We start from the raw sequence: 56,695 nt of genomic DNA, 5'->3' as shown, positions 1-56,695 counted from the left end.
GCGCCAAGGAACACAGTTTTGGTTAGTCACTCCGAAAGCCTCACTGGCCGGGATTTCTGGGCTGGATGCGTTGGTATCGGGTAACTACATCAATATGCTGCCGGGCGAAGGCGCGAGTGTCAGTCATTTCTCGGCTTTAAGTGCGCCACCGCGTTATCGTGAATCAACCGGTGATTTGCTGGTGCACTTGCGCAGTGATGATTTAGGGTCTCTCTCAACCGGCTCGCAAGTCTACTACCGCAAAATACCGGTGGGGACAGTGAATGATTATCGCATCGCGCCGGATAACGAAGGCGTGTTGATCGATATTTTGATTGAGCAGCGGTTCGCCAATTTGGTCAAAACCACCTCCCGCTTCTGGAACACCAGTGGCGTACAAGCCGATGTCAGTTTGTCCGGCGCCAGCATCAAGTTAGAAAGCCTCAATGCACTGATCAACGGAGCCATTGCGTTTGACTCGCCAGCCGATGCACCGCAGGCCTCCGATGATGCGTCCTATCCACTGTATCCCGATTTAGCGGCTAGCCAGCGCGGGATCAGTGTGCACCTATCCTTCCCAAATGCTGGAGGATTAAAAGCCGGTAGCACGCCATTGATGTATCAGGGCTTGAAAGTCGGCCTACTGACTAACCTGGACCTACAAGATGTCAACAGCGTGGCGGGAACCTTGGTGGTAGACCCCTCCATCAAAGATTTACTGCGCTCTGGCACGCATATCAAATTGCAGCGCCCAAGTTTTTCCCTCAGTAATCCCGCTGGCGTGAGCACCTTGCTCACCGGTCCAACCCTACAGCTGATGCCAGGGGAAGGTGCACCGCAACGGCGTTTCACGGTCGTGGATGATAGCCAGCTGCTGCAACAAACCGAAAATTCGCTGCAATTTACGCTGCTGGCTCCGCAGTCATTTGGCGTGGATGTTAATCAACCTGTGTGGCTGAACGGGATCAATATCGGTCAGATTATTACGCGTGAGCTAACGCCAGAAGGCGTGCTGTTTTCCGTGGCGATAGAGCCGCGTTATCGGCATTTGATCCACGCAGATAGCCGCTTTGCCGCAGCCAGCCGAGTTGATGTTCAAGTGGGTTTGGATGGTGTGGAAGTCAAAGGCGCCTCAGCGCAGGAGTTTTTACAAGGCGGCATCAATGTGATAGCCGGCGGTAAAGGCACGCCGAAGACCCGCTACACCCTGTATGGCGATCTGAAAAGTGCGCGCGCCGGTATTGATTACGCTGATCTAAAACCGACCCTGACATTGCAAGCCAGTGAGCTGCCCGATATCCAGCAAGGCTCGGTGGTTTTATATCGTAAATTCCCAATTGGTCAGTTGCTTTCTATCAAGCCAACCGCCAAAGGCGAATTTAATGTTGCGGTATTTATCGACCCACAGTACCGCTATCTGCTGACACCACAGAGCATTTTCTGGGCCGAGGGCGGCGCCAAGGTTGAGATTGGGGCCGGAGGCGTATCGGTACAAGCCACCCCGCTGTCGCGCGCACTTAAAGGTGCAATCAGCATGGATAACGTATCGGAAGCCAGTGCCGGTAAAGGTGAGCTACGCCGCTTGTATCCATCAGAACAGGCGGCCAAAGCCATTGGTCGCCAGATCACCCTTCTGACCGATGATGCTTCTAAGATCAGCAAAAATATGCCGATTCGCTATCTGGGGATCACCGTCGGACAAGTGATTAATACCGAGCTCACCCGTGATAACAACCACGTCGCCGTGCAGGCGATTTTGTATCCTAAATATGATGCGCAGTTTGCTCGGAATGCCAGCCGTTTTACGCTAGTTACACCGGAGATCAATACCACTGGGATTTACAATATCGAGAGCATTCTGACGCCGTACATCAGCGCAGAGCCGGGCAATGGTAATCCGAGCCGCGAGTTTGAGTTGTTACCGCCCAGCATTGTGTCATCGCGTTATCTGGATGGCTTGACGCTCACGCTGGATGCGCCGAATGTTGGTTCGTTGATTGTCGGCACACCTATCCTGTATCGCGGTATGGAGATTGGCATCGTGACCGGCTTTAATCTGGGCAAACTGGCTGATCGCGTACATGTGCAGGTACGTATTAACCGCCGCTATCAGAACCTGATTCGTCAAAATAGCGTATTCTGGCTCAGCTCCGGTTATAACGTTGATTTTGGTTTGTTCTCGGGTGTCGCCAGCTCCGGAACCCTGAATCAGCTGCTGCGTGGAGGTATTTCTGTGGCAACGCCACCGAGCGCGCCACTAAAACCGATGGCCAAAGCCCGTTCGCATTTCTTGCTTAACCAAAAGATGCCGGAGCAAGCCGATAGCTGGCAAACCGCCATCCCGGTTGAATAGCCACGAGGCTACTGCGCGGGTTATGAGCGATGAATACAGAGTGTTAGAGAAGCGCTCACACTGGGGGAACACAGAGGAATAGGATATGCCGCGCTAACGCTTAGCTATGCATCAGATATGGCATTTTGACAATTTTATGCGAAATCGGATGCATAGCTGGATTTATTACGTATCTCCACTACGCTTAGAAGCATGGATACCGCAACGGTTCTCCTGTTTTAATCAGTTAGCGCACGGCTCTGCAAAGAGCCATTCCCCTGGGCCAGATACAGGAATCGTGTCTGGCCTCTTTTTTATCTATATGATTTTAAAGTGAAATTTGACGAATTTTCTTATGCAGTAAGAATTTCGAGTGATTTTAAGTTTTTGATTAATAAAGATAAAAAATTAGTTTTGGAGAAAGAATTATTCACATCAATGAATTTAAATTCACTTTAAGGCGTGATTTTGCATAAAAACAGCCAAAATTTTTGTCCGTAACGACCTCAAAACCTGAAATCAGAAATATACTTAAAATCAATTAGTTATAATTTACTGATAACGCTCACTGCTATTGCTCTTATTTCGACTGTTCAATATCTATGATTCGAGTTTGCGTACAAATACTCGGCAAGGCGCAGACGTCATCGCAGACTGAACATTTAGGTTATTCCCTGCATCGTTCCCTCCCCCGCAAACATAGCCACTCCCCGTTACAATCACTATCCCCTCTCCCTGTGAATACAGAGCTTTAGTGCCGTACCCTGATTGCGTATATATCCATCCTGTCTCACCCCACCTCCCATTTGCAAAAATCTCTGCTTTGCAATCTACGGGGACATTATTTCCGAACGGGTTTGGCAGTACATATCTCGATCCTTTGGTAACTGCCGCAGGAAGTTGAGAGACAACTGTTTCATGCGGCGCACCTGTGCCGACAGTATTCACTAGGCACGTAGATTTTCTTGTCTCTAATGTTGTTATTCGCGACGTTAGCGCCGCAACAACCGTAGCCAGCGCAGCCGCATCAGTAAACCCAACGTTCTGTACCGCTCCAAACAGTCGGACAGCCCAACAACCACCAAGGTTGACCATTCGGTTTTCTGGGCCTACGGGAACTACACGCGAAGCATCAAAACTAAAACCATCAGCTCTAGTACTAGTTCCAAAAGTATCTGCTGTTTTTGAGTAATAATTAACAGTGGAAATGGGAGCGAAGGCGCCGCTCATACTGCCAAATTTAGGCTCATTTCCTCCGGTGGCAGAGCATAGGGCTGTGATATTACGAATAGTGTCATTCTGAATCTCACCATTCGCCGGAGCATTCTTACCGTCACCACGGAATACCGGCGCACCGATTGAATCTTCGAATTTACCGTTATAGTCAGGAAGTCGGAACGTGGTGCGGCCATCTCCTAGCGTATAACAACCACGCTTCGTTGGATCTGATAGCCACTCAGCATCACTACAAACAGGAACCAATCCAGCTTTAATAGCTGTAAGCGCGCTAGGATAAAGCGTTCGTGGTAGTAACTGCCCATCAGCAGGAACACAGCCATCCCACATGGCCTCGCGCTTAGGGATCCATTCAACCGAAAGAACTGGCCTTGCAAGTTTATCAAGCTCATCTCTCAGACCTGCTACGCCACTGATTTGATGAGCCCCACTCTTTAACTCGTGCTCATTTACTTTTTCAGATGCAATTCCCTTCGGATCCACTTCCATTTTTTTAGCGTACTGTGAATGCGGATCTGGAGCCTCGCTATGCTGCAGCACAATAGCTGCTGCAGTGCCCGCGGAATCAGCACCAATCTTTTCTGGCGTTAAGGTCACTGCGCCCTTTTCACCCTGAACGCTAGTGACAGACTCGGTGTTATCAATTTTGTAGTAGCTACCACTCCCCGCTACCGTGTAGATAAGCGTGTCGCCTACACCATAATCTACGCCACCAACTGTGCCACCTTTCGTAACCTTCCAGAAGGTTGGTCGAGCCGTGCCACTTACTTGCACCGGTTGCGGATATACACCAGTAGATAAGTCAGCGGCACCGCCATCAATCAATGCACCTGCGGTTGCTTGCGCCGCTTCTTGCGCTTGGCGAGCATACTCTGCAGCGGCTGCATCATGTTCAGCGGCTGATGCGGCTTTCTGTGTCGCGGTATCTGCTGCGCCCTGCGCCATGCTGGTTTTAGCCGCAACCTCATCGCGCATCTGGGTAACAGCCAGTGTATTGGCCGCTACGGCCTGCGCGTTTTCTGATACTTGCTGCGTCTTGGTGGTTACCGTTTGTGTATTTTGAGCCACCTGTTCGGTGTTGAGTTGAACAGCAGCGGCATTGTTAGCCACTAAGGTCGTATTTTCTGCAACCTGTAGGGCTTTATCTCTGACATCGGCAGCATCTTCCACAATGCTATCTTGCGCTGCTTTAGCAGCATTAGCCGAAGCTGCAGCCTCCTGTGCTTTAGTCTGAGTGACCTGCCGATCCTTTCCTGTAGCTAGAGCATCTTTGGATGCCTGCTCTTTAGCGGCTACCGCAGTTGCCGCCGCATCTGTGGCTATCGTAGTTTTCTGCTCCACTACGACCGTATTGGATGCAACTTGTTCGGCATGTGTTGCTACATCACTGGCCAACTTACTCGTGACTTGCTCACTTTGCTTGGCAGACTCCGCAGCTTTCACCGCCTCACTACGCATACTGTCCACCAGCCGAATGATCTCTGGTGTCAGATCATCCTCAGCAGGCGCCATGAGAAATGTGTTTAAATCACCGGGTAACGAATCAGAATAAACGCAAATTTGCCCTACACGTTCAGGCTCGGCACCGTACACACTCACCGCTACAGCATAAATACCAGGGGCTGCATTAAAACTGTATTCGCCATTGCCACCAGTCACGCACCGATAGGTCGCATGCTTAAGTACTACACTGCTGTTTTTTACGCTGTATAGCGTCAACGTCACACCTGACCGAGGCTTATCATCGGCCGGTTCAACAAGACGCCCAGAGATAAGAATTTTCGAGTACATGAAATTCCCTCTTATCTGATAAGAAAACAAAAACGCCCCCCAGTTACGGATGGCGTTTCTGATCTTGAGATAAATATGAAATCAACAGCGTCGATAGCGATAATGCCGTTTAGTTACGGCACAGCCACATCACGCTTTTGTTACGATCGCTAAGGCAGAAACAGCACCTCTCTCGCCAATTGAGCCAGTAAGGCCGATGTTAACTGCTGTATTAGCTGGAATAGTTGCAGATGCTATCCCTGTGCTGGTTGTCGGTATAAAAATACCCACCGCAGCTGTCCCAGTCCAAATGTCATACACATATCGGCTAGCAGCCACTGTACCGACTCCTGCACCGTTCAATATCGCTGTACCCGATGAGCTATACGTGCCGGATGCAACAATAATCTGCCAAGTCACATTCCTATTAAATGGCATTGCGGGGACATGAATATTAGTTCCAATTCCCATCGCATAAGAGCGCACAATATCGCCCACAATGCTTTCAGCACTAAGCCGCTTGACGGTACATGACTCATCAATCACGACATTCTGGAACAGCCCCGAAGTGGCATTTACTGCACCGGTGATGTTCGCCTTACGAGCATTTAGTGTGCCATCAGGTAGCAGCTCAAATGCAGGCGGAAAGGCGTTACTGCGTATCGTTGCCGCTTCAACTAACCCTGATTTGATGACCGGTGAGTAAATTTCTGTTCCCGCCACCAGCCGATCGCCCTTAATTGTCCCCAGCGCGATTAGGTCACCGTCCATAAAGAGCTTCGGTACCACCCACTCTCTGCCGTCATACATCCGTGATTCTGTGCGCGTGATATGGCCGTTACCGTCCAGCGCGTACACCGTAAAGACGGTGTCCTTACCGGGCAACGTATTAAAGGCTGAGGTAAATAGTGCGTTGGCGGTTTGGGCATCAGAAGGAAACACGCCAGTTTCGGTGCGCAGACGAAATACACCTCCAGCTCCATTCCCCAGATCGTTTTTACTCGATATCGCGGTACCATCCAGCAGCCGCAACTCCCCTTTCACCACCAGCGTTCGCCGCCTGTTATCCCAATAGAGGTTACGCTGCAGCGTCTCTGGGTCAGTAAACGAAACAAAGTCAGCCAGAAAATCTACCGCACTCGCCTCACTTTCTGCCGTGACCGTAATACCCGATACACGCCCTTCCTTGTTGACGACTAAGGCTGCCCGATCGGAAAGCAGAACAATGTTTGAACTGTTCTTTTCCACCATCTGCGACAAGTCTTTCGCCCAGTCCAGCTTGGGGATTTCAGGGCCGATCAGGTTGAGAATATCCTCAGGCTGAAGCTTGGTTTTGATGCTCGCGATCACCAAGGTGGATTTTCCTACCCCGTTCACCGCACGGCAGCCATACCAATATTCAGTATCAGGAACACACTCCTGATCGTTGACTATCATGGCGCGGCCAAGCGGGTCGCTCATTGCCTCAACCTCCGCACGGCTCATGCCTTTAAACCACTCATACTGCGTACCGAGTGCAGTTGGCGGCTGAACTACAGGGCGAGCGGTGACACTGAAGTTGGTTGATCTGAGCAATAAGGATGTTGGGGCGGTTGGTGGTGCAATCGTAAAGGTGCTTTCCGTCTCTTGACCTAGCTGGCCTCCTGCATTTTTACCGCGGATAGAAACGGTATAGTCACCCAGCGGTAAGCCGTAACAGACATACTCCGGATCGGTTGTTGTGTCGCGAAGGTGCAGCTTATCCGCACGACTCAGCCGCACTTCAAAACTAATCCCTTCAATGACTCTAGGCGTTTCCCAACGCATCTTAATCTGATAGCTATCACCATAAGGGAAAGCATCAATTTTCAGATGCTCAACGGGTGGGATTTTGCCGCCGAAAATCGTGTCCGGTTTTGGGTCAAATACAGCGCCAGCATCAACCACCGCCTCTTTGTTCGGTTCGTGCTGTACTGCCTCGATTTTGAATTGTGTCGCGGTATCTGTTTTCTCTTCCGTGATTTTGATGCAGCGAAACAGCCGAGGGCGTATATCGTCACGCGAAAGCGTCCAGATATCACCGGCACACATACCAGTTGGCACATTCCCCAGCACAACGGTGTCCGCGGCTGGCTGACTGAATATTTGAGCCCTGATAGGCTTAGCGTCTGCACCAATCCATGTTAGATACGCTGTGGCACCGCCATCAATTCCCGGTAATTCCACCTCTCGGTCGAGCTGAACGTTTTGCCCTACCACCGCTTTAATCCGTCCGCCAATTCGGATCCCCGCATATCCGCTGTCGGCAATTTGGATAATGTCACCGGGTAAATGCTTCAGACCATCACGGCCAACCGAGAAGGATACGGATTGACGCTCGAGGCGTTCGGTTTCCAATATCCATTTTCCGGTACGGTGCGCTTGGCCGCGAGACGTGCAACCAAACGCTGATACTTCAAGGACGTTCAGCCCATAACGAGCAATAGCCTCGTCATCGGCAACGTACTCAATCTGCGTCTGCCAACCGTTGTCCGGAGAGACATACTGGACGTGAACTGCGGTGTGCCGCGCCTTGCGCGCACTACTTTGATAGGTAAAACGCCCATCAACGACGTTTGCTTCGGTGTACATCCATACCGGATCTGCTGGCCGGTCTTGAATGCAGGTCAGGGATAACCCATCCCAAATCGGCATCCCGCGAAAGACTGAGGCTAAATCACTGAGTACGTCATAGGCTTTGCGCGCATCGGCCAGATAGACATTACAGGTCATCCGAGGTTCTTTATTCCCGTAACCGTCATCCACCCGTTCATCGCAATAACGGCCAATCATGTAGAGCGCAAACTTATCGGCGCCAAATGCTCCTAGCCGCTTCCCAAGGCCCGCTCGTTCGCAGGTCACTAAGTCATAGAAAATCCACGCGGGGTTATTTGTCCAGGCAACTTTAAAATTCCCCGTCCACAGTCCGGTATAGGTGCGGTTGTACGGGTCATAGTTATCCGGAACCTTTACCAGTCGGCCGCGCATCAGATAAGTTCGACGCGGAACACCACCACTAAATTGCTCCGGATCTAATCGCATCCCGACAACTGCCGTGTTTGGGTACGTCAGTTTGGCGTCGATGATTTCGGTGTAGCTGGACCACAGCGTACGATTCTCCAGTTTTGATGAAGAACTGTCTGCCGTTAACCGCACCACTCGCATATTGAATGGTCGTGCCGGTAAGCTCTCTAGCATCACCGAGCGCAAATAGGTGCTACGGGTTTTACCACTGATCACCACTTTCTGCGCCTCAAACCAACTGCCACCAGCCGGTTGTAACTGAACAGATAGCTCGACAGTGGTGCCATACATGTCACCGTCATCTTCCATCTGCAAAAGCGCCTGTACACCAACGGTCACGCGTACGCGGTTGATATCCGGATCCGTAATACTCCGGACCACCGGTTTACCCGCCTTTATCTCAACATCAACGCGGATTTCATTTTCCACTGCGGGAAAACCGGATAGGTAACTTTGGGTCTGCGTACCGGAGCGCCACTCGGCATTCACGCCACTGAAGTTAGCCTCTCCGGATGCACTGATAACTGGGGTATCGTTAAGAAACACACCTTTTAATCCGCCGACCGGCCCCTCGATGGGACCTTCGGAAATCAGATCAATCAGCGATAACACCTGACGAGACTTGAGATTATCCGGTTCTTCATATGGAGTATGCTGACTCCCGCCACCTTTACCCATCGCTTTACTCCGTTGATAAGCCTTGTGACAGCACCTTGCTACCGGTCATCATTTCCCCGTACAGCAACGGGACAAATGAACCTTGTGCAATGGTGTTATCCAAATTGGAAAAGTAGGTGTTTTCTTTGCCGTTATCGGTACTGCGGCTCTGTAATGTCGGCGTTTTAGTCAGCAATGAGGCCACACCGCCCAGCGCCATCGAGGCACCGATCGTCCCCATCGCGGCATAGACACCGGCAGAGATAAACGAAAACGGCGTAAAGAAAGAAACCGCCAGCAGCGCGGTACCGAGAATGGTTTGAAACCAGCCGTTCTTAGCACCACTTACCACCGGCACAATGTGAATTACCGCATCTGCCGGCAACGGGCTGGTCATGCTCGTCACCAAGTCTTGCTCGCCAATGTCATTGCGATTGATGCGCAGCCGGTACCGACCGTTTTGGATATGCGTACGTAGATGGGAGATTTGCCAAGTCAGGCACTGCACAGCTTCAGCGGCTGTGGTTACGGATAAATCAAAGCGGCGACCAAATCGTTGTAAATCGCCGTATAACCGAACGATGGCCATTGTTTATGTCTCCAAACGCTATGAAGGTAACGCGCCCAGAATCCACCAAAGGGATCGCGGCGGCTAAAATGGTTAGGTGGGTGATGCAAGATCATCTGATTACCCAGATAGACAGCAGCATGATTGGCAGCCGTGCTACCGAGGTGGATAAGGAATATATCCCCAGGCTCGGCCTTTTCTACCGGTACCTGATAGAAACCGGCATCGACCATATTGTCCAAGTACAACTCGGCGCCGGTATGCCACCAATTATCCGCTCGCTCGAACTCGGGCAAACGGATCCCGCACAGGTGATAGGCATCGCGCATCAGCGTGTAGCAATCCATTGAACCATGGGAAAAAACACGGCCTGCCAATGCAGGAACCGGCAAGTATTCATGGCATTGCCCTTCACACACGATTATCCATGGGATCCCCATCTGTAATTGCATGTGCCGGTCAGCACTACTCAGACAGGGCAACCCCTCTGGATGACTGTGCACAAGGGCTACCACGCTTTGTCCATGCTGCTCGGCATCAATCCATGCTTGTGGGGCTATCTCAAAGGTACTGAGTGGATCTGCGGCCACGTTTTCACAGGGATAGTAACGGCCATCACTAAGCAAAAAGCCGCACGACTCCTGTGGCTCACATGCCAAGGCATGAGCCAATATCTGCTGTTGAGCCATGATGGATTTACCTGAATTTTGCTGCCGATGGAAAGCCGCCAAACGGCAGAGGGTTGTGAGCGCCAAACCGGAGCTTGCAGCTGCTTAACCGCTTACCGCAGCGGTCGCAGGCCGGATCTGAGGTGGGGTTATCTTTGATGTCAGCAACCGGTCCGCCGGTATACCCACAGTCAGACGAGCGGTACTCAATGGGGCAGATGTCGGCCAGAATGGGTCGGCATGGGATGATTGCTCCATCAGTCTCACAAGGTAATGCCAACTCATAAGAAACGGTCTCGCGGCTCTGCTCAATCATGCGCTCTATCTCGAAGCGCAGAACCACTTCTTGTGTCGGATCCGCGTTCGCATTTCCTTGCGGGAAATTCACGGCATCCAGAAAACGGGCATACACTTGGCGACGAGTCACTACCGCGCCGACCAAATCATCGAACTCAGCGTTCAGGCCGGTAAGAAGGCCACCCACATTCGCCAACGTGAGCTTCGGTCGATTACTGGTCCCTTTAGCATTGCCTTCAAACCCCGAGGCCGAAACCGGAAAGGCCACATAGGTTTGCCCACGCCACACGATAGGCTGGCGCAGTTCGGTCATACCGGCGTAAAAACGGTAAACATCACCACCAAAGGCTGTCATGTCTACGTCATACAGCACCAGCAACGCATCTTGTTCGATGCGCGCCGTTTCGAAAATCATGGCACTGCTGATTTCTCTCACACCACCACCTCATCAAATTCCGCACTAATTTCGGCATACGTGTTGTAGCTTTTGCGTGACCACTTGCGGCATACATATCGCCCTTGCAGCCATGCATCTGGCGGCGTCCACAAAAATGCCCGTACGGCGCCATGGTCAAACAGGAAATTATGTATGGCCGTGATGCGGTCCTTCGTGCCTCGAAACTCCACTCGATATTTGGCTAGCCGGTGATTAATCCCGTCCGGACTGCGCTGTTCATAGCCATCACCAAACTTCACGGCACTAACACGTGGTTCGTGGTTAGCTTCCATAGCCGAGCGCGGTGCCCAGCCAAAAGTATGTAACGCCACTTCTGCCTCCATAAAAAAAGCCCCGCTAGTTACTCGAGGCTCATTGAGTCAGTATTCCACCCGGCCTGCTCTCATCGACCATGGCCATCTGGGCAATCTCATACATCTGTTGCTTCATGGTCTCCGACCAAGATGACAACTGCGCCTGCAAGCCTCCTTCTCCGGACGTTTGAAACGTGTTGTGCAACGTGATCTGTACCGTACGCTGGCCACCGCCTAGCATCTGGGCCGTATCTCGCCGACTAACAATCTGAGCCGGCCCCATGACAAACTCTGGCCCCATCTCCCCAGCGATACCAAAACTACCGCTTGGAATGTACCCGCCAGAATCAAACATGCCGGCAAAAGACGGTATATCCGGTACCAAGTCTCCTAGCCCAGGAGTAGTTGCTGCTCCGATGCCACCACCAAAGCCGAAGAACGACATTGCACTACGAGCAACCCATGCCTTTACCGTCACCTCCACCAGCGTCTGAATCATGGTCTGCAAAATAGTGGCTGAGGCACTACGCATCACATCCGCCAAGCTTTGCGTTCCCATAATTAGTCCGGTTAGCGAGTTAGCCGTTCTATCAGCAACCGCATTGATGGCATTGAGTGATGCCGCATGCCATGCTGACTGCGACTTAAACATGGACTGCTGAATCTCCAGCTCCTGTGCAGCACCTTGTTCCGACATCTGCAGCATTTGATACTGGTATTGCTGCTTCGACATCACCCCATCACGGTAATAGGCGTCATACAGGGCTTTCTTTTTAGAAAGCTCATTTTGTAACGCCTTCAGCGGGTCAAACTCACCTTGCAGGGCATCCAAGGCGCTGACAGCAAAGGCTGATTGCTCCTGCGCTAAACGGCGCATCGCCTCCACTCGAGCTCTCGCGACAGCATCTTGAGACTCCTGTGCCGACATCGCGCCGGCTTTTTGCAGCTCCTTGATTTCCTTCAGAGCCTCCGCTTGGTCACGACGGATAGCGGCCACAGGGGAATATTTGCTCACCAGCGCCAACCGTTCACGAGCGGCGTTCTCTTGAATCAGTGTTCGTAAACTTTCGGTCTGTTTGGTGCTGATTAGCTTGGCCGCCTCGTAACTTTGAATCTTACGCAGCAGTGTTTGCTCATGGTCGGCAATTTGAGCCACTCGGCTCATGGATTCCTCGCGGATCCGCTTAATTTCCTCCTGCGCTTCTTTGGCCGAGCTTTTCGATAAACGGATACTTTCCTGTTTGGCCTTGTTGCTGGCTTTAATCGCCTCTTGCTGGTCAAAGACCGCTTCCGCACTTTGCTTTATCAGTTGGATTTCACGCGGCGTGGCGTCAGTGAGTTTGTCCGTCCATTGTGCAACGTAGCGCTGCTTGTCCGTCATTTTGAGCAGTTCAGCTTCCCGCTGCAGCTTGGCCAAGGTTTCTTCGGCGCCGGCCGATAGCGCCATAACCGGTGAATTAACCAGTGAGATACGCTGCTGCAGAAGGCCATTACCGGTTTTGATGACTTCATTGACCTTGGCTTGCAAACGCGCAGCAATACCGGTTTGCTGATTGTTTTTATCCAACGCAACAAAGTTATCCGCCAAACCTTGCGTCTGCTGTGCGGTGATCATCTGCAGCGTGGACTCAGATTGCGATAACTGCTGATTGGCCTTCGCCAGTTTCTCTTTCAGAACCGCAAGCCGGTCAGCATACATCTGCTGCAACTCCGGAGACTCAGTCAGCCCTTTGGCTCGCTGTATCGCTTGCTGTTGACGCTCAACCTCTTGGGCGGCCTCTTTTGCTTCACGAGTCTGAATCTGAATAGCCTGGCGAAGTTTTGCTGCCGCCGCGCCCAGCTCGATATCATTCATCTTTCTGATCTTATCGACAGCCACCTCAGCACTGCCGGCAAAATCAATCAGGTCTTGGTTCGCTTGGCGCGTCTTTTCCGAATAGGAATACCACGCGGCAGCTCCGGCCATCAGAGCGCCGGTTAACAAGCCAACCGGACCACCAACAAACGCCAACGCTGATTTACTGGCATTCAGTGTGGAGGCAAATATCCGCCCCGTTACCGTTGCTTGTCGCTGCGCTTGCTGCAGCGCCAATGTGCCAGCTTCATTGCGGATCAAGGCTGCTGTGTGTGCGTCAATGGCCTGCTTTTCGGCATACAGAGCAGTCCGAATGACGCCAGACTGCGCCGCCATCTGCGCACGAATAGCGGTTCGGGTTTTCTCCGATTGCGCTGCGGCCAACTGAGACGCAAGATTACTTTGCACCGCCTGAGCAGCTTGTCGCTCTGCCACCGCTTGCGCGCGCAGACGCTCACTGCTCATCACTGCAGCAGCAGACTTTTCCTTAAAACTCGCCGCCGACTCCACGTTCTTAGCCACCAGCTCACTACCCGCCTGCCACGCATCGCGAGAGCTCTTGGTTACTCGAACCAGTCCCTGATGAACCAGCAAGCTCAACGCCGGCAGCGCCACTTGCTCTGCTGAATCAGCAATGCTGTCAAAGTTAGCGTTCAACGTGTTAACCGACTCAGTCACGCCTTGCACGCCGCCGCGCATCGCGCCATTGAGCCGAGTGCCAATACTGAGCGATAACGCCTCTACCGCCGAGCTCAGAGAAAGAATATCCCCTTCGAGATTATTGGTGCGGGTGGACGCTTGATCATAAGCCGTTGTGGTGCCGGTTAACTGGCCCGTCAGCTCTTTTAGCAACTCCTTATTCTTAAGTAACACAGAAGCGGCAGTAATATTTTCTCGCCCAAACATCTGTACCATCTGGGCCGTACCCAGATTCTTTTTCGCCAGATTGTCTAAGGCGCCGGATAACCCCACGACCGATGGCCGCAGGTTTCGGTCTGTTGCGGTATCTAAAATCAGCAGGATGTTACGCAGCGCAGTACCTGCCTCACCGCCTTTGATTTCAGACTTGGCCAGAGTTTGAATTGCCGCGTTCAACTCTTCAAACTGCACGCCCGCTTGTGCAGCTGCAACACCACCACCTTTGATGGCTTCGGTGGTTTCCTGAATCTCTGATGAGCCATACTTAGCACCGGCCGCCAATACGTTGATATAACGGTCTGCCTGCTCGGCACCCGCGCTGTATTGGTTCAACGATAACGCCAAAGCCTTAGTCGCATCCGGCAACGTCATACCCGCCGCTTCTGCCAGTGTGACCGCGCTTTTGGTGGTTTTGGTCAGTGCTTCATTGGACTCAAGCAAATCGGGCTTGGCCGATGCCATCAGCTTAAACGCCTCGGCCGCTTGAGAGGCTGAGAGCGTAGTGGTCTGCCCTATCAGGCGTGATTGCTTATCCAGAAATGCCAGCTGCTCACCGGTCGCCCCCGTGATCGCCGACAAGTCAGATAACGATTTGGTGTAACTGCGCGTATCGCTAATGACGCGGTCAAGCGTAACGCCGGCCACCAGCATGCCGGCATACGATTTTGAAACATCCAGAATGCTGTCCCGCAGCCGGGCATAGCACGCCTCCGACTCCTTGGCCGCACCATCAATGGTCGCGTGGGTCAATTTCACCCTACGCTCGGTATTTTGAAATGCGTCGGCCATATCCCGCTGATAGGTCGCAGCATTGAGGCGCAGTGCCACCGATAAACTGGCAATATCAGACATAGTCAACTCATGATGCTGGCCACTGCCGCACACTGAGCATCCAGTGTGGACGCCTGCAAAAAGGTGTCATCCGGCATTGTGGGTGTTGGAATGGAGGGCGGCTCAGAGCCTGCCACTTGGTCTGCCGAGGAGATCCGTAAGTACGCCAGCCAATGTGTGAGGATAGCCGGCGGGAGCTGAGCGATAAGACGAACGTCTGGCTGGCTGAATCTGTCAGCCAGCGCGTACAACGTCATCAGCTGGGGACAGCGCCTTAGTTTTTTTCAGCCTCCTCCAGCGAGCCATTACTCATGCGATGCAGCGTGTTTACGGCATCAATCAGTTCAGCATTGGAGCGGCTGGCCAACAGTTCTTCCGCCGTTGGCAATTCATCCGCCGGATAGGCTGAGCCATCCGGCTTGCATAACGAACGCAGCACCAGTTCGGCAGCGGCAAGGGCCTTTTCTTTTTCGGTTGTGTTGTCATTGGTGACCACCGTGATGTAGTCCAGCTGTTGTGCCACCGACACCGCTCGCGCTGTCATGCTGCCACCAAACAGCGTAACGGCCTTTACCACAGGGTTGTCGGCTAACAGCAGGGTTTTAATGCTCATGAGTTCCCCTTAAATCAGGCTTTGGTTGATGATGGAGCTGCGCTTTTCAGGCTCCACTGAATATCGTTTTGCTTACCTTTGACCAGAATGCTGATCACCTTATTCGCTGGTGCCTGAATTTCGGCCATCTCCCAACCGGCAAGGGAAATCAGACTGGTCGAGATACGGCCATTCGGCATCTCAATTTTGATTTTCACCGTTTGTCGCGCCGTCGCCGCATCCAAAAATGCCTGAAAATCCGCATCACCTGGATTATCAATAAACCCGAACTCTTTCTCCGGTCCCTTCGGCAGATCTGCAATCGCTTGGTCTTGGGTATCCAGCAATGTGGTGCAATCAACAAAGCCACCCACGGCCCCTTGCTTACCGACTGCGGTACAGTTCGGGAGTGGTTTAAGGGCAGAATCCTCTGCCACGTCAGTCCCCCAAGACACCTTGGTACCTGCCGGCAACATGGCATACTGAGATGATTTTTTTACGCTCATGCCTACACCTCGTTATGAGTCACAATAAAGTCGCGGCTTCGACACCACACCGCATCCTGAGAATCGAAATCCTCGGTAAATCCGCCACGCGCAATAAATTGCACCGGGTAACCATCAATCTTGTCGTGTGCCAACCCCTCCCATGCCTGCAGTAGGATCTTTTCGGTCTCAATGGTTTTTACTCGAGAAGGTGAGATGATTTTGAATTGGTAACGTTGGGTTATGAGAGAGACACCGGCGAGCCCAGTATCCGGTTTAAAATCACTGACCACCTGATACACGATGCACTCATTCACATCATCAGGCCGTTGTAAGGGATAAACCGGCAAGCCTGTCAGTCGCTCGGCATCATTTTTCAGATGAATATCAAGCATACGTCCTCCCTATTTGTTTTTTGCTGCGATACGCCGCTGTGCCCGCGCTATCCCCGCGCCCAGCTCTTCACGTAATGTCGCCTCAACTCGCTGGATATTGTTATCTAACGCAGGACGGATAAACGGTTTGGCCATCTGCTTGGATGTCCCATACTCCTGTGCCCGCGCCTTAATATAATGGGGAGCCTTCATCGCCGGTCCAACCCTCAAAACCCGTTCCGAACCTTCTCGAATAGAGCGGATCTTGATGGTGTCTCGTAAATGCTGGCCGTGATTCGACAGGTCATAACCGGCAGATTGGCGCATGGCTTCTCGTACCGGTTGCATGGCTTTCCGGCCGGCACGCGCCAACACTCGGTTAGCCACATCCTTGCCTAACTCATCCAGCGCCTCGCTAAGCGCTGACAGCCCTTCAATCTGAATATTGATCATCAATTACGTCCGTCTGAGTCCTCAGCAGCATCCTGTCAGGCATGCTGTTATCAATGCTGAGTACGTGATATGTGGTACCGCCACTCAGGACTCGGTCACCGATGCTCACGTCACTCCGCTTGCGTAATGTCAGGAGATATACAGAGACCGTTTTGTCTTGCGCCGTAGCGATAACAGAAGAGGAGCTGATAAAGCGGATATCGCACCACGCACGCCCCACGTCACGCCATGTGGCTGGTAACGGTGCGCCCGTTGGATCCCGACCGGATTGCTTGCGCTGAATCACCACGCGATACCGGAGGTCACCAGCTTTTAATGGTTTCATAGGCCATATGCCCGATAAGGTTGCAGTAGCGCCTCGGCGGTCTGTGGCAAGACGGGATCAGCTTCGCGGTTGGCATACCAATACCCGATCATCAGTAACATGGCGGCAGTGATATCCGCATCCAGCAACAGCGCATCCTCATCGCGAGCAAACCCCTCTTCGGCGTCACTGGCATACAGCTTGCGGTCGGTCTGCCCTTCAACAAAACGCACTGCAGCGCGGATATAGGTATTGAGTAGGTTATCGTCCTCCAAAAAGTCTGGCTCTATTCGGCAGTGCTGCTTCACAAGTGCTAAATCCAGCATGCACACCTCCTGAATTATTTGCGGCCTTTACGAGGCGCTGCAGCAGCATCAGCCGGCGCATCGGTATCAGTCACTGCATCCAATACGTCACCAGACAGCATCTCCGCATAGCCTTTGGCCACCAGCTCTCGGGCATGCTGCTCATCCGTTTCAAACTCGTCGCCTTCACACACGACGTTGCGCCCCACCAAAATGGGTCGACAGGCTTTCATCTTGGCCATAATCACATCCTGATTGGGCGGCACACGTCCGCCCTTGAAACACTAAAGGGTTACTTAGACGCAGGCACCGGTACGGTAAAAGAGCCGTAGATAAAGGACTCTGGGCGCTTCACCGCCAACGCCAAACGCTCCTCACAACGGATAGAAATCATGTTTTTCTCGAAGTCATCCGCGTTCTCGGTACTGATCACCACATTGGACTCTTCGCGGTCAAACAGCTGAGCGCCGGCATTGAATGCACCGGTCAGGAATTTGCCTTTAAACGCCGCCGCTTCCGTAGCGACCACCGGCAACCCCCAAAGCGTTGGCCCAACTAAAGAGGCTGGATTTGCTAGGATGTAACGGCCTAACGAATCTTTGATCAGCTCAATCTTGGCCCAGTCGATAAAGTGCAAAACGTGTCCGGATGCAGGGAAGCGAGCCAGCTGTGCCTGCAACATCGCCAAACGCAGATCATCAATGCCGTTTTGCTCAGCCACTTCAAACTCGGCTTTATAGGCCGTCGCTTGCGGGATGATGCCGTGTAGGTGAGCGCCAGAGCCGTCACCGAACAAAATCTCCTGCTCTTCCACGTACTTCAGGCCATAACGCATTTCGGCATCAATCGTGGACTGCAGCTGGGCAAAGTCATCCAAGATCTGTTTGGATGCCTTGAACATGTGGGCGATGGTGGTCACCGGTGTGATTTTGGTGTTGAACTCGATACCGCTGTACGGCTTGGTGGTATTTTCCGGTACCACGGCCGCGTTATTGGTAAAGCCGGTCTGCTGCACCCAGAACACCGCAGGAGAGCCAGTACGCCCAGGCGCAATCAGATCACGGATAAACAGGCGTTGTTTAGGTGCAACATCAATCCCCGGTAAGCGATGCGGTTCAACAACACCTTCCGCGACGCCGCTGGAAGTCAGCGCTGATTTAACGGGGATACTGAGGCGCTTACCGCCTTCAGCCGCACTGGCGAACGCTTTCATCGCCTCCGCTGAAATGACTTGGTGGCCGACCGACTCAACCACCTGCTTGGCATTCGCCAGAGGCATATTGACAACATGCTGCTCCAGCTCACCCAATGAGGCTTTCAGCGTCTTTTCGGCCTCTTTCAAGGCATTGAGTTCGACAGCCATCTTATCGACAGCTTCTTTGGTTTGTGCCGACAGCTGGCCGTGTTTCTTGGCCTCGCTCAATGCTTCTTCTGCTTTGGCATTGAACTTAGAGGACGCCTCTTCAATGCTGGCGGTGACTTTCTTCAGGATTTCATTTACTTCAGACATAAGCTCTCCGAGATATCAGCAAGCCGGAACCAGAGTGCTCAAGGCAGACTCAAGACCAGCAAGAGTTTCAGGGTTTATCGTTACGGCAGCGTCATGCGTACCGTCATTGGTGGGGGCAGCGCCCGGCGTGCTCCCCTTCAAGGCTTTCAGTAATCGCCGGCGTTCGGCGCGTGGGGTATTAGCTTTCGCGAGTAGCGCATCCAATTTGCGCAGCGCAGCGGCAGGGGAATCCGGAACACCCAGAACGGCATCAGCCTCTAACAATGCGTCGGCCAAGCCTTTATCCACGGCATCCGCTCCACCGATGTAGGTTTCGCTATCCATCATTGCGGTAATTTCGGTACCGCTTAGCCCACTGCGTACGCTGTAGATGTCCTGCATTGCACGGTCAAAAGGCTCCATGTCTTGCGCGACACGCGCTAAGTCATGTCGGTTACCAACGGCGGCAACCCAGCAGTTGTGGATCATCAAAAAAGCAGCGCGACCGATTTGCAGCTCATCTGCTGCCATCGCAATAATGGAAGCGGCGCTCGCAGCAATGCCGATGACTTTTACTGTCACGCGCCCGCTGTACTCTCGCAGCTGGTTATAAATGGCGAGTCCTTCAAACATGTCGCCACCGGGCGAGTTGATATTGACGACCACATCAGCGCCGCCCATGGCACGCAGCAAACCGGCCATACGTTTGGCCGTCATGCCCTCGCCCCAGTAATCCGCACCAATGACATCCAGAATGGAAATCGTGTTTTCATCATCAGATGCAGCGGCCTGCAAAGAGCTGTTCCAGCGCTCCATGGCCATCGGCGACAGCTCGCACGAGACGCGCGCGCAGGGACGCCCCGCCGGCGCCGCCGGAAGCGTTCGTTTAGTCATAAGGGAAAATCCTATGCGTTGTTTTTCAGCGGGGACTGTTCCGGGGGAATATCAGGGAACAGGAAGTTGTGCAGTGCGAGTGACTGCAGGTTGTTCTTCTTCAGATCTTCAAGCGGTGTGAGGTTAAGTTGCACGGTATAAATGTCCCCGCCAGGGATTGGCGGCAGGTTCTCTAAACGGCGCACATCATTACGACTCATCCAGCCATTTTGCAGGGCTGTGGTGTAATACGCCGCTCGCCCAGCACTGTCTGCGCGTAACAAGCCCTCTACGGAGAACTCCGCAAAGTAGTCCTCATCATCGCCCAACAAACACCGTGCTATTTCCTGCTCAATATTGACCAGAAGTGGCCGCAAGGTATTGGTCAGGAACAGCAGGTTCATCCCTTCCACGCTAGCCGCCCAGCTGTTTTGCTTGGTCATGTGCCCCACCATGAAAGGCGGCACGCGGAACCAACGACAAATCTCTTCGATGCTAAATGCACGGCTTTCCAGCAGCTGCGCTGCCTCAGGATTCATGGTCACATTCTGGTATGAGAGTTTGTTCTCCAAAACCATCAGTTTGCCGGCGTTCTTGGAGCCGATAAAACTCTGTAGGCTCTTGCGTAAGCGCTCCCGCTGCTCTTTGTTCAGCGCATTCTCTGACGATAAAAAGCCGGTACTCTGTAACCCGTTTTCAAAAATCTTTGCGGCCGCCTCATCCACCGACATGGCAGCACCAAAGACATCAATACCCACCTGTGTCGGCATCAAACCGCAAACCCCATCAAGGCCAAAGCCACGGATGTGCATCATGCGTTCAACGGGGATAACGCGTTTGGTTTTACCTTCGGTATAGGTGTATTCGAGACGACCATTATCTAGGCGCTTAACCACCATGTTTTGTGGTAGTAACGGATCCAAGGCCACCAGCTTGTGACCTATCATTTTCTTTTCGACAAAGGCGTTACCACGTAAACAGATGCTGGCCACCACCATCAGCATGAAACGCGATGGCGTCATTTCGATATTAGGCCGACGACACAGCACCTGATATGCCGGATGTTTTAGAGCCAGTATCCGAGAGCCATCCTCCCGTCGCTGATAAACCTTAAGCGGCAGCGTTGATATGGATTCACTGAGTAATCGCACACAGCTCCATGTCGTGGACAAGCGCATGATTTTATCGGCGGTGACCACCTTGCCGCTTGAGCTGGTACCGAACCACTCCTGCCAGAACGTTCCGGTAGTTGCGGTGACCGGCACGCCCAACCAATTTAAAAGGGCGCTTTTCACGCGCCCCGGTCGTTTAGTTTTGGCCATTACACACCCACGATTATCGGATCATCAAAAAAGCCCTCGATGTCGCCATCGTCCAGTTCAACACCTTCAGCCGCCCCAATTGCCATCGCCGCCGCAACGATGCCATCGATACGACCGGTACTGCGTTTCTTGGCAAAGATGCGATTGTTTTTCTGGTCGGTTTCAGTCACCGCCGAAGCGGCATTCCAGCGCAGACAGGGATTGGTTTTTATCTTGATGACTTGGTCATCCAGCAACCCTTCGAACAGCTCTATCGAGTGCGGCATCCACAGCCCCGAGTCCTGTGCTTTGAAAAAGCCCTGCCCATGAGGAACCAACGGCACCATGACACCCGCCTCATCCAATTCCGGCTCTAGGTACTTAATTCGGTATTGGTCAAAGGCGATCGCTCTGAGGTCAAACTGTTGCGAGAGCTCTGCTATACGTTCAGCGACAAAGGCATATTTCACCGCTTTGCCGGGTGTCGCATGCATGTATTCTTTTTTTACCCAAATGTCATAGGGAACGCGGTCAGTCTTCGAACGGTGCAGCAAGGTTTCTTGCGGGGTCCAGAACTCGACCACCAGCGTTTTCGGCTTGGGGAAATAGAGTGCTAACGCGGTCAAATCTCGCGTACCAGATAAGTCGAGACCGCCATAACACTCCTCACCCTCAAGGCTATTGAGGTCAAAATCAGATTCACACGCCATCCAGACATCACTGCTCATCCATGGGTTATCGGCATCTACCCACTGGCAGAAATTGAGGCGGCGAACAATGCTCTCTTTGGCTGGCATGCCACGCGCTTGCGTGACCTGTTCGCGCAGATACTTATCCGTAAAGGTGTAGCCGAGTGACGGATTCGCTTTCCCCCAACATGACTCATCTTTGAAAGGGTCATCCCCTTCATCCAGCGAGCAGATAAACGAGAAAAAGCTGTCATCCTCAGCCGTACCTTCTGCCACCTTCCGGCCGTATTCGTGGTAGTCATAGCAGACACTGGTTTTGTCATGCCCGCTATTGGTGATCAGGAACATTAATGCCTGACGCCGGCCTTTTGTCCCTGCCCGCATCATCTCAACGACGGTATTGGTTTTGTGTTCGTGGACCTCATCAATCAAGGCACAGTGCGGACGCGGCCCCGATTGCCCGTCATCGGAACTGATTGGTTTGAAGAAAGAGCCGGTTTGCAGAAACGCGAGGTTCCACACATTAAGGCCGGTACCCGACTTCACGAGACGCTGGGCTAACGCAGGCGACTGATCCACCATCGCCACCGCATCCCGGAACAAAATCATTGCCTGGTCTTTTTTGGTCGCGGCGGCGTAAACCTCGGCTCGCGGTTCGTTGTCAGCCACCATGCAATACAAGCCAACCCCGCCCGCTAATGGGGATTTGCCCGAACCTTTACCCGATTCGATATAGCTCATCCGAAATCGGCGGGTACCGTCGCTGGACTTCCAGCCAAACAAGGAGCCCACAATAAAGCATTGCCATGGCAGCAGAATAAACGGCTTACCTTCATGCTCCCCGCCGTTTAGCTTGAGCACCTTGGCAAAGAAATCTATAACTCGTTTTACCGCATCAACATCCCAGAAAAGCCCACGCGACGGGCCATGTTCCAGATCTCTGAGGTGTCTGCGGCACGCATTGCGGATATCGGGGCCAGCTAGAACACGGCCCTCGGTAACATCCAGTGCATACTGTGTTGCCGGGTCAGCCGAAGAACTGGCTGAGCGGGTCTTCTTTTTCCTCTCCACCATCTACTTTCACCTTCGTTCGTGCTGCCGGAGTAAGGCCAAACTCAACGAGGTAACTTTTGAAACGGCGATCGGCATCCGCCAGCATGGCCACGGCCGGATTTGCCTTAATCAAGAAATCACCCATCTGAGTTTTTGTTGTGTAGGTCCTGCCTTCTATCGCGATGGTTTCGCGTAGCTGCAGGATGTCGGCGTAGATATCGCACAAGCGTTCTAGGGCTAAAGAGTCCGCCGTTGTCAGAACGCCCATACCGTCTAAAAGCAGGGACACCTTTACCCATGCCATTTTTCCCCAGTCGGTTAGATGCTCCGGAGGACTGGGTACTTCACGCGGTGGTTTAGGCTCCTGATCATTGAGTTTTCGCTTGCCCGGATTACCGGTTACCACCTTTAAGTGGGTCGGTTTTGGGCGTCTTCCCGCCATCATCACCTCCCAGAAAAAAACTTTTCATTTCGCGGTTGTGCACAAAAAGGAGGACGACCGGTCGCCAAGGGCGTTTTGCCAGAACTTTTACCCCGCCCCTCCCCAGTATTCATGGGCGCTGTAGGGGATGCCGTCCTCATCACAGCCTTGCAGTCGGCCACTCTTCTCACTGCGCTGTTTGGTTGAATCGTGATGTAACTTACACAGCCCTTGCCAATTTCTGGTATCCCAGAATAACTTCTGAGCCTTAGCTATTGCCGCCTTATCACCGGAGCGGAGTGCCTCTTTGAGTCTGTGCGGTTGGATGTGGTCCACCACCGTGGCGGGTGTTACTTGCCCTTGCTGAGAGCACCACACGCACAACGGATGAGTACGCAGATAGGATTGCCGCGCCTTGTTCCAGCGGCTGTTGTAGACAGAGGAATACTTCATCGAGATATTTCGCCCATTTATCAGCAAAGACTGCTATGTATGAGCTAGATTGCCAATGACCGAAGATTTTGTAATAAACATTCCCAGCCAGACATCGAGCCCTAGGGACCACCGAGCCTCATTCACCCAAACGCAAAGGTCGAGTCACTTGCTATCCCAATACACATAAAAAAACCCGCAGATGCGGGTTAAAGGGTTAAGGGGCCTTGAAGTGCTATTTATTATTGATTTATAGAACTCGTAAGTTGGTTGTTTAGGAAAAGAACTCGCTCAAAGTATTCATCTTTTCCATAGGTTTCTGATTTGCAATGCTTACTATCAAAGTCACAAATGACATCATTGCTCAGTTGGACTTGTTTGGGAACGGAGTCACTTGTATGTATCCGCTCCTCATTAAAATATTCTTTGGTTAATTTAGGCGAAAATCCTAAGCCATTGAAACACTGTTTTTTACCCTTGTCGCAAACCACTCCATCCTCGGGAGAATAGACCCACGACTTATACGATATAACAAGGGACTCATACGGTACGGCTAGTACCATGAAAAGGCATATGACATTCCAGAAAGGATTCATAACGCTGCTCCCTCCTTCCTTTGATACAGAGCAGATTATGGCGATAATGTGTGACAAATAAGTGTCAGTTAACCTTCCAAAGCCATTTCATCAAATAAAAAACTGCATTCCGCAGGAAGATGAATGACTCTTCGACCTTTGTGAATCTCAATGCTATCCCCAGTAAGGAACAACTCCTCCGCCATAAACTGCACGGCAAAATGTTGATCAACATACATTTGACACGAAACATCCCTGAACGGAATCCCTAACATTGAGTGAGACTCAACAAAAAACTCGAATCGATAGTGGAACCCATCCGAACCAGTTACTTCCTGTACGCTATTCATGATTGTATCCACGCAAAGCATCACTGAGACTAAGCAAATCAAGAATGCCACTTGCCAACCCAAGACCGAAGGCAGCAAGGAGTCTAAAGCCCATGAATTTTCTAGCCAGCGAATGACATTCCAAATGTACTCAGATGAGCACATTTGGAACTGCATGCCGTTACACGACCGCCCATAAATTATAGCTCAAATCAGAAAGTACTACCTTGCGGCCCCCCATTTTGCAATAAACGCCTCATTTAGTCGTGATATCTGCGTAAACCGTTTCACACGCTACTCCCCGCGCTCTTGCTCGGTCAGCGTACGCTGCCAGCTCTTCATTGCGTCGGACAGATTCGCTGAGCACGTCGGCAAGCAGAACGGAGGCAGAGGCTCTTGCTGCGCTTGCTTGGGCAGTGGCGGATAAGCGGCCGGTTTCACTGTCTGCCAATTGGCGCCGGAGTTGGGCGATACGGGTGCGCAACCCACCAGCAATATCAGCGGCACGGTCAGCATCAGCCCGCGCCAATTGCAATTGTCTTTCAGCATCTGCAGCCACCTGCTCTATATCTTTCTGCCGTTTATTCTCAAGCTCACGCATCGCCTTCTCACGGGCAGCCCGCTCACTTGCATCAGCAGCATCACGCTCACTCCAGCGCGCCTGCCATTGTTGATTGGCCACCAGCTCGCCAGCTTCCTTACCGGCGGAATAACGCCAAGCTGATAACCCCCATAACGACAAAGCCACCAGCGAGGTGATCGCCAGTGGCTTCCATATTGCTTTAAACACCATGTGAGCACCTCATACAAATAGCCGATGCTTTTCAGTCCTGAAGTTTGATGATTCGTATCAAACCGAGCTCATAAAATGTGCTTTCCACTCCGACTAAGGAGTTCTGTTCGCATATACTTGTGCCACTTAAACGAGGATGGATGAGTATGAAAAACGACTGGGACAAGGTGTTAGCTGACGGAGTGCTGGACTGTCAGAGTGAGCAGATAGCCAATGATAGAGATCGCTGCCAAACACTTCTTGCCGAACTAAATGCGACTCCCGCAGCCAATCAATCCTTACGTCAAAACCTGTGTACCGAAATCTTTGGCCAATACCAAAGCTCAAGTTGGATAAGCACACCGTTCACCTGTGAATTTGGACGCAATATCTACATAGGTGAGAAAACCTTCTTCAACTTTAACGTGACTATTCTCGACGTAGGCGAAGTGCGTATCGGCAGTAATGTGCTAATAGCACCAAACGTACAGATTTACACCGCAACCCACAGCTTAGATTTCCAAGATAGACGTAATTGGACTACGTACCACAAACCGGTAACCATCGGTGATGACTGCTGGATTGGTGGTGGAGCGATAATTTGCCCAGGCGTTACCATTGGAGATCGAGCAGTAATTGGTGCAGGCGCTGTAGTAACCCGAGATATTCCTGCCGACTCTTTGGCTGTAGGCAACCCAGCTCGTGTAATTCGTAAACTGGCTCCCGGCGATAGATCCACACAAGTGAATGAAGCCTGTTTGTCATAGTCCAAAACGACAAAGCCACCAGCGAGACTATCGCCAGTGGCTTCCAAGGTATTTTTATCATCCTATCTTCCGAACAATGTTTCGTGGCTCGGCCATTCACTTATTGGCGTTTGCTGCACCACGACCAAAGAGGCAAAGTGCCCCCTCATTTGATATGCGAAGAAAATCACATCAGGTTGGAGTGGTCGCCTGTTAATTTGCGCTACTCAAATTTGGGATGCGCAAACTTTGTGCATTGATTCCCCAAAGTGGGGGGATCAAACCCCCTGCGAGCTAGTGGCTATAAGCTATGTGATTACTTGCCAATTTTGGCAAGCAAAACCCCATAAGCTGGAGGCCGCACCATTCGGGGTTTACCCCAAATTTGGGGTAAATGCTTAATCGACAGGTACGCTCTCGGATGGGGCGTTTGGTGCGTACTTGCCTAACTGGTTGATTTTGTGCCAAAGCACTTTTTGATGCTTTGGTTTCCCTGTGCGGGGAAATCAAAAAATGCAGCCTGGTTGTTATTTAACCGGAATTTTTTTCCGGTTCCATCAAGCTCCCAGAGTGGTCAGCTACCTTTGGGCTTGCTATCCATCTTCTCTATCCATGCCTTTCCCACTCGCATACAATCCTCAAAAAGGGAGCCTTTTTTACTCGATTGGGAACAACGACGATAGTGATCTACCGCCATATCTGCCGCAATCAAAGCCAACGTTGCGGCATAGCCCTGTTTCTCTAGCTCTCGTTTGACGTTACCGTGGATAAACTGAATAGGACTCATGCCAGCTCTCCATCAGAGAAGTCACCTAAATCAGGAATTGATAATTGGGTTAATTGCAAAGCAATCTCTGTGGCCTTCTTGATTAACTTAATGTCACGCTTACGCTGTGCCATCAAACCACTACCTTTTTGTCCGCGGTATTTGAGAGACTTTTTGTCAAACACATCTATCGCATCAAGCATTTTCTGCCCAGCAAGTTGTGGCAATGTCTCTAGATTCAAATGCCCAACCTCAACACCAGACTCTTTCTCTGCTAAATCAAGAAGCCAGATGCGAAGTTCTTTAGCTATCTTTGTTCGCGACATCATGCCAATAAGGTGCGCCCCTCGAGGAGAAAACAATCGAACCTGATTGTAATCTATCCCTTTGTTTTTATTACGCTTCGTCACTTTGACCATTGTGGTCATACTCGCAATGAATTCATCCTTGTGACGCTGAAAAATTCTATTTACCTGCTTAGCATCGGCATAACCAAGCAAGGTTGCCAATGCCTCAGCAGTGAACCAAATCTTCCCATCACCATTATCAAATGGGATCACGGTATTTTTTTGGAACGTCAGTGCGTGCATAAAGCGTACTCCTATAGAAATGAGCCTTGTTGCCCAGAAACGCCGCCCGCAGAGAGGTCGCCACCTATAACGGCGGTTCTCCAAGGCTCATTTCTGTAAGGCTCTGCGATTTACTGCACCGGGCATGGTGCTGATACGAAAAAGCCCCGCGTTAGCGAGGCTTCAAAGATTCAAGTTTGCTTTTCGACTTCGATTGAGGTTTGTGCTCGATGACTCTACGCCAGTTACTTATGTTGCATTCTCCCCAAACTGAGCACATCGGTTTGAACAGATTAGCTACCCCAACGCTACGCATAGTGAAGAACTCAGCTTCCAAACGTTTTTTAAACGTCCGAACCACGTCGTTGTTTCGCATGTAAGTGATCAACAAAGTTGTCTGCTGTTCATTTAGCAACGCAACCCTTTGCTTCTGTCTGCCACCATTCGTATCAAAGGTGCGGATTTCAAATCCGACCCTTCCGAACTCCTCGAGGTCACTTTTGTTTCGATCAACTAATTGCATAGCGTTTACATTGCTTTGAAATGAACCTTTGCCGCACAGGAAACCAGCCCACCGAGGCTCGCCAGCACTAACTGGTATCCTCAAAGGCTCATTCCAAAGGGTTAGGTTCGGTGTAAAACATGCGTTGCGGTACGCATTTGTTGTAAAAAAGCCCCGCGTTAGCGAGGCTTCAATTTCTCTTTTTTCGACCTCATTTGAGGACGATTGGATGACCAGAGCTAGGCTGGGTACTTCTGTCGCGGCAGTTCGAAATGAGGACCGTCATAGAAGCGTTCATCGTCACTGCTACCGTTCTGGTTCCAATCCCCACCCCAGCGTAACGGGATACCTAACTCATTAGCGGCAGAGAACATTGCCTTGGAGACTGATGCGAAAGCCTTGCGGTCATTCCACGGGATAATCCCCGCCACCAGCGGAGCGCAGTCCACCGCGTGGCCAGTCAGGTGCCGACTGTTCATGGTCTGGCTCTTACCATTGACCACCAACTGACGCTGACGAGCCTCGGTGCGCTTACCTTCAATGACTTTAAAGTCCACTTTGGTCAGCTCGATGGCACGCTTCACCACCTTAACCAAGTCCGGATGCACGCCTCGCAGGTTTTCAAGGCTATGTTTGCCTAGATAAAACGACATCACTCCTCCTTAGGTACGTGCTTATTTAGGATCCGCAAAGCAACGATCTGCAGCTGCTTCACGCCGATAAAACCCACCATGCCGCCAATAAATGCTGCCGCGTCGACCGGTATGCCGAACCACTTCATTCCCGAGACAAAGGAAAGAGAAAGGGCGCCACATAGCGCCCCTTCTAAAATCATCGTTCGTTTGGTACCGCCACCGTAGAGAACGCGGATAGCCGCAATGGTGAAGGCTAGAAAAAAGGAATAGATAGTTGGTGAGTTCTGGTACGCCCATGCACATAGCATTGCCCAAATGCTGGGGTCTTTTTCCGGCATATAGCCCTCCTGAGCGTCATGGCGACGAGTCAGGGCTAACCAGTCGCATACAAAAAAGCCACCAGCACAAAAAGGCTGATGGCCGAAATTTGGGTACAAAAAAACCCGCTCGAGGCGGGTTTATGTCTATTGGATGCAGTAATCCACTATAGGATTACGATATTAAATCTGCCGCAAAATGAAATCAAGCTATCTAATGCGGAGCCATGCATCCATGAGAGCTGCCAAAAAAAACGCTTATACGTTCGCTTTTTCAAAGCACAGCTTGATGGTTGGATTAGATGGTGAAGAAGAGACCTTCATCCAATCATCCACATCGGTCTTCACTAAAGCGGACAACGTTTCTGCATACGAATGAATCAGCTCTGCCAGCACAGAATACTCAACACGATTCACGGTATATTCCTGCTCAGAGACTTCGGACTTACCGTTCTTTTCATGCTTCATGTGCAGCGTGGTATAAAAAATGTAGAGCTTCGGCTCATTCGGATTTGAATAGTCGATAGTGGCTTGGGAGAATAAGTTTTCCCATTTTTCCGAATGGCTCTGACTGAAGACAGACTTAGCCATATCAGTGATTTTGCTCTTCAACTTCGACTTGTCTGATTCACTAACGCCATCGTACAGCGACACAATTTGGTCAATCAGCTGATTGTAGTCTTTTGACTTGAAGGTCTGCTTAACGTAGTCATTAGTCAGCAGATGGAAGAATGGCGTGTTATCCATCCCAATGATGTAATTTGAAAAACGCTGCGCCACTACTTCTGGCATTTGTACTGCTGGGTGAAAATCAGCTTTATTCTGGGTGTGGGTCATGATGCTAGAAATCGCGGTCGGCAAGTTACGCGGATCGGCAAAAATCTCAATACCCTTTGCATTAGGAGCACTGGTGTTGATACCTAAAAAATCCCCAACAGTATCAGCATACTGCGCCTGTTCTGTATTAACGGCCAACGTTGAAGCTGTTGCTGCCAAACTAACACTGCCTGCTACCCAATCGTTAACAAGCTGACGAACATTAGACATAGTATTTCCCTATCGGTTGATTACGGGCTTAGATGCCCTCTCACAGCTTAGTCCAAAAGGCTTACCCATTTTACAAAATCACGAATTGTTCATAAAACCTGCCCCGTAAGATCCATGCCCTATGCCGCAAACCAACCAGCATGGACTCAGCACGGAAAAATCCGCAAAAGGCAGGTTTATACTGTTCGGATAAGGTGATCCGTTATAAGGCTTTAATGTTACAGAATCACATTATCTAAATGGTAAGAGTGATTAACTTAGCGTTCGATAGAAACAAAAAAACCAGAGCCTTTCGACTCTGGTGAATATGGGTTTTGCTTTTATTAAGAATCACAACGTGCTTGTAATACCCACAACGCTATTAAAGTGCAAATGGCTCAAATAATAATGGAACCAACCTCACACAAAAACTCTCCCAAGTTAAAATTATAAATATGACTACTTTTTAACTGCCTTCGTGGATTGCTCTGGCACACATGCAAGGAAAAGTAAGCTTGCAATAAAAAAGTAAAACAATAGGCACACACTCAAAACTGTAAACAACACCAACAGTCTGGCCACATATATATTAATACCCAAGTAAGTGCGGATATAGAAAACCATCCAATACATATCATCAATAGTAATTTCAATGACATGGGATAGGTTTCTAGCATGGGAGTACCCTAGCGTAACGGAAATCGCTAAAAGCGTAGAAATTAGTGAGAAAACCCAAATCCATTTGTTTTTCAAGGGAGTGTTCTTTGTTTATCTACTGTAATCGCCATACTATTAGCACCAAACAGGGCAGTAAAGATTAAACATGTATCACATTATTAACCGAGCCTTATCATAAGGCACATCATATTCACCATTACTCATATCAAACCGACTTATCATATGTAAAACATGGCGTAATGTTTAAAACAAAAACAAAACCATTGAACATTTAAAGCGAAAGAATAAAGCTTCGATTTGAAAGATAGGCTATATGTAAGTACCTACTTAAAGTTTAAAGCAATCATTTACCTGCAACTTATATCAAAAAAAGCCCGCATAAGCGGGCTGTCTTCAGCGAAAGTTGGTACTCACATATGCTTGGCATTAAAAGCTAATACGGGGTCGGCTTTGGTCAGCTCTTCACCAGAGCTCTGTACGCTAACAAGCGCAAAGGCTTTAGCCACCAGCCAATAGAAAGAGGCATTGATACTCGAGAACAGGAAGAACACACAGAAGCGGGCCCAGTTCATACTTAACCGCAGATAGATTCTGATAATGAACATCATCCACGACAGGTTGCTTTCCATCAGCACCAGAGCGTGCCGAACAGTGCAAACATTAAAAACGCCGAGTACAAAGCCCCAAAGAACCACCGTCAAAAGAAAAGAAATTAACCAACAGCATCCATTCTTCACTACACACCACCACTACAAAAGAAACATATCTCAACAAGCGTTCTCGCATGACTTGGCATGCACTCGCCATATTCTTACCGTAAACGCGATCAGAATGATTGCTGCCGGTACCAAGCTATAGAAACCATAGTGCTTACTCAGAATGGCAGTCATCATCGCACCTGCGAAGAAATGCAGGATGACCAGTAAGTAATGACTTCCTTCTTTTCTAAAATCGCTACGTTCTGTGTCGCTCAGCTTCTTGTTAAATGACTTAAAGAAGCTAGTCATCATCAGCACATAAACCGTTGTCACTACAGATGTCGCTGTTGGCTGCCGTGTACCGCCATGCTTAATCACAAAGTTGTGCACGTACATGAACAACAAACCAATCGTAATAAGTGGGATCACCGTAGGAGACGGTCCAGTACCCAAAGCACCGGTCACCATCATGAAGCGGCCTAACGCGATAAAGGTAATTAGCAATACACAGTTTATCGTTAGCGAAATGGCATACATGTGCCATGGCGTCTTTAGGTATGAATCAAACTTGTTTGCCAGCAGCTGGTGGATAGCCGCGATAACCATCCATATGACAATGATGGATATATGGTAGAAAGACTCAAAATCGAGTGTTCCTTTGGCTAACGCCGCCACACCGAAAATCATGTTGGATGTCATGTACCCTATCAAGGCTTTGTATAAATAGATGAAGCTAACAATCTCAACGCTGCCGCCAATGAAACTCATGATGTAGTGTATTTCATGGTTCACAGACGAATAAATGGACAGTTTTTTCATATTGGACAAGCTCTTACAAAACAACGTAACTCATATTGTCTGGCGCAGCTCAAGGTAAAAACCTAATCACTCAGCATACGCATCCCTATTCACTTCATGTGTTAATTATTAGTTTTATTCTTTAATGATAGTGTCCAGCCAGCCTTCCACTTTCTATTCTTGATTTGTTTTATTTTGTAAGCTGCCAACTTGCCAATACATTTCCATGAAAAATCAATACGTTAATTGAATGCCGATTCGTAACCGTCAAACTCATAAAACCCGACATATACAACCATCTCAACCGAAAAACACAAACCAATCAACTAAAGAAAATCGTTTTTCATTTAATATCAGCCAGTTAAATAATAGGCATCAATTATTACAATCGAGGGCAATACTAAAACGTCATCTGAGATGCACAGTAATTTGAACAAGCATTCATTATGAGATTAAATTCATGAACACTGCATTTATCAAATAACTGTATGCCGGAGCCATAACTTGGGCACAAAAAAAAAGCCCTCAAGCCGGGAGAGGCTCGAGGGCAGCAAAACCACGGGATCTTGGAGAGAAAGAACGTGGAGCCAAATTGCGTTTTACTTAATCAGGTTAGGAAATATAGACATCCATCACACCTCGAAACTTTAGGTATGAGATGCAAATTCCAGTCTTTTTTAGAAAGTTAAGATAAGCAGGTCAGAACCATGAATATGGTTCGGATTTCATATCTGCAATTGTTCCTTTACCTTCAGATAGGTCTCCTCCTCCAACTCAACACCAATGGCTTTACGCTCCAGCTTTAATGCTGCTTTTATCGTAGAGCCGGATCCCATAAAGAAATCCGCAACCACATCTCCTGGGCGAGAGCTGGTGGCTATGATGTGCTCCATTAAGGCACTCGGTTTTTCGCAAGGGTGTTTGCCGGGATATGCCTGTACTGGTGGGAATGTCCATACATCGGTGTGCGGTACTTCTGCTGTCACGGAGAACGAGCGGCGGAGGCTTTCGTACTGCCGTTTCAAATCGGCATACTGCGCCACCAAGCCACTGTATTCATCACTCAGTGCAGAATAGTGTCTCGCGAGTTCCCCATGACTTTCTTGCAGCGCATTTCCCCTGCCCAGCTCTGCAGCCTTGCGGCTGAATAGGTCTTGTAGTTGCTTATATTGGGTTTCGCTTGGCAGCTGCCACTGACTAGCGGCAAACCAGTGCGAACACATTTGGGTACCTGTCACCTTGTTAATCTCTGCCGCGCTAATCCCCAGTGCTTTACGTGCGTCACTGAAATAACTAATCAGAGGTTTGAAGACCTCTTGCCGTAATGCCTTACACTTCACCGCATATCCAGACTGCCCTTTGGCATAGCCCTCTGCCCCATAGTGTTCGGCAAAGATAATGCGCTCAGTAGCGGGAAAGAAAGAACGCAGATCCTCTTTACGCATACGTCGCCAAGGACCGGACGGTTTAGCCCACACAATATGGTTTAAGACTTTGAGTCGTTGACGAACCAATATCTCAGTGTCCGCCGCTAAGCGGGAACCACAGAACATGTATAGCGAGCCACTGGGTTTTAATACTCGCCAGAACTCGGCCAGCAAGTCATCTAGCCAGGCAAGATATGCCGTTTCATCGTCCCACTGGTTATCCCAGGCACAGGACTTCACACGAAAGTACGGCGGGTCTGTTGCAATCAGGTCGATGCAGTTGTCAGGAAGGGTTTTGATGTATTCGAGAGAGTCAGCATTCACGAGAGTGACACTGTTTAAACATACAGTGTTTTTCATAGATCAAATGGGCCTTTTTTGGTAGGCTCATATCCGCTTTGTGCACACAAGCGGTGGGCCTTGGTGTGCCCGTGACCTCGACAACGGGCTCATGGCTGGCCGGTGCTACCAACACCAACCAGCCGCCCATTCCACAGCTAAAATCGCCACCTTACGAGCAGCGCCTAAAGTACATACCGTTCCCGCTCACATCCTCAGCCAAACCGGCCAACACCAATTGCGTCAATATCAACTGACACCGTGCCTCTGTGAGGCCCGTGGCTCGTTCCATATCGACAGGCGCCACCCAGTTATCACTAGGAAGAAAGCGGTAAACGTTCTGTGCGGGAATTGTCATATCCACCTGATTTTGCATGTCTTTTTCTCCATGAAATTGCCGTGACACACAAGTAACTCTGTCGTGCTAACACAGCAAGTTCTTCCGAAAAAAGGCACAAAAAAACCCGCTCGAGGCGGGTTATCGGGTTATAGGATGCAATTCACCACTATACGGTTTGCATATTAAATATGCCGCAAAACAAAATCAAGCCATATGGAAGGTTGTTAGTTCTTGTCGAAATTTCTGTTTTGCTAGCGCGTCCCAACCATCGAGAATGCTTTTTACAAATTCAATTGCTGGGGCCCAATCACGGCGCCAACCTTTACGTAAAACCGATGCATCTAAGCCTGTATCAGCTGCGAGTACGGCAATGTATTCTGCCGGTCGATACTGAGCATCAACATCAGTGCCATGTCTGGCTACGTCATTGCAGATCAGAGGAATGAGTCGGATAAAAGCATCCCAGCGATCTTCGGAAAGTTTAAAACCAGCATCACCATAGCGACCGACGAACTCGCTCAGAACAACATCATAGAACTCTTGTGCTCGTCCATCGGAGACATAGCCCGGTGCGGCATAGGCAACCAACAACCAATCGGATAAATGGGAAGGTAGCTTATCCACTGCAGCGAGCACCTTGCCTTTATCTAGCATTTTACAGATCTTTCTATCTGCAGTCCCATCACCGCCAGAAGTAACTTCGCCATAGCTGGTGGTTACACCCTCCGTGGCAATACTAATTGCATCCCCTATTGACCTATTATTAATATCAATAACTAGCCCCATCTTCAGCTCGGATAAAATACAAACATGAAGATATTTTAATTGTTATAAAACCCCTTGGATAGACTACGTAATTTTTTATTTAAAGCGAAAAAATCATTTCGCTTAAGCAAAGGCCAATGATAGCCTTGACTCTCCGTAGCCATTGATATTTTAGACAAGCTAAGCAAGTCATTACTTTCAATCCCATCCAAGATGATTTTACTTACATGACACTTACAAACCTCCACTATCAATAATAATTGATGCATTGAACTACGCCAAACAATTTCCTTATCAATTTTTATCCCACTCCATGGGTAATCAAACAGGGTACACAAAGATGATGAGTTAACACCAAAATGATCAAGCCATACTTCATGGCCATACTCTTTCAATTTCGAGATCGCAGATCTGACCTTTTGCATAAGCTCATAATCATAATCGAACCCCTTAACCTCAAATGAGAAGCGATGATGATTATTCATTGCGACTGATATAAACTCGGAATTTAGCAGGGCACTAACATCGATATTTATATGCATATTAAAACGACGAAAATCCAGTACAATATTGGATAATGCTTGCATCTTAATACAAGCCATTTCAGCCAAATCATCCCCCCCCGACTCTAAATACACCCCATCAAAGCATGCTTCCTTATAGCATTTTGGCAAAAGCTCCACGGCTGTTATCTTACCTGAAGAGTTACTTACTATTGGCTGGGCAACCACATGAAAATCCATACCCTTATATTTATAACCAAATATCAAATAATCATGCGCAATCGTACTCATACGGAATCCGGTCAAGAATTTACGTTAATGCACTCATGGCTATGAGGCAAAATTTATAAAATAAGAGTAATTTATTTAGAAGTGAATATTTTTAAAATAAAGGGCTGACAAACCAGCCCTTCTGCAAATATAAAACAACAGTTAGAACTTATAACTTACACCAATCATACCTTGAATGCTGGTGTAATTATGCGCACCAACCTGAACTGATGTATTAGCCCAAACGCTCAGGTTGTTTTTAACGTTACCATCAACACCGACCTTGATCTGGGCTACATTTTTCACACCAGCCTCAGCAATATCATATCCATTCATTGAAACTGAATTATCTCTTGTATTGTGAATCCAGTTCGCCTCTACAAACGGAGTAATATCTTTAACTTCTTTTTCTGCATCGATAGACTTCTCATTAAGAGAGAGTCTAACACCAAGTTTTGTTTGAAGATTACCGGAAATATTTGACTTAACAACAGTACCATTACCCTCAATAAATGTATCTGGTCTTACGCCCATATAAATAAGCTGCGCATGAGGTTTAACTATGAGACTAGTTTTAGTCCCATCTTCCGCAATAGTTTCTTTAAGTTTATTGATATCGCCAATTTCTAGAGATGCCGTTGTCCCTTTTGACTTATATTTCTCTGTAGACAACTCTTGCCCATCAACCGAGTTATTAAACCAAGAATACTGCAACCAAGAGTCAACGTATAATCCCTTCTCTTGCTGAGGGTTTTCAAACCATGTCCCATAAAAACCAAGGCTATACCCATCAACATGACCTTTCGCGGAGTAACCTGTCAGATCAGCTCTGGTCTTACTTGAACTATATCCATAGCCACCAAATGCACCAAAGGTAATAGAATCATTACCATTAGAGGACCCCTTATAAATATCCCCCCCCAATTGAGTCGTAAAACTATTAACTCTAGTTTTAGTACCATCAGATGAATCATTAAATGATGTGTGTTCCCCAACCTGTCTTAACCATAAACTATGATTTTTTTCTCCATTAAAATCAGCATGGTATGTGCTACCAATTCGATCGTAAAGGCTCATGTTAAACATCGTATTAGCTGCAATATTATTAGCTAAATAACTACCTACCTCTGGTCTTATCAATGGCTTAGGTGTTGGCTCTGGTGTTGGCTCTGGTGTTGGCTCTGAATTTGTAAGATGACTTACTAAGTACCAATCTTTCTCTTTCTTGGTTAATTGATAATCATACGCCCCAGCAACAATCCTTGATTTTTGTTTAAAAATACCATTGGATTCGCCAGCAACACTGATTAATTCAATTCCGTTGATGGTTTGGTCGCCCATCCCCCCTGCATTTGAGACAGATACAAGAGATGTGCCACTACTATCACCGTCAATAATCAACTTGTTGGTTTCTGAGTTATCGCCCTCTAATTTTGTAACGAAGTGAATGGTTGCGTTATCACCATGATAGTTACCCTTAACGTGAACGGTTCTATCAGGAGAGGACAATACAACATCATTACCCTTCCCAAAATATAGATCACTACCACTCATAGCCAGATTAGTCAGAACAGAACCAGCCGATTGCTTCCAGACACTATTGGCTAAAGAAACATCGGTGTTCCCACTGTCACCCAAAACAGATACACCATCTAAAATAGAACCTTGCGCATTAATAGCTAACTCACCTCCTTTGTTATCAAGCAAAACATTAGATCTCGATGACATAAGGTGGCTATCTAGCAAATTAATATTTGCAGAACCATCATTTATGGCTATTCCTGAGGCTGCCCCATCAACAGAGCTATTATCCAACGCTATAACCGCAGGATTTAGTGAGCCATTACCTGTAATTAGTAAGCCATTAGCATTATCTGATACAAGGCTAGAATTTGATAAACTAAGAGTGCCGCCATTAAATAATGTGGCACCGTTAGCACCAACACCAGAGGTTTTTACATTCAAATTATCGCCAATTACTGAACCTTGACGAATTGCAATACCATGTGCATTAACACCAGTTGTCGATAAAGATGATTGTTTTATACTAACAGTTGCATCTTTACCATTAGCATAAACTGCGTAGCCACCCTCACCTTTGGTATTGACTGTTATGCCAGTCCCTTCAATTAAGGATTTACTGCTTGGATTGTTTCCATCATTACCATCTTCCAGGGCGGATACACACTCACGACCGCCCCCTTGTAGTGAACATGACACTAAACCGAAAGAATTATATCCCTCCGTGCTAATCTCAGTTTTACCTGTAGTTGTAATTAATGTATCTAATCCTTCACCACTAACCTGTGATAATAAACCAACCGCCTGATTACCTTTTGTATCTATTTTATTAGTACCACTTAAGGTAACAGTACTACCGAATTGACTCACTACAGCGTTGGATGAATAATTTAGTGCTGAATTATTATTACCTGATGTAGAAATGGAGCTGTCAGTAATAGATACTATTGTATCTTTATCTGTTGCTAGTACACCATATGCCCCTAATCCAGAGGTGGATACACCTACTTTATTCAGCGAAACGTTTGCTTTGTTCCCCGCATAAATAGCTTGAGCGCTATCTCCTACGGTAGATAGCGTAGAATTCTCAACAGATAACGATGAGTTAGCACCTTGTGCATTAGCAGCGTTAGAAAGCCCCGCTGTCATAACAGATGAATCAGACAGTGTCACATTACCACCGACTAACTCGATGCCATGAGAATCATCACCAGTAGTTTTTATAACAGAGTTGTTATTTATTATTGCCTCTGAACCACCAGTAATTTCTATAGCAGAGCTTGTTTTTCCCGATGTAGTAACATCAACTCCAGAGGCTAAAACATTCCCCTTTGCCTGTGCAAAAATGCCAGATGAGACATCGCCTGATGTAATAACACTTGAGTTGGTTATATTGACAGAGCCATTATTTTCAGATGTAACACCGGCACTATTAACAACTCTTAATCCATCGTGAGCCGTAGTTGAGCCATTGGATGATGCGATCACTTTTGAGTTATCAATATTGACGACCGCCCCATTGCCACTACTCAATACTGAACCGCTGCTCGGAAGTTTCTTACCTCCTGATTCAGACGTAATCTCAGAACCTGATATATTAACCGTACCGCCTTGTTTTGCAGCAACGGAAAATGAATAGTTAGAAACACTATTAACTTTTGAATTGGTTATATTAACAGTTGCAGCATCTGATGATAAAACACCAAATGAATAAGGTGAAAATGCTGATATGCTAGATTGCTCTTCAATATTTACAGTAGAGCCATTTGAAGCGCTAACTGCAGGCGTGTTAGGGTTTCCTTTATTGTCGCCAATGACGCCAACGAGATTGTGCACACCACCATCATCAAAACTTTGAACAGAAGCAAATGCACTACTAATTGAAGCAGCCAATAAACCTATTGTAAATATTGAATTATGAGAACATTTCATTTTAAAACGACCTTCTTATTTATTTGCCTTATCCCTGGCTATCCTCTCCTTGCTTTATTATCCACTGCAAAATAAACACATTATTAACCAAACCCCAAAGCCACAATAACAAAAGTGACCGGGTGTTTTATAACATATAATAATGATTTTGATTTTGGAAGTATTTTCGCAATGAAAATATCCATTGGTTTTATAAATCACACAATATACAAACAAGAATAGTTACAATAAAATAAAATAAAACACCCCATAAACAAATTTAAAAAATGTTCACAACCAGCAATGCTATATAAATAATAGTTAATAATCAGTACAAAAAGATAAAACCCAGCATTTAAAAATAAAAAATTACAAATCAACAAAATAATCAATCTACACATCAACACTAGTTCAGCAGATGTCTCTCTACCGTCAATAAGACGAAAGTAATTCCTAATATACGAATTAACTAAAAATGTAGCGCGCAATGAAACTAAAATTAGTAACTCTAATTTTAGTTTCATTCGTTATTACTTTAATATTCCAAGAGAAAAAGCGACATCTATCGTCTGCACCACATGCAACAACTGACTCCCATACACCTTCGCCCATGTCCTAGGATCTCTATGCAGTTCATCATGATGCTGACGGCACAGTGGAATAGTGAAGATGTCATGAGCTTTGGTTCCCATACCTCCTTGGTTATGCCCGATCAAATGATGTGGATCATCAGCCTGAGCACCACAGCAGACACAAGGCTGAGTCTTAACCCACTGCGTATACTTTTCACATACCCATCTGATACGCTTAGGTTTCAGCATAAATGAAGCTGGAGGTTCTGGGTCTACCCGAAGCGTTTTAACTGTCTTCTCTGTTCTGGTATCTAAAGCCGGAACTGACGATGCCGCTCTATCAAGCTTCTGTTGTTGCTCAGCTAAGATAGACTGCCCTTTCTTTACGTAATCCTCGCGCTTTTCTGGGATGCGGAACCGCTCCCAATAATCAGGCTTATCACCTAACTTCAAAACCGGTTCAGGCTTAGGCTCTTTATAGCCAGCCATCTTTGCCATCAATGCATCGGGCAAGTGGACTGTGAGTTCTTGGCTAACCGCAAACCACAGAACCTCATATAGCGACATAGGACGGCCTGCGGGTACCTCAAGCCAAGAGCGCATCGTCTCAATGACATATTTACGGCGAATCTGAGCCAGCACTTGGTTAACTTTGGCCGCATACTCACCGTCCCCTGCCCACCGCGATATCGAAGGGTCGTGATACCAACAGACTTGAAGTGCACCCAAGGGGCTCTCCCAGATAATCTTTTCATGATGACAAAACTTGTCATCAGCCAAATGGCACCGGTGAGTGTTTGTCCGCGCAATCCAGGCACGCATTCCCTTTGTGCCACCACAGGTATTAAACACAGCCTCACTGGAATAGAACGCCATCATTTCTGGTTCAGCCTCAAGGCTGACATCAACCGTGCCAGCATCACTTTTCTGCATGCTGTCAGGTGCGAGCGTTATCAGTACCTTCTTTCCCTGAAAACGTTGGACCGGTTCGGGCAACTTGACCATAAGAACATCCAAGTCCTTCTGGATGTATGCCGGCACTAGATACGTTTTTTCAGAAAGCAAAATCTCAGCCCCCTTTTGCTAGCAGCTCCAGCAGGATTTGCACAAACCCCAATACCGATACGCCTGCAATCAGCCAAACCAAAAGTTCTACTACCGGTCGAATTATGCCTTTAGCCATGCTCACGCACTCCCCTAGCCGCTTTACAGCGTGCTGCCAAATCTCGAAGCGCACGAGCGGCCTTCAAGTCTTCGTCCCATGCATTAGAGTCTGCCACAGGCGCGGTCACTGCTCTGCAGCGCGAACAGGTAAACAGTCCACCAATAACAGCAACCACCACGCCAGTGAGCATCAAGGCAATCAGCATCGGAAACTCTCCGCAAAGAAATAGGTCATCTGCTGTTCGTTTTGGACTTTCTGCACCACACCACCGGCACACAGTTCCGTTAGCTCTGCCGCCAATACAGGCTCTTTCAAGCCGGTTTGTTTCAATAACTCTGTGGTTGTCCATGCTTTACGGCGACTACTAACTACGCTCAGCAGAAACTTACGACGCAATACACTGCTCATGCGACCTCCTGTTGAACCTGACGGATAATCTGGCGCCAAGATGCCAGTGCGGCAAATTGATTGAGTCTGCCTAATCCGGCACTGAACGCCGCTTCCTGCGCCTTGCGCTCCATCTCGTTGCGTGGCTTGCAACGACTTGCCACCAAGCGAGTAAACGACTCTTCAGCATCGATACTTACCGCTGCAGGTTTTGGTAAGTCATTAGCTCGCTCTTCACGCACAGCCAAAAAGCACTTTTCGGTGATCAGGTAATCGAAGTTTTTGCGGCGCCATGTGTGGCCACTACGCGCATCAGGGCGATCTTCCAACATCCAACAGCAGTGCTTGGAGATATACCGGAGGTACGCATTCCATTTGCCTTCAGTGAGCTCAAACTTAGCCCATAGGCTGCGCAGCTTCTGGCGACGTGAATCAGTCAGTAACTCAATACGAGGCATTTCCGGTAACAGCTCGTGGTACGCGTCTACCACTGCTTGATAATTAATCTGCGTGTTGCGTGGGTCGGCCTCTGGCTGACCAATAGTCTTTTTGATCTGTTTGTCAGGATCTGTGTGGAGATCTGTTATAGATTCGGGCACGGTTCCCAAATCCAAGGATTCGGTAATTTTCCCATTTCCATTCGGTAAATTTCCCATTTCAATTTGGGAATCCTCCCGTTTGGATTCGGTAAATTTACCGTTTCGGGTTTCATTACCTAACTCATTGTTATAGTTGGAATCGGTAAAATTACCATTTCCGATATTGCCCTCAGATGGAAAGCCCTGAACGTAATTGGCAAACAACTTCTGAATCAAGGCATCACCATCAATGTGGTAGTGCACTGTTGGAACATTGTGAGCTTTCTTTACCTTGGTGGTCAGCACATCAGGGATAAGCTTTTTCAGCTTATTGACGGCATACCGCACCTGATCTGCACTGAGCGATACTTCGTCTGCTAACTCGTCATACTTCTTGTAGAACCAGCCGTCGTCGCGGCTGGTTAACCCTGAAAGAAAAACCAACTGGCTCAAAACAACAGCCAAGTTGTAGTCACCACCCAGCATACGAACGTATGGGCGTTGAATTGAAATTGTGTTTCGTTGTCCGCTTAGATCACGGACAGCGTTATAGAGGTTACTCATGGCCCCCTCCAAAATGTTGCTTGATGAGGTGTGGCTCATGCAGTTCTCTTACATGCTGCATCTGAGCCGCCCAAATCCATTCGGCATAGGCTTTGTTTGTCGGCGTTACATCGCTACCAATACGAATGGCGTAATGGCACTCCGGCTCGCCGCTCTCACCAAGCAGGAACACAGAGGTCAGTGAAGGTAAAATATTTGATTGGGTCATTGTTCTGGCCTCACAGCGTTCCGGTGGTCGTCCGGTTTTGTTTCGGGCTGAAAGGTTCGGGCAGAATGCTTTGTGTGTGATTGGCATCCTCACAGTAGATCCGGTACAGCAGCGTGATGTGCTCCTGCCATTTGCGCATGACCTGATAGCTGGTCTCTTCTAGTTCTGCGCGTTCGTTATCATCAATAACGCCATCTGCGATAGCTTTGCGCACCAGCTCTGAGTGACGTCCTATCCACTCGATTGACTCCAACATGCGAACGTTAATGTCAGCGTTTTCGATACCTTCAACATCCACCAGCGGAACATTTACGCAGTTTGAGTGCAGGGAAACGGCATCAGCAATCAAGGTAGTGCCACTGGCTTTTTGCAGCACCATGGCCCAGCCAAGCGGGAAAATCTGGTCACCATCAACACGCAGGCGGTTGTACAAAGCGTTCTCTGTCACACCCAGCCATTCAGCTGCTTCCTGATATCCACCAGGCAAACCTGCAATTGTTTTTTTGATTGCCGAAACGAGCCATATGGGCTGACGTTCCACGCGCCATTTAGGTTCATTACCCACGGTTACATATCTCCTTCTGTGGTTTTATCGCCTCCCCTGTGCACCTATACTTTTCACATGGCGAGAGGGGTTGTGTTTATTGACTGGCTAAAGTCACTTGAATGAAATTCGGCTATCTACAAAATGTGCCAATCAATCCGCCATTCTTGAGCTATTCGGTTTTTCGTAGAGAGATGCGTCATACTTCAATTCACCATTTGTTAGGCGCTCCAGTTTCAATGCGTTTCGCTCTGGAATAACGTCTGCCCATCCAGAGACAGTCCCCAGACTCAAATTGAGCATCTGGGCAATTTGCGTGAGTGTTTTTCCTTGAGTCCTGAAGTAAGAAACGACGTCAGACTTAAGCATTTTTTCCACCTCAATCTTAGGTTTTCCTGAATACTAGAGATCAGGATATCCATAGTCAATAGATGTTAGGATTTCCTAAACACATTGCTTTTGATGGATGCCGCCATGACGATAAAACCATCTACAGTCGGAGAGAGAATCAAGGCTGAACGTAAGAAGTTAAAACTGTCCCAAGAACAGTTCGGCAAGCGTTTAGAAAAGCGGGTTACGGGTGCAACCGTCTCTGACTGGGAGCGGAACATAACCGAACCGTCAGGCAATAACTTAAATAATATCTGTAAGTTAACAGGTGTTACGGCAGACTATATTCTGCATGGGAGCAACAGCCCGCATGAAAACGTTACTTCTACCCCGCTGACAGGTAGAAGAGTTCCCGTACTAAATTATGTACAAGCGGGTGCGTGGAAAGAGGCAAGTGACTATAGGATGTACGACGGAAACATTGAATGGATAGAGGCTGACTGGGATTATTCCGACAATACATTTGGTTTAGTCGTTGTTGGCGATTCGATGGCCCCTGATTTCTTAGAGGGAGACGTTCTTGTTATTGATCCTAATGTAGACCCGTTACCAGGTGATTTCGTTGTTGCGAAAAATGGTCAAGACGAAGCAACGTTCAAACGTTATCGGCCTAAAGGATTTAATGATCAAGGAGTTGAGTACTTCGAGTTAGTCCCATCCAATGAGAACTACCCAAAGATGCGCTCTGATAAGCAAGAGATTCGGATCATTGGAACAATGATGGAATACCGGCGAAAAAGAAAAAAATACTGATCGTCCACTCATAAGGAAACCCGCCACAGCGCGGGTTTTTTTATAGCCACACACCAAAACTCAAGAAAACCTAAGAAATGTGATTGACAAAAACCTTTGGAATACCTAAATTCTAAACCAGAAAATCTTAGGTTTTCCTAAATAAAGGAGTTTGTAAAAGTCTTTTAGATAGCTAAAAAGCAAAAACCCCGCCGAAGCGGGGTCTCTACGGGAAATCTGCGACCAACAGAATCCCCAAGGCAAGAACAATGACCCAATCACAAGCCAAAGTCTTAACAGGAATAGTAACGATTACATGCGGTGACGAGGAACGCCATGGAAAGCAGGTATACAACCTGCGTGAATAGGTAATATTGCTCTTTAACAATCTGTCTTACCCAACAGTTAAATCAGTCAGGCTGATTTCGATTCTTTTGGTAAATCACCAGCAAGCCAAGCGGCACAAGATTCGATGACAGTTAATTTAGCGGTGGTGTCTTCTCGGCCAAGCACAATGCAAGCCCGCTTGTAAGCAACGTGAGTTAGAACCCCCCACGCTTTTGAATCTGACTTTTGCAGTTCTTTGAAGCGAGCCTTGAGTTCAGCATCACTGAGTTCAGAGCTATCGACCGAAAGAGATAGATACTTTCCGGCTTGGTTCTCTGAGACACCTGATACTCGAGCAAACTGATAAACAATCTGAGCTACAGAGAGAACAGCAATCAAAATGCCAAACCAAGCATAACCTGATATTGAACTGAAAACGCTAAAGCCCGCCACGATAATGATCAAGGTGATAAGCCGATCAATTCGTCCAGTGATCGTACTGAACATACTCTCAAGATGATAAGAGTATGCAATATCAAACTCTATATCGTGGCGTTCCATTGTTACTACCTCAGTTTATTAGGGCTTTGGCGGTGTTGGTTTAGGGGCCGGTCTTGGGCTGCGAGGCGCATGATCTTTAAACTCTTTCGTCCCGCTAGCGAATAATTTCGTATTCAAAACTAAAGACTCCTATCGACTGTTGGGGAAAGTCAGATTACCTAATTCCTGGCTGTTGGGGAATAGCCGGAACCACCGAGCCTGATGTGGATAAAAGACAGGCACTAGCCTCGGTTGAATCCGATTTCAAAATAGCGATGACCAACTATTAAAGGAGAGTTATTCAGTTTGAACTACGAGATTTAGTTAACCGCTAAAAAGCAAAAACCCCGCCGAAGCGGGGTCTCTACGGGAAATCTGCGACCAACAGAATCCCCAAGGCAAGAACAATGACCCAATCACAAGCCAAAGTCTTAGCTGAAATTATATCGGCTAAGGCATTGGCGTACAACGGTGGTAGCGCGCATGCATATCTCGAACTACAACCCCATGAACGGCATTCACTACTGAGGAGGACCACCAAATGGCTAGACTCGTAACTCTTCAGCAGTGGGCTACATCTGTTTTCGGTGAGTACGCGCCGTGCGGTGCGACACTCTACAGCTGGGCCAAAAATGGCTTTATCCAACCATCTCCCCAGAAAGCCGGGCGTCGCTGGTTTGTCGAACCTGATGCCCTCTACGTCGGGCAGCTGGTACAGCCAGAGATTCCAACCACCAGCAATCCAATCCTAAAACGGATCTTTGCTAATGGCCCGTCCGCGTAAAACAACCCTGACCATACCGAACTTGTACTGCCGGCATGACAAACGAACCAACCGCACCTACTGGCAGTACAAGAATCCTCTGGATAACAAGTTCTATGGTTTGGGTACTGATGAGGAAGAAGCAAAGGCTATGGCGATTGAGGCTAATGCCCACGTTGCTAAGGTGCGCATCAAGCAAGCCGAGATAAACCTGATTGCCAGACAGCGCCAACCACTGATTGCTGCAGACTTGGGGGCGCCACTGGCAATTTCGGTAGACTCGTTTTTGGATAAATACATGGCAATCCAAACAGAGAAGCTGGAGAACGGCCAGATCAAGTACAACACACTACGCCAGAAGAACCTGCCGGTTCGGTTAATGCGTCAGATGCTGGGTACGAAAGAAATGCCGTCTGTGGATGTGCTGGATATCAACCTACTCATCAACACGGCCAAAGACCAAGGAAAAAACACTCAGGCCAGCATTATCCGTAAGGTCTGCATCGACATCTTCAAAGAGGCCCAAGCATGTGGTGATGTGCCAGTGGGTTACAACCCTGCGGAGTCCACCCGTGAGCCGTATGTGAAAGTGCAGCGCTCTCGCCTTAGCTTGGAAGAGTTCGTCGTGATTTATGAGCAGTCCAAGAAACTGGCCAGAAAGCCATGGGTACCGCATGTCATCATGCTTGCCCTACTCACTGCGCAGCGTGAAGGCGATCTGATAAAAATCAAAATGAGTGACATCGATGACCGCCACCTGTTTGTGGAACAACAAAAGACAGGTGCCAAGATTGCCATTCCATTGGATATCCGTCTGGACGCGGTTGATATGTCGCTCAGAGAGCTACTCGCAATCATCGAACAGGAAAGTACCAGTCCTTACGAATACCTGATTCATTCAGCCGATGGTTCAGCCATCAAAGACCCGGGCACTGTGTCAAAAGCCTTTGCTCGAGCTCGCGATAAATGCACCTTGGATTGGGAGAATAAACAGCCGGCATCCTTCCATGAAATCCGGTCACTGGCTCAGCGTTTATATGCAGAACAAGGCATAAATACCCAGAAATTGCTGGGCCACAAGAACGCTGCAATGACTGTTAAGTACGGTGATGCTAGAGGGAAATCGTACACGTTTGTGGAGCTGTGAGCCCCAACGTTTGACTATGGTTTTGGAGAGGGAGTTTTGGAGAACGTTTTGGAGAATTATTCACAAGACATCAAAAAGTGCTATCAATCCCTTGATCTAAAAGGGTTTCGTATTGCATAGAAAAAGTGAGGCCAAATACAGGAATCGTGTCAGGCCTCTTTTTTTTATCTATATGATTTTAAAGGGAAATCTGACGAATTTTCTTATGCAGTAAGAATTTCGAGTGATTTTAAGCTTTTGATTAATAAAGATAAAAAATTAGTTTTGGAGAAAAAATTTTTCACATCAATGAATTTCAATTCACTTTAAGACGTGATTTTGCATAAAAACAGCCAAAATTTTTGTCCGTAACGACCTCAAAATCTGAAATTAAAAATTAGTTTAAAATCATTAGGTTACAATTAAACGGTCTTTCCTCTCTGACATTAGTGACTCAACCTTATCTTGCAATGTTTCCATCATTGCGACCAACTCTTGAATTGCAGCGGTATTTGCTGCAGACATGTCGGTGTAACTCACGGCATATTTACATAACTCATCAACACGTACCATCTCCAGCATAACTCTAGATAGTTACTGATCTCTATATCCAATCAGCACTTTCATCGTGCCATAAAGTGTGGGGAGTAACTCTAAATAAGTGCCATGGCATTACACACCTTAAGCGGCTTACCCGAAGGACAATCTGCTTCTCCAAATCAGAAGAAATGCACGTGAAGTTAAGTGGCTGGTATCTGACAATGAACCATCTCCACTAAGTTGAAGTCACTACAAAATTAACCACTGAAAAGTACATTACTGCTAGCTGCATTAGGTATGTTTTCGCTCGCGGCACATGCCAACGGCATCTCCGTTGACGTGGAAGAGCTCAGTCAGGTAACAGCGTGAGGCCGCAACGATTTCTGAGAGTAAATACGACACTGTATTCACTCCTGATCTGAAAGGAGTTCCTTCTGGACTGTACGGCTTCCACGTACGTACGTCCCCATCCTACGATAGCTCAACTAAAGGCGATAAAACCGTTCTTGGTGATACAGCAGGTGGACACTACGCTTCTAAAAACACAGACAAGCATGAGTATCTATGAGCAATGATAATCACCTCGGTGATTTGCTGGCACTCTACATCGATCACCGCAACAATGGGTCTTCCCCTGCCCTCTCGTATCGCTTAAAAAGCGATGATGTGAAAGATCATGCCTTGATGACTCATACTGGTGGCGATGATCACTCAGACCATCCAAAGCCATTAGGTAGTAATGGTGAGCGCCTAATTTGCGGTGTAATTTCCTAAACTACGACCTTTTCTAATCCTACAGTTATACCGCTGCTGGACTGCTTAATTTCACTTAGCTAAATTTTCACTTATTCGGAACTACATCCAGTTTTCACGCACATAGGTGTTAAACGCCTTCACACCAAAAACCAAGCTAAACACGCCAGTCGCAATAGGTAGTATGTACGCACACCACAGAAATCCATCAAAGATGGCCATCATCTCTGTCGCTGTATATGAATTCAACCTATGCACATACCGCGCGGTTCCATAAGTCACGATAGCCAGCAATATAGATACTATCGCTCCGACCTGCCAGAACACCTCAGTAACATCAAGAATGGCATCCAAGGCATTATCAATAGTCGATTTTCTGCGTCCCATGCAAATATCTCCTAACTACATCCAACCTGATAAGCTCATCCATCATACTACCCATGAATACTACACTTTGTAATGTTCAATTTGTAACGTGAGATAATCCACGAAATGAGCGTTATGCCATAACTCACAAGTAATGCATTTGTGAGCAAACAGCTTAAACATAGCAGCCTGGATATATCAGAAATAAAGGTGGTAACTCTAAATTAGTCTTGTATTATTTGTTTTTTGGATAAGAAGTGGCAATGAACGGCTCCGGATGCCGTGACACCGCCCGAGCCCTTGGCACCAGTCTTAATACCGCCCACCCCATCTAAAAAATGGGACCGAAACAGCTGGTGCAATACGTTTAGCTTGGTTATGGATTCCAAAGTGAGTAGAGCAATTTTCCTCTCAAAATCAGAAGAAACACAAGGTAATATCATCGATGGGTATCTGACGGTCAATCATTGCCACTAATTTAAAGTCAATACCAAGGAAGCTACTGCAACTGGTTATAAAGTCTTTATTTGGAGTTGTTAAATAATGATAGGTAGAGTTTTAGTTATATTGCTAACTTTTTTCTCTTGCGTGGCTAATGCTAAGTTCAGCCCATACATGGGTTATTGGTCTGTCAATTGCGGTGGGTTTGGTGGCTATGTAATCGTGTCTGATATGAGTGAGGCCAGAGTAAATGTTAATGATAACAACCTATTAATTTCTGCGAAACTAAGTGAGTTAACAAAAAACTCTTCTGAGCTGTTTTTTATCGATATATTGGAGTCAAGAAATGAAAAGATAGATTGGCCATCTATTTCCCTAGATAAACCGATTGCTAAATTGACTGTGAACGATGGAGTTCTTGTCGTTAATTGGTTTGGTTTTTTTGATATGAAGAAGAAAGAGTATGTGTGGAATACACAGCCTGATTTCATAGTGGACACAAAGAGCAATAAAAACACCATCATGAAAAAGTGTATTTTTTAGTGAGCTCTAAGGATTTATAACTTTACAGATATAGAGTTATTCCTGTTCAGCGACTTCGACTTATCTGATTCACTAACACCGTCGTACGCTTGATCAATCGGCTGATTGTAGTCCTTGGACTTGAAAGCCTGCGTAACGCAGTCATTAGTCAGCTGATGGAGGAATTCAGTGAAATACACCGAACCACCAACTCCACCATCTCTTATTTATAGTGCTGATATTAAGCTCACCATCATACTCATCATCAAACACAACAAAGCTATTTTCATCCAATGTAAATTCTTCCCTGGGGAATCTATAAGTAATATCTCGCCATGCCCCATAACATGAAAAAGGTGAAGACTGACCTATATACCCAACCTTCGAATCGTATAGCACGAAATATATAGGCGCCCAATCTACAGATAAAAGACAGTATAAACCAATTGGATTAACTGGATGCACTGGTTCAAAAACAATCTTATACCTTCCATCTTTTGAAAACTTGCTAATAGGTGGTGCGTCATCTAGAAAACCCAATGAGACATGGGCAAGCAGCAACCAATAAATAACACATAGGACTGCTAATAACTTAATAACACCCTTCATAAATAACTCGCTGATGCGGAAGTGGACTTAACTAAAGTACATTGAAGAACACGATAAAACCCCGCATCACGTTTATCTTGCCCAATCAAGAAAGTCACTACTGTAGTCTGGAACAACCTCGCCAACAGTTCATGTATCAATGAAACAAACCAAACCACCAACTCCACCATCGTTTATGCCTAATTCCGATATTTAGCTCGCCATTATTACTATCATCAAGAACAACAAACCCGTCATCCCCATACGCTTTCGATTCATTAGGAAATAGCAAATAGCCAGCAGTCCAGTGGCCATAACATGAAAAAGGTGATGATTGCCCTATGTAATTATTTTCGGCATCATACAAGGAGAAATATATTGGTGATTCTGTAGTTAAAAAGCAGTACCAACCTATAGGGTTAACTGGATACATATCATTTATAGTGACTCTATACTGCCTGTCTTCTGAAAACCTAACTATTTCAGGAGGAGAGTCTAAAAAATTCAAAGACACATGAGCAAGCGCGAACCAATACATTGCACACAGAAAAAATACAATTACAGATAAAATTTTCACAAGTAAATTATCCGTTGATTAGGAAGTGGATTTAACCAGAGGACATCTGAGAATACAATAAAATCGCCTCCCGCATTATGTTTATCTTGCCAGTTACGAAAATCACTATTGTTAACCGGAAAAAAATCCACAGCAACGTCCCTGCTCACATATGGTTGAAAGCCAAATAAAAATACCGCTAATAACATTAGCATTTCAAAACCTAATGCCACTTTTTATAGACATCACTCAAACCTAAATTTATACACATTTCCGCAATCAATAAACACTGCCCTACGTTTATTTCCTACTTCTAAAAAAGATCCATTCTTGATCTTGTATTCAGTAAAGTCCACTCCTGATGGTTGATCTTTACCTTTCTGGTAAAAGTATCGAATACTATCAAAATCGGGCAATCCACCATTCACACGGACAGCTATGCAAGATGCAAAAAGAGACGGTAGCTTCCAGCCCATAGGATTATTTCCCGTTCGGATTAAATATACCGACTGATGGCGAACCGCTGTACCTGATGCTGAAGGAGGAGATCCTTCTACACATACCCAGTTATCTTTAAAATACACTTTTGCACCTAACCCAAGATCACCAATATCAATTGTTTCTCTTGGGAAAGGTTTTACAAAATTGGTTGGTAACCGTTTACTGTCTATGGTCAGTTGGCCATCTTGCAATTCAACACTACGCTGTCGACCAGAATCGAAACCACTCCAACCATAAAAAACACCTTCACTTTCTTCCATACTGAAAGGCTCGAGTTCGTGACCGTCGCTGTGAAATAGCCTATTTGATAAGGCCTGATAGCATGATTCATAGCTATCAAACAGGTTTGCCGCATGAGAAATAAATGGCAGGCACATTGTTATATAAATAGTTTTCTTCATCTATCTGCTTTGCCTCCCGTAGCCTTCACTTTTTCTGCACGAGCTTCGCTGTAGCTATAGTGGCTATAACTACTCTCGCGACATGCCTAAATTCATAGCATTGTGAACACCTTATGCAAAACTTACGCCATATTAAAACTCTTTTATAAACAATACGTTAATCAAACTCCCTCTTATGCTGAGTGAAATCAAGCAAGAACCGGCTTAAAACAGATCAAATATGTTGCAGTTATTGCTCAAAAGGATAAATACACTGAGTTCTGAGCAAGTTATTGCTCAGAGTGGTTGAGGTGACTGGAATGACTCATACCAATGAGCCCCCTGCTTTTACCGGCAAGTATCCAAGACTGAATGTTGAGTGCTAAAAACAAAAAAAGGCCCTCAAGCCGGGAGAAGCGCGAAGGCTGCAAAACCACGGGATCTTGGAGAGAAAGAACATGGAGCTAAATTGCGTTTTACTTAAGTGTCCACTTTGTCAGCAAATAGAACCCGTGAAAAGCATGGGTTGGGAACCACCGGACATCAACTTTACCGCAGTCAAGCTTGTTGCCGTAGCTTTTAACTCGAGTATGAATACCGAGCCTGCCAGCAGGCATAAAAGCACAGCTTATTGAGCTTGCAATGAATAATGCAGGGATACGAGATACTGCGCATGTACTAACCATTAGTCTCAATGTTGTTGTACGAACATTAAAAACTCTCGCCACGATGAATAACATCGTCTCCGATGGCTCATGCTGATGTGGCGCTTATCTATGAGCTTGACGAACAATGGAGCTTTATCGGTAGTAAGGTACGACTGCACTGGCTCTGGTACACGCACAGCACAAAAACAAGTGGTGTACTGACCTACAACTTTTGATCCACGAACCGATTCAACCAGCCGTGAATTACTGGCTCTGCTCACCCATTTTAACATCGATATGCTAACTACAGATGAATGGGGCTGCTATCCTAGAGTGTTTCCTAAAGAGAAGCACTTGACCGGCAAGATCTTTACTCAGCGTATTGAGCGCAACAATCTAACTCTAAGAACTTGAATCAAGCGTCTAGCTAGTAGAAGCATCTGCATCTCCCGCTCTGCTAAACTTCATGAAAAAGCCATTGGAGCTTTTATCGAAAATACATATTCTACTAATTAATTGGATACATCACCCTAAACATTTAGCAAGTTTTTTCACTAATTCTTAGCTCTCTAATTGACATAAGCCTCATAGCAATATGGCTCACCATTTTTATCTAACTTCCTTTGAGAAAGAAAGTTAATGGTTACAATCTTATTGAGTTTCCACATATGAAAAGGTCGTTCTTGCGTACAGGTGTATGTAACTAAATTCACTTTATCAATGAATGTAATTTCAAGCACGTCGTATCCATCATCCTTAGAGCCGCCATCGCCCAACATAGCTTTGTCGGCATCCAAAACGATAATCTCTTTGTATGGCCCAATGTATATATTGCTTTGAGCTTTATCATATAATCGGTAAGAGGACAGCTGCACGGTAGCCGTTCTCAGGTTGGGTTCAGGTAGAACTATCTCAATTCCGACGTTACCTATAACCTCTTTTGGCGATGGCTTATATACCTCAACCATGGTTTCATCTTTCATGAGGCTAGCAAAATCACTGGCTGACCATACTTGTTTATTAAATGCGCCCATCCCATTACCCTTGAGCATGAACTCGGCACATAAGAGCAACACAACAAAAATAATTGCTATCCACATTCTCTTTTTCATGACCATGTTCCATCAGACTTATACTTTAAGACTGCACTAAAACCACATGCTGCCTTAAAAAGGCGGATCACTGCGGATTTATAGCCACCAGCAATTACTCCACAAACATCATCCATTATCTGTTAACCTTAATTTTTTCTGACACCTCATGAATCTGGTAGCCTGGCGTGCGTACTCTCACATCTTTATAAATCTGCTTAAAATTATAATATGCGCAATAAACCAGCATGTGATTACAGATATCACTATCGCGGCCGAAAATCCCTATTGAGAAATTCGTCCTATCCACCATTAGTTTCCCACTACCCTCGGTAAATAGCATGCCAATATGCCGATGTTTTTCTCGTACATCGACAAATCGTAGACCACCCCAACATGCCAAAGCCAAAATAGCAGGAAGAGGTCCATATAAACCGTAAAGTGAATAACCCATAAACGGAAGCGCTATTGATAATGCAATGACAACATAGCCAAGCGATTTTTGCATTAAATCTTTTCTAATGAAATAAATCCCTTTATTTGTCATTGAGTAATGTATTAGTTCAGTATCATCGAGAAAGTAGCAAAGGCAACCTAAAAGGATACCGTTTCCGTACAAAACGAGAATAGTAATAAGACCTGCGCCTAGCCAATCAAAGATAGCACCCAAAATCATTAATAAAAGAGCAAGACTCAATGCAAGCACACCTCGATGCGGTCTTGGTATCTCTGCAATCCAAGCATGGATAACCGGTTCCTTTTGTAGAGTGAAATATTCATTATTAGCATAGCCGCCGACATGAGACTCATTGACACCTAAATCACTCGGAATTACTTCCTCAGTTTCTTTCATTCGCATTATCACTTAGTCATCATCCGTAATACCTATCATATCGCACTCGTTACCTCGCGCTTAAATTAATTATATAAAAATCTAGGTAATCCATCACTATCGCCATTAACAGCATCAACACATGTGCTCACACCAATAAACCAGGTTCTTCGCCATACTTTCCCCGTAATGACGTCTAGCATCTGACATTTACGAACTCACTCAACATTGATACGCATGGTATTATTTTTGAGACGAACAGTGCACCATCAAAAATTTAGCTGAGATAGATTACTTACAAAACACTATCAGCTGATCATACTATTGCGAACGTGGCTATACAGCGTTTTACACCTCGCTTAACGTGTAAGCCGTGACGTGAAGAGTGGCGGGTTTGCTACAGTGGCACTGGATATGTCACTCGATTCTGCGACGTGAAACGTACAAGCTCATCACTTTGAGTCATCACCAAAACATGAAGGAATGTCAGGATGCCGAAACGTAAATTTTGGGGCGTAAAAGAAAACGATGTCACGCCTGAGCACATTTTTAAGCAACGCCGAGATATCCTAATTAAACTTGGGATCACCGCGCTCACCGCTCCGCTAGCCACAAACGCACAAGCCAGCGTTTTAGATCTCCTTTCGGGTAAGGAGAAAGCGAATTCAGATAACCGCTCACCACTAGAATATACTCGTGCTAAAGACACATTATTAAAAGATATGCTCACGCCAGAAGATAAGATTCTGACTTACAATAACTTTTATGAATTTGGAACATCCAAAACAGATCCAGCGGAATTGGCGACTAACTTCAAAACATCGCCTTGGGAGCTACAAATCGATGGATTAGTTGATAACCCCATAAAGCTTTATCATGAAGACATCTTGAGCAAATTCGATATTGAAGAAAGAATTTACCGGCTACGCTGTGTAGAAGCGTGGTCAATGAATATCCCTTGGCTCGGTTTTCCGTTATCTAAGCTGCTTAAACTTGCACAACCAAAATCAACCGCCAAGTATGTCGCATTTCAAACGCTCTATGCACCCGAACAAATGCCTGGGCAACGTAATGGCTACCTCGGTGGCGGCATAGACTACCCCTACACCGAAGGATTACGTCTTGACGAAGCCCTGAATCCGCTGACCATTATGTCTGTCGGGTTGTATGGAAAAACGCTATCACCACAAAATGGAGCGCCAATTCGCCTTATCGTCCCCTGGAAGTATGGGTTTAAGAGCATCAAATCCGTGGTAAAAATCACATTAACTGATAAGCAACCCACCACATCATGGAATAAATTAGCTCCACATGAATACGGATTTTATGCCAATGTAAATCCGAATGTAGACCATCCACGCTGGAGCCAAGCCAGTGAGCGCTTCATTGGTAAAGGTGGCCTATTCAGCAGCCAACGAAAAAAGACATTATTGTTTAATGGCTATGCCGAGCAGGTTGCTCATCTGTATCAGGGCATGGATCTACGGGAACATTTTTGATGAGACTGTTTTGATGAAACTGCAGAAAAAAACGCTCTCTATTATCACGCACGGCATATCGGTGCTCGTGTTTTGCCATCTATTTTATTTACTCACTCTTGGTGGGTTTGGCTCCGATCCGATAAAAGAATTGGAGCACTTCACCGGGAAAACAGCCATTAACTATATTTTCATCATTGTACTTATCCCAATCATATCGAAAGTAATCCATTGTCATAATTTATTCTCTCAATTAAAAGCACTAGGGCTCTATTGCTTTACATGGGCGACACTCCACCTATCTATATATATTATTCTTGACCTTGGGTTCGACCTTGCGCTGTTCTTTAATGAGTTAACCGCTAGACTGTACTTAGCCATCGGTGGTATCTGCTGGTTAATTCTATTACTGATGGCTTTAACGTCATCGAAAAAAGCGCAGTGTATACTTGGCAAGTACTGGAGCTATCTTCATAAACTCATTTATATCGCCACCATATTGACATCAATTCACTATATCATGGCTGTTAAATCTGGAAAAACAGAAGCTTACATATATCTTACTATTGCGTTATTGGTATGCACGTACAAAGTTATATCCGAATATAAATTAAAAGAACGAAGTCAAACCTAAAGCCTATTGGTTAGGCTAAAATGAATTATCGCCGCCACAGCAACTACAACAAGAAGGTGAAAAGTCAGTTTTACTCGTTATTGCTGAAACATTCAGTGATCTCTCCTCGCTTAGCGATGGATGACGTAAAAGGCCATACTTGATGATCCATGCCGGCGGTGGTGAATTCCTAACTTGAGGAATCATCCCCTAAGTGGTAGCACATTCTCATCCTGCAGTCGTTTGGCTGCAGGATAGTTCGCTCATACTGCGCGAGGGCTCTGTAGCCTAACCATCCAGCCGGCAACTCTCTCTTTTAGGCTATAAAAA

The 56,695-nt window shown here is 47.3% G+C and carries 62 protein-coding genes and 3 pseudogenes (2 of these 65 only partly in view); 13 read left to right on the top strand and 52 right to left on the bottom strand.

Features of this window, described 5'->3' with window-relative positions:
- A protein-coding gene (locus LQ901_RS04390) for a PqiB family protein (RefSeq protein ID WP_064977959.1) crosses the window boundary here: on the top strand, positions 1-2,332 show its 3' portion. It extends 317 nt beyond the left edge of the window; the window shows 2,332 of its 2,649 coding nt (coding positions 318-2,649); its start codon lies off the left edge, out of view; it ends in the stop codon at positions 2,330-2,332.
- 579 nt (positions 2,333-2,911) lie between these two features.
- On the opposite strand, the gene LQ901_RS04385 is transcribed toward LQ901_RS04390, so the two are convergent.
- From LQ901_RS04385 to LQ901_RS04280, 24 genes are all read right to left on the bottom strand, one after another.
- Positions 2,912-5,368 (bottom strand): prophage tail fiber N-terminal domain-containing protein, encoded by a 2,457-nt coding sequence (locus LQ901_RS04385; RefSeq protein ID WP_233671990.1) that lies wholly within the window; start codon positions 5,366-5,368, stop codon positions 2,912-2,914.
- Between the two features lie 99 nt (positions 5,369-5,467).
- On the bottom strand, positions 5,468-9,037 hold the full coding sequence (locus tag LQ901_RS04380; RefSeq protein WP_152136309.1) for a phage tail protein: 3,570 nt from the start codon (positions 9,035-9,037) through the stop codon (positions 5,468-5,470).
- Between the two features lie 4 nt (positions 9,038-9,041).
- Complete coding sequence (locus LQ901_RS04375) at positions 9,042-9,605, bottom strand: tail assembly protein (protein ID WP_152117520.1); 564 nt, start codon at positions 9,603-9,605, stop codon at positions 9,042-9,044.
- A complete protein-coding gene (locus tag LQ901_RS04370; RefSeq protein WP_152136310.1) occupies positions 9,542-10,273 on the bottom strand; it encodes a C40 family peptidase in 732 nt (243 codons plus the stop codon). Before LQ901_RS04370 ends, LQ901_RS04375 begins: the two co-directional genes overlap by 64 nt.
- Before the next feature lie 7 nt (positions 10,274-10,280).
- The gene (locus LQ901_RS04365) at positions 10,281-10,985 is read right to left on the bottom strand and encodes a phage minor tail protein L (protein WP_230405905.1); all 705 of its coding nucleotides are present in this window, start codon (positions 10,983-10,985) and stop codon (positions 10,281-10,283) included.
- Positions 10,982-11,317 carry a phage tail protein gene (locus tag LQ901_RS04360; protein WP_230402597.1) on the bottom strand — a complete coding sequence of 112 codons (336 nt, stop codon included), beginning with the start codon at positions 11,315-11,317 and terminating at the stop codon, positions 10,982-10,984. The genes LQ901_RS04365 and LQ901_RS04360 overlap by 4 nt, the downstream gene beginning before the upstream one ends.
- Positions 11,318-11,357: 40 nt before the next feature.
- Positions 11,358-14,924, bottom strand: a complete 3,567-nt coding sequence (locus LQ901_RS04355; RefSeq protein WP_233671989.1) for a phage tail tape measure protein — start codon at positions 14,922-14,924, stop codon at positions 11,358-11,360.
- Between the two features lie 2 nt (positions 14,925-14,926).
- A complete protein-coding gene (locus LQ901_RS04350; RefSeq protein ID WP_152105552.1) occupies positions 14,927-15,160 on the bottom strand; it encodes a hypothetical protein in 234 nt (77 codons plus the stop codon).
- Between the two features lie 17 nt (positions 15,161-15,177).
- Positions 15,178-15,516 carry a hypothetical protein gene (locus LQ901_RS04345; RefSeq protein WP_039046538.1) on the bottom strand — a complete coding sequence of 113 codons (339 nt, stop codon included), beginning with the start codon at positions 15,514-15,516 and terminating at the stop codon, positions 15,178-15,180.
- A 14-nt stretch (positions 15,517-15,530) separates the two neighbouring features.
- Entirely contained in the window at positions 15,531-16,001 is a 471-nt protein-coding gene (locus tag LQ901_RS04340) for a phage tail protein (RefSeq protein WP_152136969.1), read from the bottom strand.
- 2 nt (positions 16,002-16,003) lie between these two features.
- Positions 16,004-16,375: a hypothetical protein gene (locus LQ901_RS04335; protein ID WP_039046540.1), complete on the bottom strand. Its 372-nt coding sequence runs from the start codon at positions 16,373-16,375 to the stop codon at positions 16,004-16,006.
- Between the two features lie 9 nt (positions 16,376-16,384).
- Positions 16,385-16,807 carry an HK97-gp10 family putative phage morphogenesis protein gene (locus LQ901_RS04330; protein WP_152105550.1) on the bottom strand — a complete coding sequence of 141 codons (423 nt, stop codon included), beginning with the start codon at positions 16,805-16,807 and terminating at the stop codon, positions 16,385-16,387.
- Positions 16,788-17,132, bottom strand: a complete 345-nt coding sequence (locus LQ901_RS16870) for a phage head closure protein (protein ID WP_152136968.1) — start codon at positions 17,130-17,132, stop codon at positions 16,788-16,790. Before LQ901_RS16870 ends, LQ901_RS04330 begins: the two co-directional genes overlap by 20 nt.
- The gene (locus tag LQ901_RS04325) at positions 17,129-17,437 is read right to left on the bottom strand and encodes a head-tail connector protein (protein WP_152136967.1); all 309 of its coding nucleotides are present in this window, start codon (positions 17,435-17,437) and stop codon (positions 17,129-17,131) included. Before LQ901_RS04325 ends, LQ901_RS16870 begins: the two co-directional genes overlap by 4 nt.
- Positions 17,438-17,451: 14 nt before the next feature.
- Complete coding sequence (locus LQ901_RS04320) at positions 17,452-17,658, bottom strand: hypothetical protein (RefSeq protein WP_152136966.1); 207 nt, start codon at positions 17,656-17,658, stop codon at positions 17,452-17,454.
- Positions 17,659-17,708: 50 nt separating this feature from the next.
- On the bottom strand, positions 17,709-18,926 hold the full coding sequence (locus LQ901_RS04315; RefSeq protein WP_152136965.1) for a phage major capsid protein: 1,218 nt from the start codon (positions 18,924-18,926) through the stop codon (positions 17,709-17,711).
- A 15-nt stretch (positions 18,927-18,941) separates the two neighbouring features.
- Complete coding sequence (locus tag LQ901_RS04310; RefSeq protein ID WP_233671988.1) at positions 18,942-19,799, bottom strand: head maturation protease, ClpP-related; 858 nt, start codon at positions 19,797-19,799, stop codon at positions 18,942-18,944.
- 11 nt (positions 19,800-19,810) lie between these two features.
- Entirely contained in the window at positions 19,811-21,100 is a 1,290-nt protein-coding gene (locus LQ901_RS04305) for a phage portal protein (RefSeq protein WP_152107402.1), read from the bottom strand.
- Positions 21,100-22,842: a terminase large subunit gene (locus LQ901_RS04300; RefSeq protein ID WP_152105543.1), complete on the bottom strand. Its 1,743-nt coding sequence runs from the start codon at positions 22,840-22,842 to the stop codon at positions 21,100-21,102. Before LQ901_RS04300 ends, LQ901_RS04305 begins: the two co-directional genes overlap by 1 nt.
- A complete protein-coding gene (locus LQ901_RS04295; protein WP_039046549.1) occupies positions 22,796-23,263 on the bottom strand; it encodes a phage terminase small subunit P27 family in 468 nt (155 codons plus the stop codon). Before LQ901_RS04295 ends, LQ901_RS04300 begins: the two co-directional genes overlap by 47 nt.
- Positions 23,264-23,350: 87 nt before the next feature.
- Positions 23,351-23,695, bottom strand: a complete 345-nt coding sequence (locus tag LQ901_RS04290; protein ID WP_152136963.1) for an HNH endonuclease — start codon at positions 23,693-23,695, stop codon at positions 23,351-23,353.
- Between the two features lie 221 nt (positions 23,696-23,916).
- Positions 23,917-24,237: a YcgJ family protein gene (locus tag LQ901_RS16865; protein ID WP_370586013.1), complete on the bottom strand. Its 321-nt coding sequence runs from the start codon at positions 24,235-24,237 to the stop codon at positions 23,917-23,919.
- 101 nt (positions 24,238-24,338) lie between these two features.
- Positions 24,339-24,599 (bottom strand): hypothetical protein, encoded by a 261-nt coding sequence (locus LQ901_RS04285; protein ID WP_152136961.1) that lies wholly within the window; start codon positions 24,597-24,599, stop codon positions 24,339-24,341.
- A gap of 235 nt (positions 24,600-24,834) precedes the next feature.
- Positions 24,835-25,371, bottom strand: coding sequence for a DUF2514 family protein (locus LQ901_RS04280; protein WP_233671987.1), 537 nt, complete (start codon positions 25,369-25,371; stop codon positions 24,835-24,837).
- 140 nt (positions 25,372-25,511) lie between these two features.
- Here LQ901_RS04280 and LQ901_RS16820 point away from each other — a divergent pair, with 140 nt between their 5' ends.
- Entirely contained in the window at positions 25,512-26,117 is a 606-nt protein-coding gene (locus tag LQ901_RS16820) for a sugar O-acetyltransferase (protein WP_304610494.1), read from the top strand.
- Positions 26,118-26,670: 553 nt separating this feature from the next.
- On the opposite strand, the gene LQ901_RS04270 is transcribed toward LQ901_RS16820, so the two are convergent.
- The 19 genes and pseudogenes from LQ901_RS04270 to LQ901_RS04185 form a co-directional block, all read right to left on the bottom strand.
- Positions 26,671-26,883, bottom strand: coding sequence for a hypothetical protein (locus tag LQ901_RS04270; RefSeq protein WP_152136322.1), 213 nt, complete (start codon positions 26,881-26,883; stop codon positions 26,671-26,673).
- A complete protein-coding gene (locus tag LQ901_RS04265) occupies positions 26,880-27,452 on the bottom strand; it encodes a BRO family protein (RefSeq protein ID WP_152136323.1) in 573 nt (190 codons plus the stop codon). The genes LQ901_RS04270 and LQ901_RS04265 overlap by 4 nt, the downstream gene beginning before the upstream one ends.
- 286 nt (positions 27,453-27,738) lie before the next feature.
- A pseudogene (locus tag LQ901_RS04260) lies at positions 27,739-27,942 on the bottom strand (Rha family transcriptional regulator); the annotation flags it as partial.
- Between the two features lie 230 nt (positions 27,943-28,172).
- A complete protein-coding gene (locus LQ901_RS04255; RefSeq protein ID WP_084976991.1) occupies positions 28,173-28,586 on the bottom strand; it encodes a M15 family metallopeptidase in 414 nt (137 codons plus the stop codon).
- The gene (locus tag LQ901_RS04250) at positions 28,586-28,906 is read right to left on the bottom strand and encodes a phage holin, lambda family (RefSeq protein ID WP_152136960.1); all 321 of its coding nucleotides are present in this window, start codon (positions 28,904-28,906) and stop codon (positions 28,586-28,588) included. Before LQ901_RS04250 ends, LQ901_RS04255 begins: the two co-directional genes overlap by 1 nt.
- A 237-nt stretch (positions 28,907-29,143) precedes the next feature.
- On the bottom strand, positions 29,144-29,932 hold the full coding sequence (locus tag LQ901_RS04245) for a hypothetical protein (protein ID WP_218572302.1): 789 nt from the start codon (positions 29,930-29,932) through the stop codon (positions 29,144-29,146).
- Positions 29,933-30,999: 1,067 nt separating this feature from the next.
- Positions 31,000-31,161: a hypothetical protein gene (locus LQ901_RS04240; protein ID WP_178088379.1), complete on the bottom strand. Its 162-nt coding sequence runs from the start codon at positions 31,159-31,161 to the stop codon at positions 31,000-31,002.
- 195 nt (positions 31,162-31,356) lie between these two features.
- On the bottom strand, positions 31,357-32,106 hold the full coding sequence (locus LQ901_RS04235) for a YoaK family protein (protein ID WP_106910486.1): 750 nt from the start codon (positions 32,104-32,106) through the stop codon (positions 31,357-31,359).
- A gap of 704 nt (positions 32,107-32,810) precedes the next feature.
- Entirely contained in the window at positions 32,811-33,872 is a 1,062-nt protein-coding gene (locus LQ901_RS04230; protein ID WP_152136324.1) for a site-specific DNA-methyltransferase, read from the bottom strand.
- A gap of 151 nt (positions 33,873-34,023) precedes the next feature.
- On the bottom strand, positions 34,024-34,227 hold the full coding sequence (locus LQ901_RS16860) for a hypothetical protein (RefSeq protein WP_152110262.1): 204 nt from the start codon (positions 34,225-34,227) through the stop codon (positions 34,024-34,026).
- Positions 34,228-34,395: 168 nt separating this feature from the next.
- Positions 34,396-34,977 carry a hypothetical protein gene (locus LQ901_RS04225; protein WP_152136325.1) on the bottom strand — a complete coding sequence of 194 codons (582 nt, stop codon included), beginning with the start codon at positions 34,975-34,977 and terminating at the stop codon, positions 34,396-34,398.
- A gap of 35 nt (positions 34,978-35,012) precedes the next feature.
- Positions 35,013-35,750, bottom strand: coding sequence for an EAL domain-containing protein (locus LQ901_RS04220; RefSeq protein WP_152136326.1), 738 nt, complete (start codon positions 35,748-35,750; stop codon positions 35,013-35,015).
- Between the two features lie 141 nt (positions 35,751-35,891).
- On the bottom strand, positions 35,892-39,182 hold the full coding sequence (locus LQ901_RS04215) for an autotransporter outer membrane beta-barrel domain-containing protein (protein WP_152136327.1): 3,291 nt from the start codon (positions 39,180-39,182) through the stop codon (positions 35,892-35,894).
- A gap of 509 nt (positions 39,183-39,691) precedes the next feature.
- Positions 39,692-40,798, bottom strand: coding sequence for a DUF968 domain-containing protein (locus tag LQ901_RS04210; RefSeq protein ID WP_152136328.1), 1,107 nt, complete (start codon positions 40,796-40,798; stop codon positions 39,692-39,694).
- A gap of 298 nt (positions 40,799-41,096) precedes the next feature.
- A complete protein-coding gene (locus LQ901_RS04205; RefSeq protein ID WP_152105530.1) occupies positions 41,097-41,306 on the bottom strand; it encodes a hypothetical protein in 210 nt (69 codons plus the stop codon).
- Positions 41,303-42,427: a hypothetical protein gene (locus LQ901_RS04200; RefSeq protein WP_233671986.1), complete on the bottom strand. Its 1,125-nt coding sequence runs from the start codon at positions 42,425-42,427 to the stop codon at positions 41,303-41,305. The genes LQ901_RS04205 and LQ901_RS04200 overlap by 4 nt, the downstream gene beginning before the upstream one ends.
- The gene (locus LQ901_RS04195) at positions 42,420-42,635 is read right to left on the bottom strand and encodes a hypothetical protein (RefSeq protein ID WP_152105528.1); all 216 of its coding nucleotides are present in this window, start codon (positions 42,633-42,635) and stop codon (positions 42,420-42,422) included. Before LQ901_RS04195 ends, LQ901_RS04200 begins: the two co-directional genes overlap by 8 nt.
- Before the next feature lie 10 nt (positions 42,636-42,645).
- Positions 42,646-43,200: a YmfL family putative regulatory protein gene (locus LQ901_RS04190; protein ID WP_230402983.1), complete on the bottom strand. Its 555-nt coding sequence runs from the start codon at positions 43,198-43,200 to the stop codon at positions 42,646-42,648.
- A gap of 132 nt (positions 43,201-43,332) precedes the next feature.
- Complete coding sequence (locus LQ901_RS04185) at positions 43,333-43,548, bottom strand: Cro/CI family transcriptional regulator (protein ID WP_152128631.1); 216 nt, start codon at positions 43,546-43,548, stop codon at positions 43,333-43,335.
- 105 nt (positions 43,549-43,653) lie between these two features.
- Here LQ901_RS04185 and LQ901_RS04180 point away from each other — a divergent pair, with 105 nt between their 5' ends.
- Entirely contained in the window at positions 43,654-44,322 is a 669-nt protein-coding gene (locus LQ901_RS04180; protein ID WP_178087866.1) for a LexA family transcriptional regulator, read from the top strand.
- Positions 44,323-44,715: 393 nt separating this feature from the next.
- On the opposite strand, the gene LQ901_RS04175 is transcribed toward LQ901_RS04180, so the two are convergent.
- On the bottom strand, positions 44,716-45,189 hold the full coding sequence (locus LQ901_RS04175) for a hypothetical protein (RefSeq protein WP_152136331.1): 474 nt from the start codon (positions 45,187-45,189) through the stop codon (positions 44,716-44,718).
- A gap of 520 nt (positions 45,190-45,709) precedes the next feature.
- On the opposite strand from LQ901_RS04175, the gene LQ901_RS04170 reads away from it, so the two are divergent.
- From LQ901_RS04170 to LQ901_RS04155, 4 genes and pseudogenes are all read left to right on the top strand, one after another.
- A complete protein-coding gene (locus LQ901_RS04170; RefSeq protein ID WP_152136332.1) occupies positions 45,710-45,952 on the top strand; it encodes an excisionase in 243 nt (80 codons plus the stop codon).
- Entirely contained in the window at positions 45,936-47,078 is a 1,143-nt protein-coding gene (locus LQ901_RS04165) for a phage integrase Arm DNA-binding domain-containing protein (protein ID WP_152136333.1), read from the top strand. The genes LQ901_RS04170 and LQ901_RS04165 overlap by 17 nt, the downstream gene beginning before the upstream one ends.
- A gap of 653 nt (positions 47,079-47,731) precedes the next feature.
- Positions 47,732-47,836 (top strand): annotated as a pseudogene (locus LQ901_RS04160) (IS1 family transposase); the annotation flags it as partial.
- Between the two features lie 325 nt (positions 47,837-48,161).
- Positions 48,162-48,371, top strand: coding sequence for a superoxide dismutase family protein (locus LQ901_RS04155; RefSeq protein ID WP_197665192.1), 210 nt, complete (start codon positions 48,162-48,164; stop codon positions 48,369-48,371).
- Between the two features lie 81 nt (positions 48,372-48,452).
- On the opposite strand, the gene LQ901_RS04150 is transcribed toward LQ901_RS04155, so the two are convergent.
- Positions 48,453-48,737 carry a hypothetical protein gene (locus LQ901_RS04150; RefSeq protein WP_064977960.1) on the bottom strand — a complete coding sequence of 95 codons (285 nt, stop codon included), beginning with the start codon at positions 48,735-48,737 and terminating at the stop codon, positions 48,453-48,455.
- A 236-nt stretch (positions 48,738-48,973) separates the two neighbouring features.
- On the opposite strand from LQ901_RS04150, the gene LQ901_RS16855 reads away from it, so the two are divergent.
- Positions 48,974-49,051: an IS1-like element transposase gene (locus LQ901_RS16855; RefSeq protein ID WP_152109529.1), complete on the top strand. Its 78-nt coding sequence runs from the start codon at positions 48,974-48,976 to the stop codon at positions 49,049-49,051.
- A gap of 208 nt (positions 49,052-49,259) precedes the next feature.
- Complete coding sequence (locus LQ901_RS04145) at positions 49,260-49,700, top strand: hypothetical protein (protein ID WP_064977961.1); 441 nt, start codon at positions 49,260-49,262, stop codon at positions 49,698-49,700.
- A gap of 165 nt (positions 49,701-49,865) precedes the next feature.
- On the opposite strand, the gene LQ901_RS04140 is transcribed toward LQ901_RS04145, so the two are convergent.
- The 4 genes from LQ901_RS04140 to LQ901_RS04125 all read right to left on the bottom strand — a co-directional run bounded on the left by LQ901_RS04140 (position 49,866) and on the right by LQ901_RS04125 (position 51,725).
- Complete coding sequence (locus LQ901_RS04140) at positions 49,866-50,288, bottom strand: DUF6201 family protein (protein ID WP_233671985.1); 423 nt, start codon at positions 50,286-50,288, stop codon at positions 49,866-49,868.
- Positions 50,289-50,424: 136 nt separating this feature from the next.
- Positions 50,425-50,844, bottom strand: a complete 420-nt coding sequence (locus LQ901_RS04135; protein WP_152136336.1) for a DUF6201 family protein — start codon at positions 50,842-50,844, stop codon at positions 50,425-50,427.
- Positions 50,841-51,032: a DUF6402 family protein gene (locus tag LQ901_RS04130; protein WP_230405865.1), complete on the bottom strand. Its 192-nt coding sequence runs from the start codon at positions 51,030-51,032 to the stop codon at positions 50,841-50,843. Before LQ901_RS04130 ends, LQ901_RS04135 begins: the two co-directional genes overlap by 4 nt.
- 36 nt (positions 51,033-51,068) lie before the next feature.
- A complete protein-coding gene (locus LQ901_RS04125) occupies positions 51,069-51,725 on the bottom strand; it encodes a hypothetical protein (RefSeq protein ID WP_064977962.1) in 657 nt (218 codons plus the stop codon).
- Between the two features lie 437 nt (positions 51,726-52,162).
- On the opposite strand from LQ901_RS04125, the pseudogene LQ901_RS04120 reads away from it, so the two are divergent.
- Positions 52,163-52,867: pseudogene (locus LQ901_RS04120) on the top strand (IS1 family transposase).
- 53 nt (positions 52,868-52,920) lie between these two features.
- On the opposite strand, the gene LQ901_RS04115 reads toward LQ901_RS04120, so the two are convergent.
- Positions 52,921-53,463, bottom strand: coding sequence for a hypothetical protein (locus LQ901_RS04115; protein WP_064977963.1), 543 nt, complete (start codon positions 53,461-53,463; stop codon positions 52,921-52,923).
- 115 nt (positions 53,464-53,578) lie between these two features.
- A complete protein-coding gene (locus LQ901_RS04110) occupies positions 53,579-54,295 on the bottom strand; it encodes a hypothetical protein (protein WP_152136338.1) in 717 nt (238 codons plus the stop codon).
- 470 nt (positions 54,296-54,765) lie between these two features.
- Between LQ901_RS04110 and msrP the strand changes: the two genes are divergently transcribed.
- Genes msrP through LQ901_RS16750 form a run of 3 tightly spaced genes read left to right on the top strand, consistent with a single transcriptional unit; the run spans position 54,766 to position 56,529 of the window.
- Complete coding sequence (gene msrP, locus LQ901_RS04105) at positions 54,766-55,773, top strand: protein-methionine-sulfoxide reductase catalytic subunit MsrP (protein WP_064977965.1); 1,008 nt, start codon at positions 54,766-54,768, stop codon at positions 55,771-55,773.
- 13 nt (positions 55,774-55,786) lie between these two features.
- Entirely contained in the window at positions 55,787-56,386 is a 600-nt protein-coding gene (locus LQ901_RS04100) for a sulfite oxidase heme-binding subunit YedZ (RefSeq protein WP_233671984.1), read from the top strand.
- Between the two features lie 20 nt (positions 56,387-56,406).
- On the top strand, positions 56,407-56,529 hold the full coding sequence (locus LQ901_RS16750) for a hypothetical protein (protein WP_255698102.1): 123 nt from the start codon (positions 56,407-56,409) through the stop codon (positions 56,527-56,529).
- A gap of 157 nt (positions 56,530-56,686) precedes the next feature.
- On the opposite strand, the gene LQ901_RS04095 is transcribed toward LQ901_RS16750, so the two are convergent.
- On the bottom strand, positions 56,687-56,695 hold the 3' portion of the coding sequence (locus LQ901_RS04095) for a LysR family transcriptional regulator (protein ID WP_064977967.1). 870 nt of this gene lie beyond the right edge of the window; the window shows 9 of its 879 coding nt (coding positions 871-879); the start codon falls outside the window, past its right edge; the stop codon is at positions 56,687-56,689.

Source organism: Plesiomonas sp. PI-19 (assembly GCF_021368255.1).
Lineage (GTDB): Bacteria > Pseudomonadota > Gammaproteobacteria > Enterobacterales > CAMTGL01 > Plesiomonas > Plesiomonas shigelloides.
This window is presented reverse-complemented; position numbering and strand designations above follow the sequence as displayed.

What these genes read in the sequence shown, in the direction of transcription:
- LQ901_RS04305 (WP_152107402.1), bottom strand. Translation starts at nt 21,100, where the DNA reads ATGGCCAAAACTAAACGACCGGGGCGCGTGAAAAGCGCCCTTTTAAAT.
- LQ901_RS04300 (WP_152105543.1), bottom strand. Translation starts at nt 22,842, where the DNA reads ATGGTGGAGAGGAAAAAGAAGACCCGCTCAGCCAGTTCTTCGGCTGAC.
- LQ901_RS04240 (WP_178088379.1), bottom strand. Translation starts at nt 31,161, where the DNA reads ATGAACTGGGCCCGCTTCTGTGTGTTCTTCCTGTTCTCGAGTATCAAT.
- LQ901_RS04180 (WP_178087866.1), top strand. Translation starts at nt 43,654, where the DNA reads ATGACGATAAAACCATCTACAGTCGGAGAGAGAATCAAGGCTGAACGT.
- LQ901_RS04155 (WP_197665192.1), top strand. Translation starts at nt 48,162, where the DNA reads ATGAGCAATGATAATCACCTCGGTGATTTGCTGGCACTCTACATCGAT.
- LQ901_RS04110 (WP_152136338.1), bottom strand. Translation starts at nt 54,295, where the DNA reads ATGAAAGAAACTGAGGAAGTAATTCCGAGTGATTTAGGTGTCAATGAG.
- LQ901_RS04220 (WP_152136326.1), bottom strand. Translation starts at nt 35,750, where the DNA reads ATGAGTACGATTGCGCATGATTATTTGATATTTGGTTATAAATATAAG.
- LQ901_RS04125 (WP_064977962.1), bottom strand. Translation starts at nt 51,725, where the DNA reads ATGAAGAAAACTATTTATATAACAATGTGCCTGCCATTTATTTCTCAT.
- LQ901_RS04175 (WP_152136331.1), bottom strand. Translation starts at nt 45,189, where the DNA reads ATGGAACGCCACGATATAGAGTTTGATATTGCATACTCTTATCATCTT.
- LQ901_RS04225 (WP_152136325.1), bottom strand. Translation starts at nt 34,977, where the DNA reads ATGGGGCTAGTTATTGATATTAATAATAGGTCAATAGGGGATGCAATT.
- LQ901_RS04150 (WP_064977960.1), bottom strand. Translation starts at nt 48,737, where the DNA reads ATGGGACGCAGAAAATCGACTATTGATAATGCCTTGGATGCCATTCTT.
- LQ901_RS04290 (WP_152136963.1), bottom strand. Translation starts at nt 23,695, where the DNA reads ATGAAGTATTCCTCTGTCTACAACAGCCGCTGGAACAAGGCGCGGCAA.
- LQ901_RS04320 (WP_152136966.1), bottom strand. Translation starts at nt 17,658, where the DNA reads ATGGCCAAGATGAAAGCCTGTCGACCCATTTTGGTGGGGCGCAACGTC.
- LQ901_RS04340 (WP_152136969.1), bottom strand. Translation starts at nt 16,001, where the DNA reads ATGAGCGTAAAAAAATCATCTCAGTATGCCATGTTGCCGGCAGGTACC.
- LQ901_RS04375 (WP_152117520.1), bottom strand. Translation starts at nt 9,605, where the DNA reads ATGGCCATCGTTCGGTTATACGGCGATTTACAACGATTTGGTCGCCGC.
- LQ901_RS04100 (WP_233671984.1), top strand. Translation starts at nt 55,787, where the DNA reads ATGAAACTGCAGAAAAAAACGCTCTCTATTATCACGCACGGCATATCG.
- LQ901_RS04335 (WP_039046540.1), bottom strand. Translation starts at nt 16,375, where the DNA reads ATGCTTGATATTCATCTGAAAAATGATGCCGAGCGACTGACAGGCTTG.
- LQ901_RS16750 (WP_255698102.1), top strand. Translation starts at nt 56,407, where the DNA reads ATGAATTATCGCCGCCACAGCAACTACAACAAGAAGGTGAAAAGTCAG.
- LQ901_RS04330 (WP_152105550.1), bottom strand. Translation starts at nt 16,807, where the DNA reads ATGATCAATATTCAGATTGAAGGGCTGTCAGCGCTTAGCGAGGCGCTG.
- LQ901_RS04130 (WP_230405865.1), bottom strand. Translation starts at nt 51,032, where the DNA reads ATGTTATTAGCGGTATTTTTATTTGGCTTTCAACCATATGTGAGCAGG.
- LQ901_RS04350 (WP_152105552.1), bottom strand. Translation starts at nt 15,160, where the DNA reads ATGACGTTGTACGCGCTGGCTGACAGATTCAGCCAGCCAGACGTTCGT.
- LQ901_RS04235 (WP_106910486.1), bottom strand. Translation starts at nt 32,106, where the DNA reads ATGAAAAAACTGTCCATTTATTCGTCTGTGAACCATGAAATACACTAC.
- LQ901_RS04215 (WP_152136327.1), bottom strand. Translation starts at nt 39,182, where the DNA reads ATGAAATGTTCTCATAATTCAATATTTACAATAGGTTTATTGGCTGCT.
- LQ901_RS04380 (WP_152136309.1), bottom strand. Translation starts at nt 9,037, where the DNA reads ATGGGTAAAGGTGGCGGGAGTCAGCATACTCCATATGAAGAACCGGAT.
- LQ901_RS04165 (WP_152136333.1), top strand. Translation starts at nt 45,936, where the DNA reads ATGGCCCGTCCGCGTAAAACAACCCTGACCATACCGAACTTGTACTGC.
- LQ901_RS16860 (WP_152110262.1), bottom strand. Translation starts at nt 34,227, where the DNA reads ATGCAAAATCAGGTGGATATGACAATTCCCGCACAGAACGTTTACCGC.
- msrP (WP_064977965.1), top strand. Translation starts at nt 54,766, where the DNA reads ATGCCGAAACGTAAATTTTGGGGCGTAAAAGAAAACGATGTCACGCCT.
- LQ901_RS04200 (WP_233671986.1), bottom strand. Translation starts at nt 42,427, where the DNA reads ATGAGTAACCTCTATAACGCTGTCCGTGATCTAAGCGGACAACGAAAC.
- LQ901_RS04315 (WP_152136965.1), bottom strand. Translation starts at nt 18,926, where the DNA reads ATGTCTGAAGTAAATGAAATCCTGAAGAAAGTCACCGCCAGCATTGAA.
- LQ901_RS04185 (WP_152128631.1), bottom strand. Translation starts at nt 43,548, where the DNA reads ATGCTTAAGTCTGACGTCGTTTCTTACTTCAGGACTCAAGGAAAAACA.
- LQ901_RS04310 (WP_233671988.1), bottom strand. Translation starts at nt 19,799, where the DNA reads ATGACTAAACGAACGCTTCCGGCGGCGCCGGCGGGGCGTCCCTGCGCG.
- LQ901_RS16870 (WP_152136968.1), bottom strand. Translation starts at nt 17,132, where the DNA reads ATGAAACCATTAAAAGCTGGTGACCTCCGGTATCGCGTGGTGATTCAG.
- LQ901_RS04285 (WP_152136961.1), bottom strand. Translation starts at nt 24,599, where the DNA reads ATGAATAGCGTACAGGAAGTAACTGGTTCGGATGGGTTCCACTATCGA.
- LQ901_RS04270 (WP_152136322.1), bottom strand. Translation starts at nt 26,883, where the DNA reads ATGAGTCCTATTCAGTTTATCCACGGTAACGTCAAACGAGAGCTAGAG.
- LQ901_RS04295 (WP_039046549.1), bottom strand. Translation starts at nt 23,263, where the DNA reads ATGGCGGGAAGACGCCCAAAACCGACCCACTTAAAGGTGGTAACCGGT.
- LQ901_RS04245 (WP_218572302.1), bottom strand. Translation starts at nt 29,932, where the DNA reads ATGTCTAATGTTCGTCAGCTTGTTAACGATTGGGTAGCAGGCAGTGTT.
- LQ901_RS04145 (WP_064977961.1), top strand. Translation starts at nt 49,260, where the DNA reads ATGATAGGTAGAGTTTTAGTTATATTGCTAACTTTTTTCTCTTGCGTG.
- LQ901_RS04140 (WP_233671985.1), bottom strand. Translation starts at nt 50,288, where the DNA reads ATGAAGGGTGTTATTAAGTTATTAGCAGTCCTATGTGTTATTTATTGG.
- LQ901_RS04115 (WP_064977963.1), bottom strand. Translation starts at nt 53,463, where the DNA reads ATGAAAAAGAGAATGTGGATAGCAATTATTTTTGTTGTGTTGCTCTTA.
- LQ901_RS04325 (WP_152136967.1), bottom strand. Translation starts at nt 17,437, where the DNA reads ATGCTGGATTTAGCACTTGTGAAGCAGCACTGCCGAATAGAGCCAGAC.
- LQ901_RS04370 (WP_152136310.1), bottom strand. Translation starts at nt 10,273, where the DNA reads ATGGCTCAACAGCAGATATTGGCTCATGCCTTGGCATGTGAGCCACAG.
- LQ901_RS04345 (WP_039046538.1), bottom strand. Translation starts at nt 15,516, where the DNA reads ATGAGCATTAAAACCCTGCTGTTAGCCGACAACCCTGTGGTAAAGGCC.
- LQ901_RS04355 (WP_233671989.1), bottom strand. Translation starts at nt 14,924, where the DNA reads ATGTCTGATATTGCCAGTTTATCGGTGGCACTGCGCCTCAATGCTGCG.
- LQ901_RS16820 (WP_304610494.1), top strand. Translation starts at nt 25,512, where the DNA reads ATGAGTATGAAAAACGACTGGGACAAGGTGTTAGCTGACGGAGTGCTG.
- LQ901_RS04205 (WP_152105530.1), bottom strand. Translation starts at nt 41,306, where the DNA reads ATGAGCAGTGTATTGCGTCGTAAGTTTCTGCTGAGCGTAGTTAGTAGT.
- LQ901_RS04280 (WP_233671987.1), bottom strand. Translation starts at nt 25,371, where the DNA reads ATGGTGTTTAAAGCAATATGGAAGCCACTGGCGATCACCTCGCTGGTG.
- LQ901_RS04230 (WP_152136324.1), bottom strand. Translation starts at nt 33,872, where the DNA reads ATGAAAAACACTGTATGTTTAAACAGTGTCACTCTCGTGAATGCTGAC.
- LQ901_RS04265 (WP_152136323.1), bottom strand. Translation starts at nt 27,452, where the DNA reads ATGCACGCACTGACGTTCCAAAAAAATACCGTGATCCCATTTGATAAT.
- LQ901_RS04170 (WP_152136332.1), top strand. Translation starts at nt 45,710, where the DNA reads ATGGCTAGACTCGTAACTCTTCAGCAGTGGGCTACATCTGTTTTCGGT.
- LQ901_RS04250 (WP_152136960.1), bottom strand. Translation starts at nt 28,906, where the DNA reads ATGCCGGAAAAAGACCCCAGCATTTGGGCAATGCTATGTGCATGGGCG.
- LQ901_RS04195 (WP_152105528.1), bottom strand. Translation starts at nt 42,635, where the DNA reads ATGACCCAATCAAATATTTTACCTTCACTGACCTCTGTGTTCCTGCTT.
- LQ901_RS16865 (WP_370586013.1), bottom strand. Translation starts at nt 24,237, where the DNA reads ATGGTACTAGCCGTACCGTATGAGTCCCTTGTTATATCGTATAAGTCG.
- LQ901_RS04255 (WP_084976991.1), bottom strand. Translation starts at nt 28,586, where the DNA reads ATGTCGTTTTATCTAGGCAAACATAGCCTTGAAAACCTGCGAGGCGTG.